At 72.7% G+C, this 57,671-nt stretch carries 48 protein-coding genes and 2 pseudogenes (1 of these 50 only partly in view); 17 read left to right on the forward strand and 33 right to left on the reverse strand.

Features of this window, described 5'->3' with window-relative positions; genetic code table 11:
- Positions 1-1,292 carry the 5' portion of an NAD(P)-binding domain-containing protein gene (locus Saso_RS11870; RefSeq protein WP_189919216.1) on the reverse strand. The gene continues 73 nt to the left of window position 1, outside the view, so 1,292 of the gene's 1,365 nt are visible here — the first part of the coding sequence; it begins with the start codon at positions 1,290-1,292; its stop codon lies beyond the left edge, outside the window.
- A 185-nt stretch (positions 1,293-1,477) separates the two neighbouring features.
- Between Saso_RS11870 and Saso_RS11875 the strand changes: the two genes are divergently transcribed.
- From Saso_RS11875 to Saso_RS11900, 6 genes are all read left to right on the forward strand, one after another.
- Positions 1,478-2,131: a TetR/AcrR family transcriptional regulator gene (locus Saso_RS11875; RefSeq protein WP_189919218.1), complete on the forward strand. Its 654-nt coding sequence runs from the start codon at positions 1,478-1,480 to the stop codon at positions 2,129-2,131.
- On the forward strand, positions 2,128-3,840 hold the full coding sequence (locus Saso_RS11880) for a GMC oxidoreductase (protein ID WP_189919221.1): 1,713 nt from the start codon (positions 2,128-2,130) through the stop codon (positions 3,838-3,840). Before Saso_RS11875 ends, Saso_RS11880 begins: the two co-directional genes overlap by 4 nt.
- On the forward strand, positions 3,837-4,448 hold the full coding sequence (locus Saso_RS11885; RefSeq protein WP_189919223.1) for an acetoacetate decarboxylase family protein: 612 nt from the start codon (positions 3,837-3,839) through the stop codon (positions 4,446-4,448). Before Saso_RS11880 ends, Saso_RS11885 begins: the two co-directional genes overlap by 4 nt.
- 321 nt (positions 4,449-4,769) lie before the next feature.
- Complete coding sequence (locus tag Saso_RS11890) at positions 4,770-5,705, forward strand: poly(ethylene terephthalate) hydrolase family protein (RefSeq protein WP_229901138.1); 936 nt, start codon at positions 4,770-4,772, stop codon at positions 5,703-5,705.
- 398 nt (positions 5,706-6,103) lie between these two features.
- The gene (gene thyX, locus Saso_RS11895) at positions 6,104-6,823 is read left to right on the forward strand and encodes an FAD-dependent thymidylate synthase (protein WP_189919553.1); all 720 of its coding nucleotides are present in this window, start codon (positions 6,104-6,106) and stop codon (positions 6,821-6,823) included.
- 65 nt (positions 6,824-6,888) lie between these two features.
- Positions 6,889-8,226, forward strand: coding sequence for a hypothetical protein (locus tag Saso_RS11900; protein WP_189919224.1), 1,338 nt, complete (start codon positions 6,889-6,891; stop codon positions 8,224-8,226).
- 55 nt (positions 8,227-8,281) lie between these two features.
- On the opposite strand, the gene Saso_RS11905 is transcribed toward Saso_RS11900, so the two are convergent.
- The 17 genes from Saso_RS11905 to Saso_RS11985 all read right to left on the reverse strand — a co-directional run bounded on the left by Saso_RS11905 (position 8,282) and on the right by Saso_RS11985 (position 26,621).
- Complete coding sequence (locus tag Saso_RS11905; RefSeq protein ID WP_189919225.1) at positions 8,282-8,848, reverse strand: P-loop NTPase family protein; 567 nt, start codon at positions 8,846-8,848, stop codon at positions 8,282-8,284.
- Positions 8,845-10,116: an MFS transporter gene (locus Saso_RS11910; RefSeq protein ID WP_189919226.1), complete on the reverse strand. Its 1,272-nt coding sequence runs from the start codon at positions 10,114-10,116 to the stop codon at positions 8,845-8,847. The genes Saso_RS11905 and Saso_RS11910 overlap by 4 nt, the downstream gene beginning before the upstream one ends.
- Positions 10,117-10,269: 153 nt before the next feature.
- Positions 10,270-11,112, reverse strand: coding sequence for an acetylglutamate kinase (gene argB / locus Saso_RS11915; RefSeq protein WP_189919227.1), 843 nt, complete (start codon positions 11,110-11,112; stop codon positions 10,270-10,272).
- A complete protein-coding gene (locus Saso_RS11920) occupies positions 11,109-12,830 on the reverse strand; it encodes a carbamoyltransferase N-terminal domain-containing protein (RefSeq protein ID WP_189919228.1) in 1,722 nt (573 codons plus the stop codon). Before Saso_RS11920 ends, argB begins: the two co-directional genes overlap by 4 nt.
- Positions 12,827-13,333 (reverse strand): GNAT family N-acetyltransferase, encoded by a 507-nt coding sequence (locus Saso_RS11925; RefSeq protein WP_189919230.1) that lies wholly within the window; start codon positions 13,331-13,333, stop codon positions 12,827-12,829. The genes Saso_RS11920 and Saso_RS11925 overlap by 4 nt, the downstream gene beginning before the upstream one ends.
- Positions 13,326-14,093 carry an SDR family NAD(P)-dependent oxidoreductase gene (locus Saso_RS11930; RefSeq protein WP_189919232.1) on the reverse strand — a complete coding sequence of 256 codons (768 nt, stop codon included), beginning with the start codon at positions 14,091-14,093 and terminating at the stop codon, positions 13,326-13,328. The genes Saso_RS11925 and Saso_RS11930 overlap by 8 nt, the downstream gene beginning before the upstream one ends.
- Positions 14,094-14,150: 57 nt before the next feature.
- Positions 14,151-14,882 carry a 2OG-Fe dioxygenase family protein gene (locus Saso_RS11935; RefSeq protein ID WP_189919234.1) on the reverse strand — a complete coding sequence of 244 codons (732 nt, stop codon included), beginning with the start codon at positions 14,880-14,882 and terminating at the stop codon, positions 14,151-14,153.
- A 56-nt stretch (positions 14,883-14,938) separates the two neighbouring features.
- Complete coding sequence (locus Saso_RS11940; RefSeq protein ID WP_189919236.1) at positions 14,939-15,580, reverse strand: 2OG-Fe(II) oxygenase; 642 nt, start codon at positions 15,578-15,580, stop codon at positions 14,939-14,941.
- A complete protein-coding gene (locus Saso_RS11945; RefSeq protein WP_189919238.1) occupies positions 15,567-16,388 on the reverse strand; it encodes a tyrosine-protein phosphatase in 822 nt (273 codons plus the stop codon). Before Saso_RS11945 ends, Saso_RS11940 begins: the two co-directional genes overlap by 14 nt.
- Positions 16,385-17,527 carry an aminotransferase class I/II-fold pyridoxal phosphate-dependent enzyme gene (locus tag Saso_RS11950; protein ID WP_189919240.1) on the reverse strand — a complete coding sequence of 381 codons (1,143 nt, stop codon included), beginning with the start codon at positions 17,525-17,527 and terminating at the stop codon, positions 16,385-16,387. Before Saso_RS11950 ends, Saso_RS11945 begins: the two co-directional genes overlap by 4 nt.
- Complete coding sequence (locus tag Saso_RS11955) at positions 17,524-18,933, reverse strand: B12-binding domain-containing radical SAM protein (RefSeq protein ID WP_189919243.1); 1,410 nt, start codon at positions 18,931-18,933, stop codon at positions 17,524-17,526. The genes Saso_RS11950 and Saso_RS11955 overlap by 4 nt, the downstream gene beginning before the upstream one ends.
- Positions 18,926-20,218 carry an ATP-grasp domain-containing protein gene (locus tag Saso_RS11960; protein ID WP_189919245.1) on the reverse strand — a complete coding sequence of 431 codons (1,293 nt, stop codon included), beginning with the start codon at positions 20,216-20,218 and terminating at the stop codon, positions 18,926-18,928. The genes Saso_RS11955 and Saso_RS11960 overlap by 8 nt, the downstream gene beginning before the upstream one ends.
- Positions 20,219-20,247: 29 nt before the next feature.
- Positions 20,248-21,069 carry a DUF6202 family protein gene (locus tag Saso_RS11965; RefSeq protein WP_189919247.1) on the reverse strand — a complete coding sequence of 274 codons (822 nt, stop codon included), beginning with the start codon at positions 21,067-21,069 and terminating at the stop codon, positions 20,248-20,250.
- Positions 21,070-21,126: 57 nt separating this feature from the next.
- On the reverse strand, positions 21,127-22,239 hold the full coding sequence (locus tag Saso_RS11970) for a DUF6421 family protein (RefSeq protein ID WP_189919249.1): 1,113 nt from the start codon (positions 22,237-22,239) through the stop codon (positions 21,127-21,129).
- A gap of 22 nt (positions 22,240-22,261) precedes the next feature.
- Positions 22,262-22,909, reverse strand: a complete 648-nt coding sequence (locus Saso_RS11975) for a 2OG-Fe(II) oxygenase (protein WP_189919251.1) — start codon at positions 22,907-22,909, stop codon at positions 22,262-22,264.
- Between the two features lie 4 nt (positions 22,910-22,913).
- Entirely contained in the window at positions 22,914-23,549 is a 636-nt protein-coding gene (locus Saso_RS11980) for a 2OG-Fe(II) oxygenase (RefSeq protein WP_189919253.1), read from the reverse strand.
- 183 nt (positions 23,550-23,732) lie between these two features.
- On the reverse strand, positions 23,733-26,621 hold the full coding sequence (locus tag Saso_RS11985) for an AfsR/SARP family transcriptional regulator (protein WP_189919255.1): 2,889 nt from the start codon (positions 26,619-26,621) through the stop codon (positions 23,733-23,735).
- 286 nt (positions 26,622-26,907) lie between these two features.
- Here Saso_RS11985 and Saso_RS11990 point away from each other — a divergent pair, with 286 nt between their 5' ends.
- Together Saso_RS11990 and Saso_RS11995 are read left to right on the forward strand one after the other, a co-directional pair.
- Positions 26,908-30,174, forward strand: coding sequence for a BTAD domain-containing putative transcriptional regulator (locus tag Saso_RS11990; RefSeq protein WP_189919257.1), 3,267 nt, complete (start codon positions 26,908-26,910; stop codon positions 30,172-30,174).
- Between the two features lie 141 nt (positions 30,175-30,315).
- A complete protein-coding gene (locus Saso_RS11995) occupies positions 30,316-31,176 on the forward strand; it encodes a cyclase family protein (protein WP_189919259.1) in 861 nt (286 codons plus the stop codon).
- Between the two features lie 196 nt (positions 31,177-31,372).
- On the opposite strand, the gene Saso_RS12000 is transcribed toward Saso_RS11995, so the two are convergent.
- Positions 31,373-32,074, reverse strand: coding sequence for a CBS domain-containing protein (locus tag Saso_RS12000; RefSeq protein WP_189919261.1), 702 nt, complete (start codon positions 32,072-32,074; stop codon positions 31,373-31,375).
- 267 nt (positions 32,075-32,341) lie between these two features.
- Here Saso_RS12000 and Saso_RS12005 point away from each other — a divergent pair, with 267 nt between their 5' ends.
- Genes Saso_RS12005 through Saso_RS12015 form a run of 3 tightly spaced genes read left to right on the forward strand, consistent with a single transcriptional unit; the run spans position 32,342 to position 36,473 of the window.
- On the forward strand, positions 32,342-35,164 hold the full coding sequence (locus tag Saso_RS12005) for a cation-translocating P-type ATPase (protein WP_189919262.1): 2,823 nt from the start codon (positions 32,342-32,344) through the stop codon (positions 35,162-35,164).
- The gene (locus Saso_RS12010) at positions 35,161-35,820 is read left to right on the forward strand and encodes a potassium channel family protein (protein WP_229901139.1); all 660 of its coding nucleotides are present in this window, start codon (positions 35,161-35,163) and stop codon (positions 35,818-35,820) included. The genes Saso_RS12005 and Saso_RS12010 overlap by 4 nt, the downstream gene beginning before the upstream one ends.
- Positions 35,817-36,473, forward strand: a complete 657-nt coding sequence (locus Saso_RS12015) for a potassium channel family protein (protein ID WP_189919267.1) — start codon at positions 35,817-35,819, stop codon at positions 36,471-36,473. The genes Saso_RS12010 and Saso_RS12015 overlap by 4 nt, the downstream gene beginning before the upstream one ends.
- 87 nt (positions 36,474-36,560) lie before the next feature.
- On the opposite strand, the pseudogene Saso_RS12020 reads toward Saso_RS12015, so the two are convergent.
- Positions 36,561-37,634 (reverse strand): annotated as a pseudogene (locus Saso_RS12020) (hemerythrin domain-containing protein); the annotation flags it as partial.
- 154 nt (positions 37,635-37,788) lie between these two features.
- Here Saso_RS12020 and Saso_RS12025 point away from each other — a divergent pair.
- On the forward strand, positions 37,789-38,304 hold the full coding sequence (locus Saso_RS12025) for a DUF2231 domain-containing protein (protein ID WP_189919269.1): 516 nt from the start codon (positions 37,789-37,791) through the stop codon (positions 38,302-38,304).
- A 64-nt stretch (positions 38,305-38,368) separates the two neighbouring features.
- Here the strand turns inward: Saso_RS12025 and Saso_RS12030 are convergent, their stop codons facing one another.
- From Saso_RS12030 to Saso_RS12065, 8 genes and pseudogenes are all read right to left on the reverse strand, one after another.
- Entirely contained in the window at positions 38,369-38,578 is a 210-nt protein-coding gene (locus Saso_RS12030) for a ferredoxin (RefSeq protein WP_189919271.1), read from the reverse strand.
- Entirely contained in the window at positions 38,575-39,900 is a 1,326-nt protein-coding gene (locus tag Saso_RS12035; protein WP_189919273.1) for an NADH-ubiquinone oxidoreductase-F iron-sulfur binding region domain-containing protein, read from the reverse strand. Before Saso_RS12035 ends, Saso_RS12030 begins: the two co-directional genes overlap by 4 nt.
- Positions 39,897-40,583, reverse strand: coding sequence for a ferric reductase-like transmembrane domain-containing protein (locus tag Saso_RS12040; protein ID WP_189919275.1), 687 nt, complete (start codon positions 40,581-40,583; stop codon positions 39,897-39,899). The genes Saso_RS12035 and Saso_RS12040 overlap by 4 nt, the downstream gene beginning before the upstream one ends.
- A complete protein-coding gene (locus tag Saso_RS12045; RefSeq protein WP_189919277.1) occupies positions 40,580-41,545 on the reverse strand; it encodes an FAD:protein FMN transferase in 966 nt (321 codons plus the stop codon). Before Saso_RS12045 ends, Saso_RS12040 begins: the two co-directional genes overlap by 4 nt.
- Positions 41,542-41,922: a hypothetical protein gene (locus tag Saso_RS12050; RefSeq protein WP_189919279.1), complete on the reverse strand. Its 381-nt coding sequence runs from the start codon at positions 41,920-41,922 to the stop codon at positions 41,542-41,544. Before Saso_RS12050 ends, Saso_RS12045 begins: the two co-directional genes overlap by 4 nt.
- Positions 41,923-42,000: 78 nt before the next feature.
- A complete protein-coding gene (locus Saso_RS12055; RefSeq protein ID WP_189919555.1) occupies positions 42,001-43,389 on the reverse strand; it encodes a sensor histidine kinase in 1,389 nt (462 codons plus the stop codon).
- The gene (locus Saso_RS12060; protein WP_189919557.1) at positions 43,386-44,087 is read right to left on the reverse strand and encodes a response regulator transcription factor; all 702 of its coding nucleotides are present in this window, start codon (positions 44,085-44,087) and stop codon (positions 43,386-43,388) included. The genes Saso_RS12055 and Saso_RS12060 overlap by 4 nt, the downstream gene beginning before the upstream one ends.
- Positions 44,088-44,265: 178 nt before the next feature.
- A pseudogene (locus tag Saso_RS12065) lies at positions 44,266-45,357 on the reverse strand (AMP-binding protein); the annotation flags it as partial.
- 452 nt (positions 45,358-45,809) lie between these two features.
- On the opposite strand from Saso_RS12065, the gene Saso_RS12070 reads away from it, so the two are divergent.
- From Saso_RS12070 to Saso_RS12085, 4 genes are all read left to right on the forward strand, one after another.
- Positions 45,810-46,415, forward strand: a complete 606-nt coding sequence (locus Saso_RS12070; RefSeq protein WP_189919281.1) for an Rv1733c family protein — start codon at positions 45,810-45,812, stop codon at positions 46,413-46,415.
- Between the two features lie 42 nt (positions 46,416-46,457).
- Positions 46,458-47,804 (forward strand): nicotinate phosphoribosyltransferase, encoded by a 1,347-nt coding sequence (locus Saso_RS12075; protein ID WP_189919282.1) that lies wholly within the window; start codon positions 46,458-46,460, stop codon positions 47,802-47,804.
- Positions 47,805-47,816: 12 nt separating this feature from the next.
- Complete coding sequence (locus Saso_RS12080; protein ID WP_189919283.1) at positions 47,817-48,104, forward strand: DUF1876 domain-containing protein; 288 nt, start codon at positions 47,817-47,819, stop codon at positions 48,102-48,104.
- A 317-nt stretch (positions 48,105-48,421) separates the two neighbouring features.
- Positions 48,422-49,447, forward strand: coding sequence for a 6-phosphofructokinase (locus Saso_RS12085; protein ID WP_189919284.1), 1,026 nt, complete (start codon positions 48,422-48,424; stop codon positions 49,445-49,447).
- A gap of 7 nt (positions 49,448-49,454) precedes the next feature.
- Here Saso_RS12085 and fdhF read toward each other — a convergent pair whose 3' ends face one another.
- From fdhF to Saso_RS12110, 5 genes are all read right to left on the reverse strand, one after another.
- Complete coding sequence (gene fdhF, locus Saso_RS12090; RefSeq protein ID WP_189919285.1) at positions 49,455-52,154, reverse strand: formate dehydrogenase subunit alpha; 2,700 nt, start codon at positions 52,152-52,154, stop codon at positions 49,455-49,457.
- Entirely contained in the window at positions 52,151-53,836 is a 1,686-nt protein-coding gene (locus Saso_RS12095) for an NAD(P)H-dependent oxidoreductase subunit E (RefSeq protein WP_189919286.1), read from the reverse strand. Before Saso_RS12095 ends, fdhF begins: the two co-directional genes overlap by 4 nt.
- A 177-nt stretch (positions 53,837-54,013) precedes the next feature.
- Positions 54,014-54,703, reverse strand: coding sequence for a type 1 glutamine amidotransferase domain-containing protein (locus Saso_RS12100; RefSeq protein ID WP_189919287.1), 690 nt, complete (start codon positions 54,701-54,703; stop codon positions 54,014-54,016).
- A 95-nt stretch (positions 54,704-54,798) separates the two neighbouring features.
- Positions 54,799-55,392: a TetR/AcrR family transcriptional regulator gene (locus Saso_RS12105; RefSeq protein WP_189919289.1), complete on the reverse strand. Its 594-nt coding sequence runs from the start codon at positions 55,390-55,392 to the stop codon at positions 54,799-54,801.
- A 76-nt stretch (positions 55,393-55,468) separates the two neighbouring features.
- Positions 55,469-56,347, reverse strand: a complete 879-nt coding sequence (locus Saso_RS12110) for a LysR family transcriptional regulator (protein WP_189919291.1) — start codon at positions 56,345-56,347, stop codon at positions 55,469-55,471.
- Between the two features lie 129 nt (positions 56,348-56,476).
- Here Saso_RS12110 and Saso_RS12115 point away from each other — a divergent pair, with 129 nt between their 5' ends.
- Positions 56,477-57,475: an NADP-dependent oxidoreductase gene (locus tag Saso_RS12115; protein WP_189919559.1), complete on the forward strand. Its 999-nt coding sequence runs from the start codon at positions 56,477-56,479 to the stop codon at positions 57,473-57,475.
- Positions 57,476-57,671 lie beyond the last annotated feature (196 nt).

Genomic DNA, 57,671 nt, shown 5'->3' on the forward strand with positions numbered 1-57,671 from the left:
GCGCGTTCCCTGGCCAGCTCCCTGAGGTAGGCCCGTGCGTCCACCTGGATCGTGTGCCGGGGCGAGGCCACGTAACGGCGGGCCGTCCGGGCCCGGTGGGCGCGGATCTCGGCGAGCATCCCGTCCCGCCCGGGCAGGGCGCACCGGCCCTGCAACAGGTCGGCGACCCAGTGGGACTGGGCCTGCGCCAGCGGCATGATCGCACCGAGCGGCTGGACGAGGCCGATGAAGTACAGGCCGGGACGGTCGGGGGAGACGACCCGGTGGTAGAGACCGGGATCGTTGCCGCTCACGTCGATCACCTCGTCGTCGAGGAACGGGAACGCGATGTCGTACCCCGTGCAGCAGATGATCGTGTCGATGTCCTCCACACTGCCGTCGTCGAACGCCACCTGGGTGGCGTCGATCCGGCGGGGCACGGGTTTCACCGTGATGTCGCCGTGGCCGAGCCGGGAGAGCAGGTCGTCGGAGATCGTGGGATGGGCGGCGAGGACGCGGTGTTCGGGTTCGGGCAGGCCGTAGTCCGCCAGCCGACCGCGGCTGAGCCGCAGCAGCAGGTGCAGGCCGCGGTCCTGCACGGCCAGCGGCATTCGGGCCAGCCAGGAGTGGGTGAGGTGGTCCGTGGGCCTGCCGAACAGGTACTTCGGCAGGATGTGCGCGCCCCGGCGCATGGCCAGGAACGTTTGTCGGGAGACGCGGGAGACCTCCACCGCGATGTCGCACGCCGAGTTGCCGATGCCCAGGACGAGGACGCGCCGGTCGGCGAAGGGTTCGGGGCTGCGGTAGTGGTGCGAGTGGATCCGGGTGCCCGCGAACCCTGCGACGCCGGGGATCTCCGGCTCGGGCCAACGCGGTTTCCAATGATGGCCGTTGGCCACCAGGACGGCGTCGTAGACCCCCGTCTCGAGGGCGCCGGTGTCGCGGTGGCGGGAGGTGACCGTCCACCTGTCCCCGTCCGGGACGACCCGCACCACCTCGGTGCGGAACCTGATCGAGGGGCGCAGCCCGAAGTGCTCGACGAACGCGTCGAAGTAGCGGGCTATGTGGGCGTGCCCCGGATACACCGGACAGTCGTCCGCCATCGGGAATCCGGCGTACTCCATGATCTGACGTGAGGTGTTGATGTGGAGCGAGCGGTAGGCCGACGACTGTCCGTTGTCGTTGAGGTAGCGCCAGTTGCCGCCCACCTGCGAGCCCAACTCGAAGCAGTCGTAGGCGATGCCCCTGTCGGCGAGAACCTGGCAGGCGGCTATCCCGGAAGAACCGGCCCCGATCACACACACGTTCCGCACGCCGGCCTCCTTGTGACCACCCGGTCATGTCCCCGGTCGATCACAGGCTGGACGGCCCGCCGCGCGCTGTCAATGCATGAGCCCCGTTCAACAACCATGTGCGCCAAGCCCGTTGACATCAGTGGACGGCCGCTCCACCATGACCGGGCGGTCACATGACCGCCCGGTCACACGGAGGAGCGCCCATGCCCACGCCCACCTGGGACCGGCTGTCACCGGCCCGCCGAGAGCGTGTACTCGTCGCGGCCATGGACGAGTTCGGCACCCACGGCTACTCCACGGGCAGCCTGAACGTCATCGCCCGCGAGGCCGGTGTCGCCAAGGGCTCACTGTTCCAGTACTTCTCCGGCAAGCTCGATCTCTTCGCCTACGTCGCCGAGCAGACGTCCCTGCGCGTCTACGCCCACATGCAGCCGTGGCTGGACGGCTACGACGAGTCCGGCGACTTCCGCACCTACCTCGTCGACGCGCTGGAGGCGTGGCTCGACTACTTCGCCGGACAGCCGCTCGAGCGCGGGGTGACGGCCGCCACCAACATGGAGATGGACCCCGCGGTCCGTGACGCCGTCCGGGCGCCGGTGAACGCCGTCTACCTGGCCGGACTGCGGCCCCTGCTGGAGCGCGCCGTCGCCACCGGGGACCTGCGCAAGGACGCCGACCTCGACGCGCTGCTGTCGATCCTCCTCGTGTTCCTGCCCCACCTCGCGCTCCTGCCGCACCTGTCCGGCGGCGACGGCCCCCTGCCGCTCACCTCGGTCGACCCGCAGGCCCGGCGCGCCAACCTCGAACGCCTCGTCACCCCGCTGCTGGCCGACTTCACGCAGGAGGACGACGGATGAGCGGCTTCGACTACGACGTCCTGATCATCGGATCGGGCTTCGGCGGCAGCGTCAGCGCCCTGCGCCTCACGGAGAAGGGTTACCGCGTCGGCGTCCTGGAGGCCGGGCGGCGCTTCGCCGACACCGAACTCCCGCAGACCTCCTGGCGCCTGCGCCGCTACCTCTTCGCGCCGCGCCTGGGATGCACCGGCATTCTGCGCATGACCCTCCTGGGTGACGTGCTCGTCCTCAGCGGCGCCGGCGTCGGCGGCGGATCCCTCGGTTACGCCAACACCCTGTACGAACCGCCGGACGCGTTCTACGAAGGCTCGCACTGGGCCTCCCTCACGGACTGGCGCCGCGAGCTGGCCCCCTACTTCGCGCAGGCCCGCCGGATGCTCGGCGTCACGCCCAACCCGCTGGTCTCCGAGGCCGACGTGCTGCTCAGGGACACCGCCCGCGACCTCGGCTGCGGCGACACGTTCCGCACCACCCCGGTCGGCGTCCACTTCGGTCCGGCCGGTGCCCTCCCCGGCGCCGAGGTGCCCGACCCCTACTTCGGAGGTGCCGGACCCGCCCGCAACGCGTGCACCCACTGCGGCGCCTGCATGACCGGGTGCCGGCACAACGCGAAGAACACCCTGCCCAAGAACTACCTGGGCCTCGCCGAACGGGCCGGCGCCCGCGTCCTGGACCGCCGGACCGTGACGGGCGTCGAACGGCGCGCCGGCGGCTGGGCCGTCACCTCCGTCCGTACCGGCGTGCTCCCGGGCCGGGGGCGGCAGCGCCTGACGTCCCGGCACGTAGTCTTCGCGGCCGGCGCGCTCGGCACCCAGCGCCTCCTGCACACCCTGAAGGACGACGGCGGCCTCCCCGACATCTCACCCCGCCTGGGACGGCTGACCCGCACCAACTCCGAGGCCGTCCTCGGAGTCCGCGCCCCGGGACGCGACGCGGACTACTCCCGCGGCGTCGCCATCACCTCGTCCGTGCAGCTCGACGACACCACCCATGTCGAGCCCGTCCGCTACGGCCGCGGCAGCAACCTCCTCGCCCTGCTCGGCGCGATGCTCGTCGACCCGGTGCCCGGCCGCTCCCGCCTGCGCGTGGGACTCGCCGCGATGGCCCGCGACGTCCGCCGGCTGCCCGCCCTGCACAACCCCCGCCGGTGGTCGCAGCAGACCGTGGTGCTGCTCGTCATGCAGACGCTCGACAACTCGGTCTCCACCCGTCTGCGGCGCACCCGCACCGGACGGCGCCGGCTCACCAGCCGGCTCGGCGAAGGAGCGCCCAACCCGACCTGGATCCCCGCCGGACACCGCGCCGCCCGCACCACCGCCGAACGCGTCGGAGGCCAGGCCTGTGGCACCTGGGCCGACCTGTTCGACGTACCGACCACCGGGCACCTCATCGGCGGATGCACGGTCGGAGACAGCCCGCTCACCGGCGTCATCGACCCCTATCACCGCCTGCACGGCTACCCCGGCCTGCACGTCGTCGACGGCTCCACCATCTCCGCCAACCTCGGCGTCAACCCCTCGCTCACCATCACCGCCCTCGCCGAGCGGGCCGCCGCCCTGTGGCCCAACAAGGGCGAGAGCGACACCCGCCCCGAACCCGGCCGGCCCTACCGCCACGTCGCACCCGTCCCCCCGCGCCGGCCGGCCGTCCCGACCACCGCCCCGGGCGCCCTGCGCCTCCCCCCACCTCACGGAACGGACGCGCCATGACCGTCTACCCGGATGAGCCCTGGCATCTTGCCGGACAGATGTACGTGTCCCTCTGGCTCGTGCCGCGCGCGGAACTTCCCCCCGTCGCGCCCGGCACCCGCCCCTTCCGGTTCGGCGGCCGCGGCCTGGTCGCTGCGGCCTGGGTCGTCTACGAGAACGACAGCGTCCTGCACTACGACGAGCTGCTGAGCGCCGTGCTCGTCCGCGACGGCGCACGTCTCCGCGTCTGCATCACCGACATCTGGGTCGACAGCGAGGCCTCCATGGCCGGCGGCCGCGCCCTGTGGGGCATCCCCAAGGAGATGGCCACCTTCGAGGTCCGGCGGGCGCACGGCGCCTCCTTCGTCGCGAAGACCGGCGAAGGGACACTCGCCACCGCCCGCTTCACCGCCCGGGGCCGCCTGCCCGGCCGTCCGCCGCTGGCCTACCGGCTCGCACAGTCCCTCGACGGCCGGCTCAAGACCACCCGGGTCCGCAGCCGCGCCACCCTGCGACCGGCGCGAGCCGAATGGACCGTGCCCGACGACAGCCGACTCGCCGCGCTCGTGCGCCGCGCGCCCCTTCTCAGCCTCACCCTGCGCGACTTCACCCTCCGCTTCGGCGGCTGAACGTCCCGCGCGCCCCCGGCGGACGGCCACGGCGGCCCGTCGAGTGCGCACCGCCCGCGCCACGCTCACCGCCTCTCGCACCGCCCGCGCCACGCTCACCGCGTCACGCAGCGCCCGCGCCACGGTTGCGGCGCTCGCGCCACCGCGCCCCCCGACCGCTCGGCCGCGAAGCCGCCGCACCGGTCCCCTCGTCCACCGCCCCGGGCTCCCACGCAAGCCCGCAGCGGTGGGGCCCGTCCGCCCCGAACCGGACGACGCCCCGCCCCTCACGGAGACGTACCACCAGGAATCACTGCTCCTCCTCACGGAAAAGGTGATCTCGTGTTCCGTACACTCCTGCGGTCCATGACCGCGGTGCTGCTGACCGCGGCAGCCGCCCTCACCCTCGCACCGGGCGCCGAGGCCCACCCCGCCTCGCCGACGGTCCGGGCGACGGACCCCTCCACCGCCGGATCGTTCCCCGTCGCCTACACCGACCTGACCGTGTCGGCCGCGGGCCGCTCGTACAGCGCGCGCGTCTGGTACCCGGGCACGACGGCCGGGGCGAACGCGCCCGTCGCCGCCGGCGCCCATCCCGGCCTCGCCTTCGGGCACGGCTTCTTCCAGGCCATCACCCAGTACGAGAGCCTGCTCAAGCACTACGCCTCCTGGGGCGTGATCACCGTCGCCCCCAAGTCCCAGGGCGGCCTGTTCCCCAGTCATTCCGCGTTCGCCGACGACCTCAACGCGGCTCTGACCTGGCTCACCACGCAGAACACCACCAGCGGCTCACGCTTCGCGGACCGGGTCGACACCGGGAAACTCGCCCTCTCCGGGCACTCGATGGGCGGCGGCGCGGCCCTGGTCGCCGCCGGCCGCAACCCGGCCGTCAAGTCCGTCACCACCCTCGCCGCCGCCGAGACCAACCCGTCGGCCGTCGCCGCCTCCGCCACCCTGGGCATTCCCGTCCAGTACGTCGGCGGCAGCGCCGACTCCATCGCCGGTGTCGCCGCCAACCAGCAGAAGATGTACGACGCCAAGCCGTCACACACCCAGCTGCGGGTCATCACCGGCGGCTTCCACTGCGGGTTCGAGGACAGCTCCGGCATCGGCTGCGACAGCGGCACCGTCACCCGCGCCGTCCAGCTGAAACTGACCTACGGCGTCACGACCTCCTGGCTGCTCCACACGCTCGGAGCCGACACCTCCCTCTACGACCAGGTGTGGGGCTCCGCCGCCCAGAACCTGCCCGGCGTCGTGTACTCCGCCAAGCCCTGACCGGTCCCGCCGACCGGTGACGGCGGCCCGCCGACCGCCGCACTCCACGCCCAGCACGCCTGCGGGCGGCCACGTGAACCCCGTGGCCGCCCGCACTCCTTTGCCCCGGCGACCGGCTCCACACCCGACCCCGCATCGGATCTCCCACGCCCGTGACCTCGCACGACCCGCCGCACGCCCCGGCCCGGACGACCGCACCGGAGCCTCCTTGCAAGGTCTACGGCGAGCGTGGCAACAGCGTGCGGGCAAGGACCCGGCAGGAAGGCGGCCCCACACTCGTCGGCATCGGCCTCATCAGCAATGGTCGGCTTCGGCATGCGGGGCCGGCGGAGAGTGGGTAGGACATGACGGAGTTCCCCGCGGCCGCTGCCACCGCGGACGCCGGCCGCGTCGGGGTCATGGAGTCACCCCGGATCGAGCTGCGCAGCGACATCACCGTCGAGCTCGTCGACAGCAGCGCGAGCGATCTCGCCGTCGTCAAGGCGGCTCGGGTGTCCACCGCCGGTGAAGACGCCAACGACGAGCTGTACGACGGCGGTTCGACGCGCGGACTGATCCGCTACCTCATGCGCAGCCGTCACGGCAGCCCCTTCGAGCACAACTCCATGACGTTCCTGGTACGCGCTCCGATCTTCACCGTGCGCCACCTCATGCGCCACCGGACCTGGTCCTTCAACGAGGAGAGCGCCCGGTACCGCGAGGTCGGCGCCGCGTTCTACGTGCCCGACGCCACCCGACTGCTGCGCCAGGAGGGCAAGCCCGGCGACTACCGGTACGTCGGCGGCAGCACCGACGACCACCAGCAGGTGGTCCGGTCCGCCACCCGGGCCTACGAGGTCGCCTTCGAGGAGTACCAGCGGCTGCTGGACAGCGGCATCGCGCGGGAGATCGCGCGCCTGGTGCTCCCCGTCTCGACCTACAGCGTGCTGTACGCCACCTGCAACGCGCGGGCGCTCATGCACTTCCTCAGCCTGCGCACCCACCGGCCCGACGCGGCCTACGTCTCCCACCCCCAGCGGGAGATCGAGATGGTCGCCGAACAGATGGAGACGGCCTGGGCGAAGCTCATGCCGGTCACCCACGAGGCGTTCACCGCCTTCGGCCGCGTCAGCCCGTGACGCGGCCTCGTCCCCTTCCCCAGGGGGCCGGACCTGCCGGTCCCCGTCCCCTCCTGGAGGACTTTGTGCTCGAAGTCAACGGTGGCAAGCGGATCGCCGGATCGGTCCGCACCTCCGGTTTCAAGCACTCCCTGGTCACGTCGGCAGCCGCCGCTGTCGCGGCGGACGCCGACGTGGTCCTCGACAACTGCCCGGACATCGTGGAGACGGACGTGCTCTCACGCGTCTTCACGACACTCGGCGGCCGCGCGCGGTACGCCGAGGGCACCCTGACCCTCAACGGCTCCGGGATCGAGCACAACGTGCTCCCGGCCGACCTCGTCAGTTCGATCCACGGCTCCCTCTACCTCGTGCCCGGTCTGGTGGCCCGCCTGGGATCCGTCCATCTGCCCGCCAGCGGCGGCTGCCGCATCGGCGAGGGCCCCAAGGGACGTCCGGTGCGCCATGTCCTGGACGTCATGGAACGCTTCGGCGCGACCGGCGGGACGACCGCCGAGGGCGGACTGAAGGTCAGGGCCGCACGGCTGACGGGCTGTGAGATCGACCTGCTCGACTACACCCGCAACCGGGCGCTCATGAGCGGTCCGCTCTACGGGGGAGCCACCAAGACCGCCCTGCTCACCGCCGCGGCGGCCGAAGGCGTCACCACCTTGCACCACCTCTATCCCAAGCCGGACGTCGTCGCGCTCATCGACGTCCTGCGGGAGCTGGGCACCGACATGACGTGGACCGGCCCGGAGACCCTGGTCATCCGCGGCAGCGGCATCGGCGCGCTGCGCCGGGACGTCCGCTACACCCTGCCGCCGGACCTGATCGAGGTCGTCACCTGGATCTGCGCGGCCGTGACCGTGGGCGACGGGCCGGTGCACATCACGGGCCCCGGCATGGACCGGGCGGTGGCGGCGCTGGCACCCGAGTTCGACGTGCTGCGCCGGATGGGCGTGGTGACCGACCACGAGGCGGACTCGGTCACGGCCCACCCGGCCGAACGGCCCCTGGCTCCCGTCGAGGTCCTCGCCGCCTCCCGGGGCGTGTTCAGCGACAGCCAGCCCTTCTTCGCGCTGATGGCCGGGTGGGCCGAGGGGGCGACGCTCATCAGCGAGGCCGTGTGGGAGCACCGCTACGGCTACGTCCCGGGTCTGACCGCCCTCGGCATGGACGCCGTCCAGGACGACTACGCGCTGAGGGTCGACGGCGTCAGGACCCCGCACCGGACGGGCCAGGACCTCACGGCGACCGACCTGCGGGCGGCCGCGGTGCTGCTGCTGGCCGCGCTCGCGGTGCCGGGACGGACCGTGCTGCGCAACACGCACCACCTCGACCGCGGATACCGCGACATCGTGGGCGACCTGCGGTCGCTGGGCGCGGACGTCACCCCGGCGGCCGACCCGGCCGCCGGCTGAGAGGGCCCGTCAGGCGTGTGTGGCAGGCCCGCGAACGGGCCTGCCACACACGCCGTCACGCGCGGGAACCGTCGTGGGTGCGGCCCGCGGGCGGCAGCGAACGCAGCCAGCGCCTGGCCTGCGCGGCCGTCCGCAGACGGACCACGGGAACGTCGGGATGCCGGGCGAACCAGGCGGCGGTCTCGGCCCGTCGCGTGCCGTGCCGGGACCAGGCCCAGCGCACCGGGTGGCGGGGGGAGAACAGCAGCGCGCGCCAGGTCTCGGTGTTGTCGTGCCACAGGGGGCGGCGCAGCAGCACGCGCGAGAGCGACCTGCGGATCACCCGGTGCATCACCGTGTGCCGGGGCAGGTCCAGCCAGACGAACAGCTGCGTCCTGGCCGCCAGCAGGTCGCCGACGATCCAGTGGTACTGGGCGTCGCAGACCCAGGCCTCCGACGCGGTGAACCGGGCCACGTCGTCGGTGAACTCCGCTCTGCGCGACCAGTGCGGGCCGTGGTACAGGGCGTCCATCTCGATGTGGGGGATGCCGAGCCGCTGTGAGAGGGCTGCGGCGAGCGAGGTCTTCCCGGCGCCGGATATGCCGGCGATCAGGATCCTGCGCGGGTCTGCGGGCTCGGTCATGCGGGGGTGTCTCCTTCACCGCGTCGCGGTACGAGGGCGGTCAGCGCGGCCGTCGCCGCGCCGAGCGCGACGAGCGTCAGCCACAGGACGGCGTTGCCCGCGGTGAGCAGGAAGGCGCCCACGGCGGGGGCGAGCACGGCGGCGGCACCCCAGGCCAGCTGGAAGGTCGCGCTGTAGCGGCCCTTGTACTCCTCGGGCGCCGCCGCGTTGGCCAGGACGGTCATCACGGGTGCGAACAGGGCATCCGCCACGGCGCCGGCCACCGCGGCTCCCAGGACCACGGGAACGGCCCACCCCGGCGTCAGCCGGCCGGCGGGCGCCAGCAGCAGGAAGGCGACGGCGAAGACCAGGCAGGCGAGCCGCAGCGGACGCAGCGCCGAGCCGTGCCCTCCGAAGCGGCGCACCGCCTGCTTCTGGGCGAGCAGCAGCGCCACGGAACTGGTGATGAGCGCGGCCGCGGGCAGCCAGGACGGTCCGTGCAGGACGTCGAGGGCCACCAGCGGCAGCATCACCGTGAGGCTGTCCGTCATCAGCGCGAACGCCAGCTGTGTCAGGCACAGCAGGAGGAAGGGGCGGTCGGCGAGGGTGCGGCGCCAGGCCGGACCCGTCGCCTTCGGTGCCGGCCGGGACGCGGCCGGGGCGCCGGTGCGGCGGGGCACGCGCACGCCCAGCATCAGCAGGGCCGCGGCGAGGAAGGTCGCCCCGTTCAGCCAGGCGATCAGATGGAGGCGGCCGGGGTGCTGGAGGAGCGCGGCGCTCAGGACGGCGGCCAGTCCGGCGCCCGTCATCCAGCCCGCGGTGCGCAGCATGTTCTGGGTGGCGAGGACGGGCAGGAGTCCGTCCTTGCCGACGACCTGTTCGAGGGCCGGGGTGTTCGCCGTCCAGAACAGGCGCTCGCACGCCGCGAGCACGGCGGCCAGGGCGATGAGCTGGCCCACGGACGTGATCAGCGGATAGACCAGGAAGACGGCGCCGCGCAGCACGTTGCTGAGCTGGACGAGCGGGAGGGCGCCCCAGCGGTCGACCAGCGTGCCGGCGAGGGGGCCGGTCAGCAGGCCGATCAGGCCGCCCGCGGTGAGCGCCGCGCCCGTCACGTCCAGCGGTATGTGCTGCGCGCGGGTGAAGAAGATCAGCGCCAGGGGCGTCCACAGGCCGTTGCCGACCGCGTCGGCGAACAGCGCCGCCAGGTACCACCGTCGGGCGTGGGGGCGGTGTGCGGGCGGGCGCTGTCCCGGCCGGGTGGAGGCGAGGTGCACGGTGGCGTCCAAGGGGTCGGTGGTGAAGCCGACCGGTGGCCGGCGCGGAGGAGGTGGCGTCCGCGGAGTGCGCTGTGCCCCGGGCGGGGTCCGTTGCGAGCCGGGCGGGACGCCGCGGGTACGGCGCCCCGTCTACGGTGTGTCATGAGTTCTTGGCGGTGCCGGTCATGGGCTCACCGTGGTGCCGGTGCGCCGTCCGGTGAGCAGGTGCTCGCGGACCGCGTGGGGGATGCGTCCGTCGGCGATCCGTGCCGTCGCCACCCCGGCCCGCACCGCCTGGCTGCACGCCTGGACCTTGGGGATCATTCCGCCGGTCAGCCGGGGCAGCAGCGCGTCCGCCTCGGCCGCCGTCAGCCGGTCGAGCACCTCGCCCCGGTCCGGCTGCCCGGGGTAGAGGCCCGCCACGTCGGTGAGCAGCAGCAGGGTGTCCGCGCGCAGGGCCGCCGCGAGCGCCGCCGCGGCGAGGTCGGCGTTGACGTTGCGGACGCCGCTGCCGTCGGCGGAGCGCGCGATGCTGGAGACGACCGGGACCAGGCCGGCGTCCAGCAGCGTCCGCAGCAGCCGGTCGTCCACGTCGACGATGTCGCCGACGAGGCCGAGGTCGACCCGCTGCCCGCCGTGGAACACCTGCCGGTCGGCGGCCGTGAAGGTGCGGGCGTCCTCGCCGGTGAGGCCGACGGCCAGCCGGCGCTCCCGGTTGAGCAGGCCGACCAGCCGGCGTTGCACCTGGCCGGACAGGACCATGCGGACGACCTCCATGGTGGGCGGGGTGGTGACCCTGAGCCCGTGCCGGAAGACCGGCTGGATGCCGAGCCGCTCCAGATGGGTGTCGATCTGCGGGCCGCCGCCGTGGACGACGACGACCCGTGTTCCGGCGTCGGCCAGCTCGGCGACGTCCTCGGCGAAGGTGCGGCCGGCGTCGCCCTCGTCGAGGACGGAGCCGCCGCACTTGATCAGCACGGTCCGGCCCGCGAGGGGCCGTGCGGGTGCTGCCGGTGCGGTGCTCACCCGGTGGCCGCGCCGCCGCGCTGGTAGAGGACGCCCTCGCTCCAGACCCGGTCGACCTTGCCCCAGGCCATGGCCGAGGCGGCGTCCGGGAAGAAGCCGCTGCCGTTGAGGTTGGCGCTGGTGTTGCACAGCACCGGGACTCCGCTCACACGGTGGTAGGCGGTGAGGATGTCGGAGAGCAGCGCGTCGTCGTCCGGACTCACGGTCTGAAGGCGTGCCGTGCCGTCCAGGTGCACGACCGCGGGGATCCGTGAGGTCCAGCCGGGCCGTACGGCGTGGTCGTACAGCATGTGGGGGTCGGGCGTGCCCGGGTCGAAGATCTCCGGTGCCTCCTCGACGAGGCAGATGGGTGCGACGGGGCGGTAGTACTCACGGCCCTTGACCTGGTTGAGGGTCTCCTTCATGGCGGCGTCGGTGGCCGCGGCGAGGATGCTGCGGCCGCCCAGGGCGCGGGGGCCCAGTTCGGCCCGTCCGTGCAGCACCACGACCGGCTCCTGCCCGGTGTGCAGCACCCGGGCGAGTTCGTCGGGCGAGCAGGGGCGGGCGGTCCAGCCCTGCGGTGTCCCGGTGGTGGGGGTCAGCGCCGGGCCCAGCCGGGTGTGCCACTCCAGCGCGGGGACGGCGTTCCGGCCGCCGATCGCGCCGAGCACGGCCGCGCCGATCGCGGATCCCGCGTCGTTGGGGAAGGGCGGGACCCACATCCGCCGTACCAGGGGCAGGGCGCGCAGCGCGCTGTTCCACTTGATGTTCAGCGCGCAACCGCCCGCGAAGCACAGGTTCCACGGGCCGTCGCCCTTCCAGGCCCGGATCCTCGCGTCCAGCCGTTCGAGGAGCAGGTTCTGGAGGAACTCGTGCACGCTGGCCAGGACGTCCTCGTCGGACACGGCGAAGGGCTGCACCTGTTCGCGTACGGCGCGGAAGAAGTCGTGCAGCGGCGGCATGGAGGGCTCGAAGAGGCTGCCGAAGCCTCCGACGGTCCGGGAGTGCTCCGCGGCCGCCGGGGACGCCTCGTTCTCGTAGTGGTCGTGGAAGACCGAGGCCAGTACCTCGAGCACCGCTTCGCTGGGCTTGCCCAGGGCGATGTACGCCATCAGCTTCCCGGCGACCGACAGGTCGTCGACGTTGGCGGACTGACGGTCCCGGCGGAACGGGCCGAAGTGATGGCCGGCGGTGGCGTAGGTGTGACCGATCAGGGGGAAGAGGGATCCGCCGTTCTCCACGCCGGCCTCGGGGTCCACCCAGTACAGGCGCGGGAACATGCCGCCGTCCCAGACGAGCACGAAGGCGGGTTCGCCGCGCCGCGCGAACTCGCTGGTGCAGTAGGTGCTCAGCACGTGTCCCGCGGCGTGCGTGTGGCTGGTGTACGGGTAGGGGACGCCGTCGACGGTGAAGGTGCCGGACACCGACGGACGCAGCAGGTCGGGGGAGGTCCGCGATTCGCGGTACGGGCCGACGACGAGTTCCAGCGGCTGTCCGCGGTCGGCCGTGTCCACCGTCCCGCTCTCGTCGCCGTCCCAGCCGTCGACGACGAAGGCGTCGACGTCCTCCATGCGGTACCCGTGCTCGGCGAGGATCGTGGGCACGATGCCCAGGTCGCCGATGGCGCTGTAGCGCGGGTTGTTGGCGAGTTTCTCCATCTCCACGCTCAGGACGAGGCGCCGGTCGTCGACCAGCGCGACAGCACCGTCGTGAGTCAGTTTCAGGCCACAGGTGATCATGAGCGTTCAGCTCCTTGCCGAGGCGGGGTGAAGGCGGGGGGCGCGGTGCGCGGGGCGACGGGGCGCCGGTACAGGTGCGATCCGCGGCCCGGGGGGAGCAGGTCGGCCCATACGGCGGGCATGTGCTGGGGTTCGGTGCGGGTGAAGCCGTGCCGGACGAACCACCGGCCGCTGTGTTTGGAGGCCGCCAGGAGGAAGCGGCAGCCGCCCAGGGCGGCCAGGGCGTCCGCGCGCTCCACCATCCGGCCTCCGATGCCGAGCCCTTGGCGGTCGGCGGCGACGCAGAGGTTGTACAGCAGCAGGTCGTCCCCGAGCCGGGTCAGGCCGACGCAACCGATGACGCGCGAGTCGTGCACGGCGGTCAGGTAGTCGCCGATCCGGTTGCGGAACTGCGTACCGCTGCGGGCGACGAGCAGGTCGTCGGCGACGAAGGGCTCGGAGAGCCGGGCGATGCCGGGTGCGTCCGTGGCCAGCGCCGGGCGTACGACGACGTCCTCACGCATGGCGCCGGGCGAAGCCGAGCCCGAACGGCTGGTCGGTGGGCATGATCTCGATCATGTTGACGTTGACGTGCGGGGGCCGCGACAGGCACCACAGGACGGCGTCGGCGACGTCGTCCGGGGACAGCGGGCTCACTCCGTCGTAGAGGCGGTCGGCCCGCTCCTGGTCGCCGTCGTAGCGCACGAGGGCGAACTCGGTGCGGGCCATGCCGGGCGCGACGCAGCTGACCCGGACGCCGGTGCCCTCCAGGTCGGTGCGCATGCTCAGGCTGAGCTGGTGCACGAACGCCTTGGTCGCCGCGTACACGTTGCCGCCCGCGTAGGGGTAACGCGCCGCGATGGAGCCGATGTTGACGATGTGACCGCGTCCGCCGGCGATGAGCCGGGGGAGCAGCAGCGTCGTGGTGTGCAGCAGTCCGCTCACGTTGGTGTCGACCATCCTGCGCCAGTCGTCCACCTTCGCCGACTGCACCGGGCCGAAACCGCTGGAGAGGCCCGCGTTGTTGACCAGGCCCACCACCGGGGGGCAGTGGGGAAGATGCTCGTCGAGCGCGCGTTCCAGCGCGTCCAGGTCCGTCACGTCCGCCACCGCGGGCAGCACCCGGCCCGGCCCTTCCCCGTCGGCGAGTTCCGCCAGCCGGTCGGCGCGGCGGGCGACCGCGATCACCGTGTGCCCTTGCGCGGCGAGCCGGCGCGCGGTGACGCGGCCGAAGCCCGACGACGCCCCGGAGACCACGACGGTCCCCAGTTCCTGACTGCTCACGTGCCCCACCTCATGCAATCGTCATCTGTGCGTGCCCTGCTGCCGGGTGACGGCATGTCACATGGGGTCGTAGCTCATCAGCAGCATGTCGCGGGTGCCCTCGCCCAGCGAGGGATCGGCGACCGAGACGTCCGCGACCCCGTGCCGGACGCGGGGGTCGTCGCCGAAGAAGGAGTCGAGGCAGTCGGTGAAGACCTTCTCGGTGATCAGCTCGTGCTCCGGTGTGTACACGCTGGTCCTGCCGCCGCTGATGTTGTGCCGGTTGACCATGTGCAGGCTGACGTAGGTGCAGCCGTCGCGGTGGACGCCCTCGGGGGTGGGCCGCCCCTGCGCGTCGTCGCGGGCGACGATGCGCACGCAGTGCACCTGCACGGCCCACTGCTCCACCTCGGGCAGCGGCAGGCGGCCGACGTTGAAGTCGATGAGCGCGGTCAGGAAGGCGCCCTCGCGGACCTCGTCGGTCAGCTCCTCGTACTTGCGCCACTGTCCGCCGGCGAAGGCGTTGTTCTCGACGGTCTGGAAGTAGCCCGGGTTGTCGGCGACCAGCAGTTCACCGGTGGCGGGGCGCCAGGTGTAGCGGGTGTGCCGCCGGTAGCGGTAGTTGCCCCCGTCCGGCAGGTACGGGTCGGCCGGCAGGTCGTCGTAGGAGGCCGCGAGGGTCTTGAGGCTGTCCTGGAGGGCGGCGGGTACCCGCATGTCGCTGCCGGGGACCATGGAGAAGCCGGTGCGGACGAGGTCTCCGGTGATGTCGGCCGGGCTGGACAGGGCGGCCGTGGGTCGGGTGAGCACGGGAGGTTCCTTTCTTCCGCCGAGAGGCGGGCTGTTCCGTGGCGGGCTGGGGTCGGTCAGGTGCGGGCGAAGTGGACGAGCAGCGCCCGCCGGTCGTCGGGGCAGCCCTCGGACACCGGGGGGACGCCGTGCCAGGAGTCGTCGGAGCGAACCAGCACCACCGACGTGCCGAGCAGCGGCAGGACCCGCCGGGCGACGTCCTTCATGTCCGGCCCGCGCAGCACGTGCAGGTCGCCCTGCCACTCGCTGCGCCAGGTGTCGTTGAAGTAGAAGAGATGGGTGACCGCCTTGTCGGGGCGGTCGGTGTGCGGCTGGATCCAGCAGCCGCTGGAGTACCGCGTCATGCGGGCCTCGACGGTGCAGCCGTCCAGGTCGGCGCCGGTCAGCTCGACGAGGGCGTCCCGGTAGTCGTCGGAGGTCACCTCGTCGACCAGCAGGCGCCAGGCCTCGGGCAGGGTGTCCACGGCCTCGCGGTGCTGCCGGCCCTCGCTCACGAGGGTCCGGTTGTGCATCAGGTAGTGCTTGCCCCGGCCGCTTCCCGGCCGCCGTTCGCTGCGCACGAACCCGTCGGCGGCGAACCCGTCGTTCAGCGTGCGCGCCGTGTCGTCGTCGCGGAAGGAGCTCGGGACGACCGCGTAGTGGTAGGGGTCCTTCTCGAGCCGCGCGTCGCGCAGGGCCTGAAGGTCAATCAGCGTCATGTCGTTCTCTCCTCGGGGCGTGGTGCTCGAAGACCCGCCGCACCGCCCGCAGCCGGGTCTTCGGGGACAGCCCGTGCTGCCGCTCCAGGTAGCGGGCGACGCTCTCGTGTTCGTCCTCGATGCCGGTGATCAGGCTGCGCATCGTCCAAGCGGGGGACGCGGTACGGATCTGGAGCTCCTCCAGGGACCCTTCGTAGGACCACTGGGGGCGCGGGTCCTGCGGCCCCAGCGCCCGGTAGGCGCGGCCGGTGAGGCTGTAGTCGCCCGCCACGGCCGCCAGCCGTACCCCGAGGCCGCGCAGGGTCAGCGCGCTGACCACCCCCGTGCGGTCCTTGCCGACCGTGCAGCAGACGTAGACGGGGTCCTGGTCCGGCTCGGCCAGCAGGCCGATGATCTCCACGGCCACCGGGGCGGCGAGGGTCAGCATCGAGCGGTAGTTGAACAGGTAGGCGCTGGGCGGCGGGCGGCGCACACCGCGGATGCGGGACATGTTCCCGCCCACGGGCCGGCGCAGGAGCCGGGCGCGCATGCCGGCCGGTCCGTCCTCGATGCCCTGCTCGAAGGCGGTGCGCAGGTCGACGACGGTGCGGATGCCCAGGTCGTCCAGCGCGGGCGCCGTGAGCGGGGAGGGGGCCGGCCCCCGGTAGAGCACGCCGGACCGCAGCCGCGCGCCGTCCGGGCCGGGCAGCCCGGCGCTGTCGCGGACGTTGGGCAGGCCGGGCAGCGCGACGGTGCGCGAGCCACGGGTGGGACGGGCCGCCGCCGCGGGAGTTCGCTCGGCGGGGTGTCGGCGGGCTCCGGTGGTCACCGTGCCACCGCCTGTTCGCGCCGCAGCAGCAGGTCGGTGACGCGGTCCGCGGTGCTCCGGTCGGTGACCCCGATGCGCACCGCGGCCGGGCTGTCGGGGGTGCTGGGCACGGCGCGCACGACGTAGCCGTGCGCGTGGAGGTGGGCCGCCGCGTCCGCCGCCTCGCGCGGCGAGGCGACCTGCCAGGTGGCGAAGTTGCCGCCGCCCGGGAGGGCACGCCAGCCGGGCAGCGCCTCTTCGACACCGCGGGAGAAGTGTTCCCTGACCTCGCGGACCCCCGCCCAGATCTCCTCGAACAGGGGCTGCTCGCGCAGACAGGCCCGCAGGAGGGCGACGGCGGTGCCGGACACCGGCCCCTCCGGGTCGAGGTCGAGCAGGGGCCGGACGGTGTCCGGGTGCGAGCTGAGCACGGCGATGCGGGCGCCGGACAGGCCGAAGCACTTGGAGAAGGTGTTCACCCGCACCACATGGGGCGGGTGGGGGCGCCCGGTCAGCGTCCCGATCTCCTTCTCCCCGCCTTCGGTGAAGGCGAGGTAGGCGGTGTCGAGGACGAGCAGGCTGCCGTGGTCGGCGACAGCGCGGGCGAGAGACTCCAGCTCCGCCCGGGCGTGGACCTGGCCGGTGAAGCTGTGCGGCTGGGTGACCACGACGAAGGCGGGCGGACCGCCGCGCAGCCGGGCGGCCAGGTCGGCGAGGGAGAACCGGCCGGTGCCGGGGTCGGGCGGCACCTGGTCGAGCCGGCACCCGGCGATCCGCGCGAATTTCTGCCAGCCCTCGTAGTTCGGGTGGTGCAGGACGATGCGCCGGGCTCGGGGAAAGGCCCGCACCAGCAGCCCCAGGCCCGGGTCGCTGCCCGCGGTCAGCACCAGCCCGTCCGGGTCCGCGTCCAGGTGGTCGGCGATCTCGGCGTAGACGTCGCGCAGCACCGGGTAGGTCAGGACCTCCAGGGGGTCCAGACCGGCGAGCGTGCGCCGGTGCAGGTCCGCGGCGCGCGCGTCGAGCAGACCGCTGCTCTTGAGGTTGACCTCGCCGGGCCGGCGGGTGCGACGGCTGCGGTAGCGGCCGCTGCTCTCGACCCGGAAGGGGGACGGCGCTCCCGCCTGCGCGGGCTCCTCCTCGCGCGGCGGGTACGCACTCACGATGCCCCCAGCAGCACCGGGTCGCCGTCCGCGCCGGCCGCGCGGGCGGGGATCCGCTCGAAGACGGCGGTCACGTCGGGCTGCGGGCCGAAGACCACTTCGTAGGCATCCCGCAGCTGGGCCGGGTCCAGGTCGTGGGTACCGGGCACGAACAGCTGCCGGTTGAAGGCGGCCATCTCCTCGTCCGACAGGTCGGGGCGGGCCGCCTCCCAGGGCGCGTAGACGGTGGGACGGGCCCGCCCGCCGAGCGCCTGGACGGTCGCGATGGTGTGCCGCACCCCCTCCACGCTGGTGCCCGGCAGTCCCACGATCACGAAGCAGTTCAGCTCGATGCCGGCCTGCGCGCACCAGCCGGCGAGATTCTCCAGGTCCTGCTGCGACTTGTGCTTGGAGCGGGGCAGGGCGCCGTGGCCGTGCGGGTCGAGGGTCTCCAGACCGACGCTGATCCGGACGCAGCCCGCCCGGCCCATGGCCCGCACGAGGTCCTCGTCCAGGTGGTGCATCGTCGTCGCGCACTTCCAGGGGAAGCGTGCCCCGTCGGCGGTGAGCCGTTCGCACAGGTCCATGGTCCAGCGGCGGTCCAGGGTGAACGTGGGCGCGTAGAAGGCGACGTACTCGAAGGACGCGGTGCGGAAGGACTGTTCGATGTACTCGACGGTCCGCTCCACGGTGAGCCGGCGTTCCTTGCGGCCGAAGATGGGGTGGACCTCGCAGTACGAGCAGCCGATGGGGCAGCCGCGGGCGGCCGGGACGACGAGTTCGCGGCGCTGCGGGATGCCGCAGAACTTGTTGGCGTCGTCGTGGTAGAGCTCGTCGTAGCGCTGGTAGGGGATCTCGTCCGGGGTCGGCAGGTACCACTCCTGCGCGGGCAGCACGGCGCCCGGCGAGGACGGCGCGTGCCAGCTGCCGTCGGCGTGCCGCAGGTGCACGCCCGGCGCCGTGACGGTCTCGCCGTCGAAGAACCGCAGGGCCGCCAGGACCGCGGCCTCGAAGTCGCCGTTCTCGGCGACGGCGTCGATGTCGAGCTGCTGGAAGAACAGCGGGTTGACGCCGCTCAGGCGGCCGAAGGTGACGATCGGGGTCCCGGGGCTCAGTGCCCGGGCGTAGCTGACGAAGCGCCGCAGGCCGTCGATGCCGTCGAAGTCGTTCATGACGGCGATGGCGTCGTAGCGCTGCTGGAAGAGGTCGTTGCCGATGTCCTTCCAGGTCCGGCGCAGCACGGTGGCGTCCAGGACGGTGACCTCGCTGTCCGGCAGCGCGGTGCGCAGGTGACCGGCCACCTGGTAGAGGGCGAGGTGGTGGCCCGCGTTGAAGTAGCTGAGGATCTGCGGGGGCCACACGACCAGGATGCGCGACCCCGGTGCGAGGGCGGCCGCCCGGCCGGCGGGCGTGACGTGCTCAGACATGGAGGGCCCTTTCGCGGGTGTCCGGGCGGACACGGTGGACGGACTTGAAGCGGTCGGGCACGGGATTGCGCCTGTCCTGCCAGACGACGGCGGATTCCCACCAGGTCTCGACGGCGAGGAGTTCGGCCGCGGTGTCGGGTCCGGTCAGCGAGACGACGATCTCGGCGACGGACGAGCCGAGGGAGGTGGCGGGGTCGTAGTGGCGCCCCTCCTCACCGGTCGCGGTGTACAAGAGGGTCTGCGGCAGGGGGCTTCGCCGCGGCAGGTGGCGCAGCACCCCGTGGGCGGAAGGGAAACGCGCGTAGCCCTGGCGTCGTCCGGTCGGACGGATCGTCACCTGGTCGCTGCGCCCGGCCTGGCCGAGCAGGCTCGCGCCGTGCAGATGGACGCCGAGGGTGTCCTCGTGCGTCTCGACCATGCGTGATCCGCCTGCCCGGCAGGCGGTCTCGCAGACGACGAGCCGGTCGTCCGGGGTGTGGAAGAACTCGACCTGGAAGGCGCAGACGCCGGGCACGGCCGGCATGGTGGCCACCACCTTGGCCGCGGTGTCGCGCAGCCGGGCGGACATCGGGTCCTCGTCCGGCATCATGCCACTCATCCCGGGGGCGTCGTACGCCACGGAGAACCAGTCGGAGTAGGGCTGGTAGGACGGTTGGGCCAGGAGGATCCGCCCGTCCCGCATCAGGCCGTTGATGTGGTAGAAGTCACCCTCCACCCAGGCCTCGGCGAGGTCGGGTGCGGCGGTGCGGCCCGCCGCCCAGTCGTCGGTGAACGCCGTCAGCGCGTCGCCGTCCCACAGCACCCTGGTGCCGTTCGAACCGCCTGACAGGCGGCTCTTGACGACCAGCGGGAATCCCGCCTCGTCCGCGAAGGCGTCCAGGTCGGCGGGCGAGGCCAGCCGGCGCATCGGGGCGACCGGGATGCCGGCCTCGGTGAGCAGGCTCTTCATCGTGTACTTGTCGCGGTACGCGGTGGCGCAGGCCACGTCCTGGCCGGGCAGACCGAGGCGCTCGCGCAGCGTAGCGGCGGGCAGCACCTCGCGCTCCCCGGTGGACAGCACGCGCCGCACGCCGAAGCGCCGGCACAGGGCGACCAGGTCCTCCTCCAGCCCGGGCCGGTCGAGGCTGCTCACGAGGTGCAGATGGCGGAAGCCGCGCGCGAGCTCGGGGAAGGCGCTGGTACCCAGTCCGCTGCGCGTGCTGACCACGATCAGCTCCTGCCGGGCCTGCGGGAACCACTCCGGCACGCGGTGCAGGATCGGCTTGTTGTTCAGGAGGAGAAACACGGAAGTTCCTTTCGCCTGCGGGGGCCGCTTCAGGCGTGGCCGTCGCGCAGTGCCTGTGCGTACGTCTCCAGGGCGGCGGACCAGTGGGCGGCGTACTCACGGACCGCGGTGAGGAACTCCTCGGCCTGCTCCCGGTCCGCCACCAGTCGCGTCATGCCGGTGTCCTCGTCGCTGACCTGGGCCGCGTGCATGGTCTCGGCCTTGATGTGGGAGTCCACCCAGGCGAGGTCGTCGCGGCCGGCGAACAGGGTGGTCCCGGGTACCTCGACCTTGGCGTACAGACGACGGAAGCCGACGGCGATGTCCAGGGCGATGTCCTCCACCACGCGCAACTGCACCGCCGCGCCCAGCGGATGGGTGGCCAGCCGGTCCATGGAGTCCAGCAGGCCGGTGACGGCGCGGGGGAGTACCGCCGCCGACTGCCGGTCCTCCTCGGCGACATGGGCGGCGACGGGCTTCAGGACGGTGTCCTCCCACCAGACGTAGTGGATGCCGGCCGGGCCGCGCGGAGCCACCTCGCGGAAAGCGGGCGCCGCGTTGTCCAGGTCGTCGCCGATGACCTGGTAGACGGTCTGGAAGGCGGCCAGCAGCTCGTGGTCGGGGGCGTCCTGGCCCTGGAAGCGGCGGGCCATGACGCCCAGACCGGAGAGCGTCGTGAACATGAACGCCTTGGTCATGGCACGCCACCGGTGGGCGATGGCGAGCGCGGCTTCGGGGGTGACGCTCTCGGCCTTGCGGGCCTCGCCGAAGAAGGCGTTGTCGGCCCGCCGCAGCCGTGCGGCGTCGATCTCCTTCCCCACGCGCGCGTCGAGGTCTTGTTGTTCCGCGGCGGACAGGGCCAAAGCGTTCACGGTCACACACTCCAAAGGGGACGGGGCCGGGGCGGGCCGGACCGGCGGTGCCGCCGGTCAGACGCCCAGGCGCTCCTTGACGTCGGCGAAGAAGGCGATGTGCCGGTAGTCGCGCGCCTGCGCGTCGTAGTCGGTGTACGAGTTGGTGAAGGCGAGCATGCGGGCGGTCACGGAGGTGACGGGCTCCTCGTGGATCCGGCTCTCCATGCGCTGGATCTCACCGAGGAACTCCCGCAGGACGGCGACGATGTCGGACGCGACGTGGATGACGCCGTCCTTCACCTTCAGGCCGCCGTGGCTCTCGCAGTAGTTGAAGAGAAGTTGCGAGGCGACGGCGTCGTAGTTGGGCCGGGGGATGCCTTCCACGGCGTACCGCAGCAGGCGTTCGGCGAGGATGAACTGGGCTGCCTGCCGGGCCTGTTGCCGGGGCAGCTTCTCGTCGTCCTCGCAGGCGAGGATGCCGGAGACGTCGACGCGCAGCTCTTCGAGGCCTGCCAGCGGCTTGCGCTTCTTGGCCGACAGGTACTGCGGCACGGGCATGTCGCCCTGCCGGTGGTGGTACTCGTGGAGCCGCACCCACCACGAGGACGCCTGCTCCACCTGCTCGTCGGTCATGCCGTGCAGCAGGGGGAAGCTGTCCGGCGCCGTCACGGCCTCGATCATGCGCCGGGTGATGCGCAGATGGCGCTCGACGAACTTGTCGATGAAGTAGAAGATCATGTCGTCCGGGCCCTGGTGGCCGTCGAGCTGGTTCTCCGGGAACAGCGCGACGACGACCCGCGCCCCGAACCCCTCGCTGGCGCCGGTGATGTTGACCGGCAGGGTGTTGCTCGCGTACCGCTCGGCCAGGTGCGGGTCGGTCGGCAGGGTCTCGTACGTCAGGTAGTCCAGCGAGAGCGACGGGAAGTAGGACGCGTCGAAGAGGGAGAAGACGTCGTTGTCCCGTCGGCTGTTGATGTGTTCCTTGGTGGCCTCCAGCACCTGTCCGGGCCGGAAGACGCGCAGGTCCGCGGCGAGCGCCCGGGTTATCGGGCGCTCGCTCAGGGCGGGTGACCGCTCCAGCCGGTCGGCCAGCTCCTTCAGGAACTGCGGGTCCCGCAAGGACGTACGGTCGCCGATCCGCCGTCGTAGCCGGTCGACCTCGGCGAACACCGGGTTCATGTCGTCCATCAGTTCTCCTGCGGCCGGGTGCTCAGTCGGTGCTGTAGCGGTCGACGTGCTCGAACCAGTACTCCAGCTGCACGGTGAGCCGGGTGATCTCCTCTCCGGAATCGACCCGGGACACGGCGTGCCACGACTTGTCGGTGGGCGGGAAGGCCAGCAGCTGGCCGGGGCGCGGGGGCAGCCGGAAGACGTGGTCGTCGTCGGGGTCGCCGCTGAAGTGGACCTCGAACTCACCGCCGGCGTTCGTCGGCCATTCGGGGTTGAGGTAGAGGATGGCGGTGATGGCCTTGTCGGCCTTGTCCTTGTGGACGGAGATGAAGTCCCCGTCCACGTGCGTGTACACGCCGATGTCCTGCGAGAGCCCGTGCAGGTCGATGCCGGTGCTCTCGGAGAGCCAGTCGGTGAACTCCACCCCCGCCAGGTCGTCCAGCAAGGAGCGCCAGACGGCCGGCAGCTCGCCGGAGGCCCTGCTCCGCTGGTTGTTGACCATGAGGTAGAACAGGTTCATCTTGTACTGCTTCTCGTGTTCCGGATCGACGCGGGAGATCGCGGCCGTCCGGTTGACCGGCGCCGTCGCGTACAGGTCGCTCACCACGTCCTTGGTGAGCAGCCCCTGGGCCAGGTGCAGCGTGAAGGGGGCGTCGACGTGCAGGACCGGTGTGTCCTTCCGAAGCATGAGGTCAGCTCCTTCTTTCGGGCATCGAGTAGCCCAGTGCGAGGGTGAGCAGAGAACCGGGGGCGTCCTGGGCGACGGGCGAGACCGAGTGCCAGGAGGCGTCCGAGGGGACGACGGTGTAGAGGCTGCCCGGTACCGGCAGCACCGAGCGGGCGGGGGCGTCCCTGTCGGGCGACTCCCACAGGTCGTAGGTGCCTCCGCCGTTCTCGGGCCAGTGCTCGCTCAGGACGAGGACGGCGTTCATCGCCCGGTCGGGTTTGCCGCGGTGCACGTTCCGGTAGTCACCGGGGTCGCGCAGCGACACGTTGACCTCCAGCGCCGCGCCCTCGAGGTCCACTCCGGTGCGGGAGGACAGCCAGGTGCGGAAGGAGTCCTGTACGACCTCGTCGAGCAGTTCGGCCCAGGCCGGGGGCAGCTTCTCGGCCTTCGGTGTGTGACGCCCGTCCTGATGCACCGTCATGAGCCAGAGCCGGTAGTGCTTGTCGAACTCCGGCGCCTCTTTCACCGCGCGGATGAACTCGCTCATGGCCGGCGGTTCGGCGTTGAGCCGGCGGAGGTCCTCGGCGTCGATCAGGTGGAGTCCGGTGTGGTGCACATGTGGTTCCGCGTGGGTGACCACCTGGGCGCTGGCTCGTATCAAGGTCGCCTCGCTGGAGTCGGGGCCCGGTGCGCGGTCCGTGGGCCGCGGGGACGGGGCGCCACCGGCGGTCGCCCGGTGGTGATCCAGAGTCTGCGCCGGGTGCCTTGCCGATCTCTCGCCCGACCGCTGGCCGACTCCTTGCGGGGGTCCTTGCGGCCGCCCTTGCAGCTCGCGCCCGGGGCGTCAGCGCGGGTGGTGCGGGGTGTCCTCCAGCCGCGCGCGTGCCTGCTTCGCCTCCGGGTGTCCCATGTCGTCGAGGATCCGGACGGCCTGGCGCCACACGAGGACCGCGGTGATGTGCGCTCCCCGGGCCTCGTGGGTGTCTCCCAGGTGCAGGAGGGTGTCGGCCTGGAGGTAGCGGTCGTTCATGTGCCGGTACAGGCCGAGCGCCCGCCGGTAGCAGTCCAGGGCCTCCGGATGGTGCCCCAGGTGGTGGTGGGCGAGCCCGAGGCTGTCCCACGCGGCCGCCTCGCCGTTGACGTCGCCGATGGCCCGGTGCAGCGAGACCGCCCGGTCGCACCAGGTGATCGCGCGTTCGTGGTCGCCGAGGAGGATGTGGGTCCAGCCGGTCTCGTTGAGGACGACGGCCTGGCCGCCGAGGTTGCGGATGCCCCGGTACAGCGCCAGGGCATGCTCGTAGTGGCGCAGGGCCTCGGTGTGCCGGCCCCGGGCGTTGGCGAGGAAGGCCATCTGACGGCGGGTCCGGGCCTGTCCCGCGGCGTCGCCGGCCTCGGTGAACAGGGTCAGGGCACGCCGGAGGAACGCGTCGGCCCGGTCGTCCTCGCAGAGGCGTCCCCAGGCGAAGCCCAGCGCCCGGCAGGCCTGTGCCTCCCGCACCGGGTCCTTCAGCGAGATGGCCGCCTCCAGGGCCGTCCGCTGGACGGCTGTCTGGTCCTGCCATCTGCCCTGCCGGTCGAGGTGCAGTTCCAGTGCCTGGGCCAGCAGCCACGCGTGCTGCGGGAAGCCCCTGCGCTGTGCGTACGGCACGGCGGACAGCAGGACCGGCAGCTCGCGGTCGAGCCACGCCATGGCCTCCTGCCGTCCCCCGATCGGTTCGGGTGCGACGCCCGGTGCGGCCTCGGGTTCGAGCGGGGCCTCGATGCGGTTCGGTATGAGCGCCTCGGCGGCCGCGTACGCGGTGTGCAGGCAGTGGTCGAGCAGCCGCCGTACGGCGAGCTGCCGGGTGTCCTCGTCCTCCAGTTCGCGGCTCTGTTCGAGGGCGTGGACCTTCAGCAGGTCGTGGAAGGCGAACCGCTGGGGACCCGAACGGGCCAGCAGGTGGGCGCCGTTCAGGGTGGCCAGCAGCGCCCTGACCCGGCGGGCCGGCAGGGCGGCGAGACTGGCCGCGGCGGCGGCGGAGATGTCCGGGCCCGGGTGCAGGGCGAGAAGCCTGAGCAGCCGTGCCGCCTGCGGGCCCACACTGCGGCAGGACCAGGAGAACACGGTGCGCAGGTCGGTGTAGCGGTCCTCGCCCGCGAAGCCGTCGAGGCTGTCGCGGTCGTCGAGGAGCGCGGCGGCTACGGAGGCCAGGGGCAGGTCGGGCTGGGTCGCGGCATGGGCCGCGACGATGGCCAGGGCCAGGGGGAGCCGTCCGCACAGGTCGATGATCTCGTCGACGGCCGCGGGCTCCGCGGCGGTGCGCTCACCGCCCACGCGGCCGGCGAGGACTTCGCGTGACTCCTCGCGGCTGAGCAGGCCCAGGGTGATCGGCCGTGCCCCGTGGGTGGCGACCAGGCCGCGCAGCTGGGTGCGGCTGGTGATGACGACCAGGCACGAGGAACTGCCCGGCATCAGGGGCCGCACGTGCTCGGAGTCGAGGGCGTTGTCCAGCAGGATCAGGATCCGCTTGCCGGCCAGGAGACTGCGGTAGAGGGCGACCCGTGAGTCGGTGTCGGGGGGCAGGTCCCTGGCGGGCACGCCGAGGGCGGTCAGGAACGAGCGCAGCACCTCCGCCGCGGGCACGGCGGACTCGCTCACGTCGAACGCGCGTAAGTTGACGTACAGCTGACCGTCCGGGAACCGGTGGGCGAGGCGGTGCGCCACGTGCACGGCCAGGGTCGTCTTGCCGACGCCCGGCATCCCGTCGATGGCGCTGATCACCACCGAGGCGGCCGCCGGCCGGCCGTCGTCGAGAGCGTCCAGCAGCTCGGTGAGGCGGGCGAGTTCGGTGCGGCGCCCCACGAACGTGCACAGATCGGGCGGCAGTTGGGTCGGCCGCACAGCGGGGGCGCTCTCCGGCGCGTGCTGCCGGGGCGGCAGGTCGGTGCCGGAGAGCGGTCGGCCGTCGTCGGTACCGTCGGGGGGTGTCTGCACATCGTGCAGCAGACGGGCGCGGACGGCGCTGAGTTCCGGCCCGGGCTCGACGCCGACCTGGACGGCGAGACGGGCGCGCATCGTGTCGTACAGGGCGAGCGCCTCGGCCTGCCGGCCGGTGGCGGCCAGCGCCTGGACCAGACGGACGTGCAGGGACTCGTCCAGAGGGTGCAGCGCGGCGGCGCTCTGGAGCAGTGGCAGCATCCGCTCGGGTGCTCCGGTGGCGAGCACGAGGTCGGCTCCCTCGCGCAGCACGGCGAGGTGTTCGCTGTCGACCGCGAAGAACGCCGGGTGGCCGCGTAACTCCTGCGGGACGCCCGCCGCGGCCTCCCCGCGCCACAACGACAGTGCCTGGGTGAACAGCTCGGCGGCGGCCTCGGTGTCGCCGCCGGCCCGGGCGGCGCGGGCACGCTGCGCGAGTTCGCGGAACCGCAGCAGATCGAGGGTGCCGGCGTCGACGTCGATGGCGTAGCCGCCGACGCGGCGCACCAGAAGCCGGCCGGGAGCGCGCGGCGCCAGGTGGGGTTCCAGCAGCTTGCGCAGATTGCCGACATGCCGGTGGACGATGTTCGCCGCGCTGCTGGGCGCCCCGGCGGGCCACAGGGCGTCCACGATCCTGGACAGGCTCACGGGCTGTCCGGCCTCGAGCAGGAGCAGGGCCAGCACCGCCCGCTGCTTGGGCGGCCCCGGGGGCAGTTCCGCACCGTCCCGCCAGATCCTGATGGGTCCCAGGACCCCGAAGGCGATGTGTCGATCCATGTCTTCCCACAAGCCCGGCCCTGCGGCCGACGAAACTGAAATGCGCTGATCAGAGTGTATGTGGCAGGCTCTCCGGCAGGCCGTGGCCGCCAAGTGGAGGGAGACGTTCCTTGGCTTGTTCTCACCGTCAGTGCAACGTCACTCTTTCCGCACAGGGGCATGTGTAGCCTGCTCGCCGCACGTACTGAGCGAGTGGAAGGCATATGCACCAGGCATGATGTATGCAACGGAAGTACACCAGCCCCGGACTCTGACGGCGGACCTCTCACTCGAAGCATTTGGCGTGATGACGGCACGGCGGGGCAGCGAGCCGGTGCACCTCGGACCTCCGAGGCACCGGGCGGTCCTCGGGCTGCTGATGCTGCGCCTCGGACAGGTGGTCCGCGTCGACCAGCTCGTCGACGAGTTATGGGGCGACAAACCGCCGCGCCGGCCCCACGCCACCCTCCAGACCTACATGTCTCATCTTCGACGGGCCCTGACGTCGGGTCACGGCAAGGACGCCGGGGTGGCTCCCCTGCACTACCGGGCGCCCGGATACGTCCTCGCGCTGGATCCGCAGGCCATCGACGTGTGCCGGTTCGACGAGATGGTCTCCCGCGGACAACAGCACGCCGCCGAGGGCCGGTTCGGTGAGGCGCGCGAGGCGCTCGACTCCGCGCTGCACCTGTGGCGGGCCGACCCCTTCCTGGATCTCACGTCCTACGAGCCGCTGGCCGAGGAGAGCGCACGCCTCCAGCACCTGCGCACGGCGGCCGTGACGATCCGCGCCGAGGCCCTGCTCGCCCTCGGCGACGCGCGGACCACGGTGGAGTCCCTGCGGCGCGAGGTGATCCGCTTCCCCTCGGACGAACGCATCGTGGCCGCCCTGATGACCGGCCTGTACCGGCTCGGCCAGCAGACCGAGGCGCTCCGCCTGTACGAACGTACGCGCACGCAGCTGTCGGAGGAGCTGGGCGTGGCACCGGGCGACGACCTGCGGCGCGTCCATCTGGCCATCCTGCGGCACGAACTGGGCGGCGCCGCACCGGCCGGGCAGCGGGCCGAGGTGCGGGCCCGGCCGGACCGCGAGCCCCGGAGCGAGGAGAGCCGTCCGCCGGCCGACGCCGTCCACGGCCGCGCCGCCGACCCCGCGACGACCGGCACCGGACCCGGCGGGCACACCGGCGCGCGGCCTGTGGACGACGCCGCCGGGTCCGGCAGGACCCCGGCCCACGCGTCGCCGCTTCCGCTCTTCGAAGGGCGCGAACACGCCCTGGCCTCGCTGCGCCGCTCCATCACGGCCGCCCTGGAGGGCAGCGGACATCTCACCGCGGTCGTGGGTCAGGCCGGGGTGGGCAAGACCGAACTGCTGGCCCAGGCCACGGCGCACGCCGCCGGATGGGTCGCCGGAACCCGGGTGGTCCGGGTGAGCTGCCGGACCGCGGAGGGCATGCCGGCCTGCTGGGTGTGGCAGCAGGCGCTGCGGATGCTCGGCGGCCCCGACGCGCTGCCGGGCGACAATGCGCCCCGGCTCTGTCCGGACCCTACGGTGACAACGCTGTCAGACTCACCGGAGGGAGCGGACGCCGACCGCCGGGAGCAGACCCAGCAGCGCTTCCTGGCCCACGACGCCCTGAGTGAAACGATTCTGCGCCACGCGGACGACGCTCCCCTCCTGCTCGTCCTCGAGAACGTGCACCTGGCGGACCGCCCCACGCTCGACGTCCTCGCACTGCTCAGCGACGGCACACAGGGCCGCGCGGTGAGCGTGGTGATCAGCGTCCGGGAGTCCGGTGTGGGAGCCGGAGCCGAACCCGACGGCCCGCTCCAGGAGTTGCTGGCCGACTCCCGCACGGACGTCGTCCACCTCGACGACCTGTCCGAGGAACAGGTCCAGACCCTCCTCGCGGCCCAGGGCGGGCCCGGCCCGGCCACGCCCGTGGTGCGCGGACTCTACGAACGCAGCGGCGGGAACCCCTACCTGCTCGGCCAGCTACTGGCACACGCGGGTGGTGCCCGCTCCCTGCACGCCGCGCGCGCGGCACGCCAGGTCCTCACCGAGATCCCCACCGGCGTGTCCAGCATGCTGCGCCGCCGTCTGGCCGGACTGGCCCCGGAGGTCCTGCGCGTGCTCAGGGGATGCGCGGTACTCGGGACCGAGGCCGACCTGACCCTGCTGACCACCGTGCTCGGCGACACCACCCCCGGCGTCCGCGCCGTGGAGGAGGCGCTGCGCACCGGTCTGCTGCGCCGCGACCACGATCACGCCCGCACCCTGGTGTTCCGCTACGGCCTGGTACGCGACGTACTGCTCGCCGAGATGAGCGACCAGGAGCGTTCCGACCTGCACGCCTGGGCGGTGGACGTGCTCGGCCGCCAGGCCGACGGCCACCCCGCGGCGGCCTCGCGCCTGGCGCACCACGCCTGGCAGGCCTCGCTGACCCTGCCCCCGGACCAGGTGCTGCCGTACCTCGTGCGGGCCGGCGAGCAGGCCGCCCTGGAGAGCCGGTACGACCGCGCGCAGACCTGGTTCCGGCGCGCCCACGCGCTGCTCACCTCCGGCCCCTCGGCGAGCGGTGCGGCCGCGCAGGCGCTGCAACTGCGCAAGCGCATCCTCCAGATCGCCACCGTCACCCGCGGATACGGCGACCGGGAGGTCGTGGCCGAGTCCCAGCGGGTGCTGAGCATGTCACCCGCCGCGGTCCAGGAGCCGGCACTGGTGTTCTCCCAGTGCATCGCCCAACTGGTCACCGGACACCGGGAGGAGAGCGCCCGCCGCGCCCATCAGCTGCGCGTCATGGCGCAGAACGGCGACGCGCCCGAAGCCCGCCTGCACGAACGGCTCGCCCACGGCATCCTGCACCTGCCCGACCGCACCGCCGAGGCGCTGGCCGCCCTGACGGAGGCCGAGCAGACGGCCGGGAACCTCTCCGCCGCCCGGCTCCGGCAGCTCGCGCACCACACCCAGCACGACCCCCGATTCCTGGCCATGAACCACCGGACCCTCGCTCTGTCGCTGCTCGGCGCCCAGGACGACGCGCTCGCCCTGGCCCAGGAACTCCTGGCGCTCACCGGCTGCGAGGGCACACCGGTCGACCGGGCCAGCGCCCACTACTCCCACGCGCTGGTCGCCGCCCTCGCCGAGGACGCCGACGCCACCGCCTCCTCCGCCGCCGAGGGCCTGCGCATCGCCGACGCGCACGGCCTGCTGCACTGGGCGGCCCTGCTCAAGGTCTGCCGCGGCTGGGCGCAGCACCGGCTCGGGACACCTGGCGCACTCGACGCCCTCAAAGCGGCCGTGACCGACCTGAGCGTCCGCCACCTGCGGATCCGCCTCCCGCTGCACCTGGGGCTGCTGGCACACGCCCAGTACGACGCGGGCGCCGTCGAGGCCGCCCGGGCGACCCTGCGGCGGGCGGCCCGGGAGATCAGGGCCGCGGGCGAGGACGCCTACCTCAGCCCCGACCTGCCCTTCAACCGGCTGCCGCGCCTCCAGCCGCCGCTGCCGCCCCGCGGGTGCAGCGATCCGACGGAGCATCTGGCCGGCCTGCCCAGGCGTTCCGGCCACTGACCGGTCCAGGCCGCTGACGAGTCCCGGCTCGCGACAAGCCCCGTCCTCCCACGAGCCCCGATGCCGGACGGCTTCGGCCGCGTCCCGCCGGCCACCCCCACCCGTACGCCGTGTCCCCCCGCGTGAAAGGCCCGGTCCCCGATGACCACCCCCCACCCCCATGGCCCCGACGACGCCGCGACGGCCGCGCCCGTCGTGTCCGCCGGAGGCACCGCCGCGACGGCCGAGCCCGCCGTGCCGAGCGCGCCCAGGAGCGAACCGCCGTTGTGGGCGCTGCACCGCGAACTGCTCGGCACCACGATCCGCACCGACCTCACCCATGCCTTCCGTCCCGGTCAACCGCACGCCGCCGCCTTCCCCGACGAACGGCGCGAGACGCTCATGGCCACGGCACGCGGCGACGCCTGCGACCTGAATCTCTACACGTTCGTCGGCCAGTGGGGCACCCACGTCGACCCGCCGTCCCACTTCGTGACCGGCGCCCGCACGCTGGACGAGATCCCCGTCGACGAGATGATCCTTCCGCTGGTGGTCCTCGACATCAGCGACCGGGTGGCCGCCGACCCCGACGCCGTACCGACCCTGGACGACGTACGGGCGTGGGAGGCCCGCAACGGCCGTGTCCCCGCGGGGTCGTTCGTCGCGCTGCGCACCGACTGGAGCCGCCGCTGGCCCGACGCGGCGGCGATGGCGAACCGGGACGCCGACGGCGTGAGCCACTGCCCCGGGTGGTCGGCCGAGGTGCTGCGCCACCTGATCGAGGAGGCCCACGTCACCGCGATCGGCCACGAGCAGGCCGACACCGACCCCGGCACCGCCGCCTCGGCGGGCGACTTCGGCCTGGAACGGTACGTCCTGGAGCGCGACCGCTGGCAGATCGAGCTGATGGCCGGTCTCCACCGGGTCCCGGAAGCGGGCGCCCTGATCGTGGCGACCTGGCCCCGGCCGCAGGGCGGATCGGGCTTCCCCGCCCGGGTGTTCAGCCTGCACCGGGCGCCCTGAGCGGGGGACACCGCCCCGGAACGAGGCGGCCGGCGGTCACCTTGGCCGGCGGCGGCCTCTGCACCGGCGGTCCCACACGGTCGGGCGGTCCTGGCCAGGGACCGCTCGGGACCGCTCGGGAAGGCAGGGGATCGCCGGGCGTCGCTCGTGCCGGGATCCGACGGGACGTGGCCGGCGTCCGTGGTCGTCCTGCGGCTCAGGGGGCCAGTTCCGCGCGGCGCGAAGCCTCCGGACCCGGTACGGAGGAGGTGTCGTCCACCCGGTGCCGCAGCTCCGCCGAGACGTCCACCACCCCGTCCACGCCTTGACACAGCCGTATGACGACCGGGACGAGCGACTTGCGCTCCACACGGCCCTTCAGCGACACCCGCCCGTCGACGACCCGTACGGTGACCGCCCCCGGCATGATCCCGAGCGTGCGCAGGAGCACCTCACCCGAGATCTCCTCCCGGACGGCGCTGTCGCTCCGCAGGAAGACCCGGAGCAGATCGGCCCTGCTGATCAGGCCGACCAGTCGTCCGGCCTCGTCGACCACCGGCAGCCGTTTGACGCGGTGACGCTCCATGACCTGGGCGGCTTCCACCGCCGTCCACTGCGGTCCGGCCGTCACCGCGGGGCTGTGCATCAGCCCCGCAGCTGTCGTCGCCTCCGCCTTCGCACGGTCGGCGGGCCCGGGATGCAGGACGGGCAACAGGCCCGCCGGATCCAACTGGGCGGCTTCCTTGCGCAGCAGGTCCGCCTCGGAGACCACGCCCATGACGCGTTCCTCGTCGTTCACGACCGGCACGGCGGTGATGTCGTGCTCGGCGAGCAGCTTGGCGATCTCCTTGAAGCCGGTGTCCCGGTGCACCTTCACGACCGACGTGGTCATGAGGTCGCTCACGGTCCGGTGCCGCATGGCTCCCGCCTCCCTGGGTCGCGTGCGTTCCTGCTTCCACTGTCCGCCCGGTCGGCGTGAACCGCATGGGCCGAACGGACCCCGTACGGCGGCGTGCGTCACGCGGCCGAAAGAGGGAGGCTGGACGGAGAGCGGACGGACGCCGGCGCGCGTCCGGCAGTCGGCAGACCTCCTGGAGCCCGTGATGGAAGCCGCACGCAAGGCCGGGCGTAGGACACGGCCGGTGGCACCGGCGGTGAGGAGCGGGCTGTCTCACGGGTCCGAGTGATGCGCACCGGTGCGGACCGGCCGGCCGGTGCGGTGAAGGGCGCGGCGGTCGACGACGCCTCTTCCGCTCTTGTCGCTGCCGCCCCGGCACGACAGCTCGCCGCTGCCGACGTCTACGCTGCGCTGGACACCTCACGGCGTGGTCTCGCGCCGGCACAGGCAGCGAAGAGGCTTCAGGAGTACGGGCCGAACGAACTGCCGCGGACGCGACGCCGTGCCGTGTGGCGGGACGTGGCGACGCAGTTCACGGATCTCTTCGCCGTGGTCCTGCTGGTCGCCTGCGCGATCACCTTCCTGGCCTACGGACTACAGCAGCCCCGTGACGCGGGCACTCTTCAGCTGGCGGTGGCCATCCTCGCCGTCGTCGTGCTGAACGCCGCCATCGGTTTCGCCCAGGAGTACTCGGCGGAGCGCACCGCACAGGCCCTGGCGGCGATGGTGCCGCACGCCTGCCGGGTGCTGCGGGGCGGGGAGCGACTGGAGGTGCCCGCCCGGGACCTGGTGCCCGGGGACGTGGTGGTGCTGGAGGCCGGGGACGCCGTGTCGGCGGACTGCCGTGTCGTCGAGGCGCACGAACTGACCGTCGACAACGCGCCGTTGACCGGTGAGAGCAACCCCGTGGGGCGCACCGCCGAACCGGTGCCTGCCGGGCCCGCGCTGGAGGCCCGCAACGGCATCTTCATGGGTACGGACGTGGTCGCCGGCTCCGGGCGGGCCGTGGTGGTGGCCACGGGGGCGTCGACCGAGTTCGGGCGGATCTACCGGCTGGCGGCCGCCGCGCCACGGCAGAAGACCCCGCTCCAGCACCAGGTGGCCGTCATGGCACGTCGGGTGGCGGGGGCGGCACTGGCGATCGGCGCGCTGATGTTCGTCGTCCGGCTCCCCACCGGCGAGTCCGTCCTGCCCTCCTTCGTGTTCGCGCTGGGGGTGATGGTGGCACTGGTGCCGGAAGGGCTGCCCGCCACCTTGTCGGTGTCCCTGGCGATCGGCGTACGGCGGATGGCGCGCCGGCAGGCCCTGATCAAACAGCTGCTGGCGGTGGAGGCGCTCGGATCGACCACCGTGGTGTGCACGGACAAGACCGGGACGCTCACCCAGGCGGAGATGACCGTGACCCGGGTGTGGGCGGACGGAGTGGTCGACGAGGTGAGCGGGGTGGGCTACGCCCCGCAGGGCGAGGTCGCCGATGCGGCCGCGGTGCGCGAGCTGCTGAGGGTGGCGGGCCTGTGCTGTGACGCGCGGCTGGTGGCGCCCGCCGGCCCTCGGGAGCACTGGCGGGTGCTCGGCGACACGACCGAGGGCGCGTTGCTCGTCGTAGCGGCCAAGGCCGGTCTGGACCTGGGCGCGGAGGCGGCCGCGACTCCCCGGGTGACGGAGTTCCCCTTCGACTCGGACCGCAAGCTGATGACCACCGTCCATCGGACCACGACCGGTCACCAGGCCTGCGTCAAAGGAGCCCCCATGGAGCTCATGGCGCGCTGTACCGACATGGAACGGGAGGGACGGCAGGAGCCGCTCACCGGGCGGCACCGGGCGCAGGCGGTCGCGGCGAGCGACGAGCTGGCGGCCCAGGGACTGCGGGTTCTGGCCGTCGCACGGCGCGAGGTCGGCGGACCCCGGCCCGCGCAGCAGGAAGCCGAGTCCGGGCTGACACTTCTGGGGCTGGTGGGCATGCTGGACCCGCCGCGCGCGGAGGTCACCGAGGCGGTAGCGGCCTGCCGCGGGGCCGGCATCCGGATCGTCATGGTCACCGGGGACCACCCTCTGACCGGGGAGGCCGTGGCCCGCCGGGTCGGGATCGTACGGCGCTCGGATCCGGTCGTGGTGACGGGTGCACGGCTCGACGCGATGAGTGACGAGGAACTCGACGCGCTGCTCGCCGAACCGTCCGAACTGCTGCTGTGCCGGGTCAGTCCGGAGCACAAGATGCGCGTGGTCACCGCGTTCCAGCGGCGGGGCGAGGTGGTGGCGGTGACCGGGGACGGCGCGAACGACGCCCCCGCGCTCAAGCACGCGGACATCGGCGTGGCGATGGGGGCCGGAGGCACCGACGTGGCCCGGGAAGCGGCGGCGATGGTCCTGCTGGACGACTCGTTCGCCTCCATCGCGACGGCGGTGCGGCTCGGGCGCGCCGTCTACCAGAACATCCGCAAGTTCCTCGTCTACCTCTTCAGCCACAACATCGGCGAGCTGGTCCCGATCCTGGCCGCCACGTTCGCGGGATTCCCGCTGGTGCCCATCACCGCCGTTCAGATCCTCGCCATCGACCTCGGCTCCGACGTACTGCCCGCTCTGGCCCTCGGCGCCGAGCCACCCGAACCCGACGTCATGGACCGACCCCCGCGCTCCCCCCGGGAGCGGCTGTTCTCGGCCGCCGTCACGGGACGCATCCTGTTCCTGGGCGGCATCCAGGCGGCCTGTGTCACCGGCGTCTTCTTCTGGCATGTCGTCGCCTCGGGGATCCCGTTCGACGACTTCACCAGGGACACGCCCGTGTACCGGGAGGCGATCACCATGGTGCAGGCGGGCATCGTGCTCAGCCAGTTCTTCAACGCGCTCGCCGTGCGCACCGAGCGGCAGAGCATCCTGAAGGTGGGCCTGCTGTCCAATCCTGCTCTGCTCGCCGCCGGCGGTTTCGGTGTCGCCCTCATGGCCGCGATCAGCTACCTGCCTCCGTTCCAGGCCGTGTTCCACACCGCCGCGCTCGACGCAGCCGACTGGGCGGTCCTCACCGCCCTCGGCACCCTGCCCCTGCTCGCGGACGAGATCCGCAAGGCGTGGCTGCGTCGACGCGACGCCCGTCGGAAGGGAGCCCCACGGTGAAAGTGATCGTCGTCGGGTGCGGACGGGTGGGCACCGCCCTCGCCGCCGTGCTCGCCTCGGAAGGCCACCACGTCGAAGTCGTCGACCGGCGCCCCGAGGCCGTCCGGCGGTTGCCCGACAGCCCCCGGATCCGCTTCCACGAGGGCAACGGCTTCAGCCGCGCCGTCCTGCGGTCCGCCGGGATCGAGCACGCGGACGCCTTCGTCGCCGTCACCGCCGGCGACAACAGCAACATCGTCAGCGCGCGCACCGCGAAGGAGACCTATCGCGTGCCGATCGTCCTCGCCCGCATCTACGATCCGCGGCGCGCCGACATCTACCGCGACCTCGGCATCTCCACCATCGCCAGCGTCCGCTGGACGGTCCATCAGCTCCACCGGATGCTGCTGCACCGCCACCTCAGCCCCGAACTCAGCTTCGGCAACGGAGAGACCCTGCTCGTCCGCTCGGAGGTGCCCGGCTATCTCGTCGGCCGGCGGCTGGCCGAGTTCGATGTGGACGGTGAGATCCGCGTCGTCGAAGTCACCCGCGCGGGCCGCTCCCTGATCCCCGGCCACGGCACGCCGGCGCGGGCGGGTGACCTGATCACCTTTGCCGTCGCCGCCGCCGCGCTCGGCAGACTGCGCGGTTTCCTCGACAAGGAGCTGGGAACGTGAACGTCCTCATCGCCGGCGCGGGACGCCTCGGCACCCAGATCGCCCAGGTCCTCTCCGCCGCCCGCAACGACGTCACCCTCATCGACACCGATGACGCCCGCCTTGCCGAGCTCGAAGGCCGCGTCCCGGTGCGGCTGGTGGCGGGCGACGCCTGCGAACCCGCCCTCCTGGAGCACTCCGGCGTCCTGACCGCCGACCTCGTCATCGCCACCACCGGCGAGGACGAGGACAACCTCGTCATCAGCCTCCTCGCCAAACGGCAGTTCGCGGTGCCCCGCGTAGCCGCCCGCGTCAACGACGCCGACAACGCCTGGCTGTTCGACGAACGATGGGGCGTCGACGTCGCCGTCCCCTCCGCCACCCCGCTGATCTCCCTGATCGAGGAGGCCACCGGTGCCACCGACACCGTCGCCCTGCTGCGGCTCAGCAAGGCGGGCGTCGAGGTCGTCGAAACGGTCATCACAGAGCAGTCCAGGACGGCGGGCCGCGCCCTGGGCGACGTCGTGCTGCCTCCGGGCACGGTCGTCGCCACCATCGTCCGTGACGGACAGCCGACCGTGCCCGAACCGACCGAGCGACTGCGCCCCGGCGACGCACTCCTCCTCGTGTCCCACACGGTGACCGAGAACGAGATCCACGCAGCGTTCCAGTGAGCTCCCGGCGGCCTGTCGTCCGGGCCGCCCGCCGCTTTCGCACGCCGTCCCCGTGGTCCCGGGCACCTGGCCTTTCCTGACGCGCCCTCATGGAGCGAGGGAGAAGTAGTTCTCCTCCTCCTGCGTGAAGTGCAGCCGCAGGACGGTGTCGAGGCCGTAGAGGCAGGATCGCAGGTCGTCGAGTTGTCCGGGGGCCAGGCCGCCGTGTGCGTGGGCCAGTTCGAGGTGGGTGGCGATGCGCCGCGAGAGGCGTTCGATCTCGGTGTGGGCGCGGCTCATGGTGGCGGTGGCCTCGGGGCCGCCGAGGGTGGGGGCGAGTGCGGGATAGAGCTCGTGCTCCTCGGCGTACTCGTGGGGCAGCAGCCGTTCGACGAGCAGGCGATGGGTCTCTTCGAGGGCGGTGAGGGCCGCGGGGCCGGGTGCGTCGGAGAGACGGTCGGCTGTGTCGCGTACGGCGTCGAGGACGTCCTGGAGGTCGTGGTGCTCGTCGGCGAAGCGGTGGATGAGGGCTTCGGCGGCGGGAGTGACGGCCGGGTGTGCTCCCTGGCCCACGCGCAGGGCGCGCAGGGCATTGAGGATGACGGCGACGTCGATGCCTTCCTGGAGCAGCGCGCCGGCGGCGGGCGCGAGCAGGCCGACCGCGGCCGCGGCCATGGCGGCCAGGGACAACAGCATGCCGCCCAGGGCGCTCTGCACGGCGATGCGGCGGGCGCGCTGGGCGATGACGACGGCGTCGGCGAGACGGTCGACACGGTCGGTGGTCAGGACGATGTCGGCGGCCTCGGAGGACGCGGTGGAGCCGCGCGCGGCCATGGCGACGCCGATGTCGGCGGCGGCCAGGGCCGGGGCGTCGTTGACCCCGTCGCCCACCATCACGGTCACGGCGTGCTCGCGTTCGGCGCGCACCGCGGCGACCTTGTCGGCCGGGCTGAGCTCGGCCCGTACCTCGTCCAGGCCGAGGACGGCGGCGACCTCCTCGGCGGGGGCGGCGCGGTCGCCGGTGAGCATCAGCAGCCGCCGGATGCCTGCCGCACGCAAGTGGCGCAGGGTGCGCGGGGCGTCGTGGCGCAGGGGATCACGCAGCAGGACGGCACCGGCGGGCTCTCCGTCGAGGCTGAGCCAGGCGACGGCCGCGCCGTCGAGGAGGGCACGGTTGTCGACCGGAAGGGGACCTCCGGTCCTTGTGACGGGGCCGGATGGGCGGCTTCCGGGCCGGGTGGACGTCACGTACTCAGAAGAAGCTGAGAGGTTCCTGTGCCACGCTGGCGCGCCTTGTCGATACGGGAAACCCCCGACGCGCTGGAGGACTTCACCCATGAGCCTGGTCAACGGCCTGCCCGCACACATACTGCTCGTGCACCTCGTCGTGGTCCTTGTTCCGCTGACCGCGTTGGCACTGGTGGTCTGCGCGATCCGGCCGAGGGCGGCACAGCGCCTGGGCGTCGTCCTGCCGTTGCTCGCCCTGGTCACGCTCGTGAGCGTCCCGCTCACCACGGGCGCCGGCGAATGGCTGGAGGGACACGTCGAGAGCAATGCGCTGGTGCGCCGGCACGCCGAGCTCGGCGACGGCCTGCTGCCCTGGGCAGGAGGCCTGTTCGTGCTGGCCGCGGCCGTCTGGTGGGTGACCGGCCGGGCCGCCGCCTCCGGATCAGGCGCCTTTGTCGGCGCACGGTGGTCCGCCGCGCCGGTGCGCGTCGCGGCGGTGGTGCTGTCGCTAGTGGTGGCCGCGGGAGCCGTCGTCGACGTCTACCGCATCGGCGACTCGGGGGCGAAGGCCGCGTGGCAGGACGGGTTCTCCAGGACGGCGTCGGGCGGCGGGGACGACGACTGACCTGCCGTCCGCTCGTTTCGACGGCCGGAGCGGAGTGAGAGAGGTGCGGCGCCCCGCGCCGCCCTCATGTGTCGTCCGTGTGCAGGGCCAGGCGGGGGCAGGCGGCGACGGCGCGCCGGGCGTGGGCACGCAGCCGGTCGGGGACCGTCGGGTCCTTGAGAACGGGGTAGCCCCACTCGTCGAGATCGATCAGCTCGGGGAGCAGTTCGCCGCACAGGCCTTGCCCGGTGCAGGCGATGCGGTCGACGCGCAGGGTCCTGTGGTTCGGGGTCATCGCCAGGTGTCCGGTGCTGTGGCGGGCGGCACGGGGATCCGTGGCGGCCGGTGGGCCGCGGGACAGGCGCCGCGGGCGAGGTGGCGGTCGACGTCGTCGGCGAAGGCGCTCAGGGCGGAAGCGGCCAAGCGGGCGGCACCGTCCGGGTGGCGGCAGGCACCTCGGTCCGGCAGCAGACCGGTCCGTCGGCGCAGGCGGGACAGCAGCTCCGGGTGGCTCTGCCCGGCGGCCAGCGCGGCGAAGTCCTCGGCCACGGCCGGCAGCCCGTAACGGCACGGGCCGCACTGGCGGGCGCTCTGGGCCCCCAGGAACGCGAGTATCCGAGCCGTCTCGAGGAGCCCGCAGGCCGAGCGGGGAAGCGCGATCAGCACGCCCGCGCCCGGTGCGGCGCCCAGCGGAGCGAGGTCGCGGCGGGTGAGGGGTGTGTGCAGGTCCTCCGCGGGCAGCCAGGTGCCGGCGAAGCCGCCGACCAGGAGGGCCCGCACGGGTTCCGTGGTGTCCCCGGCACGGCCGAGAGCCGTGTCGAGCGGGATGCCGAGCGGTACTTCCCCCACACCGGGAGCGGTGACTGCCCCGGAGACGGTGATCATCATGGTGCCGGGTTCGTCCGGCGTGCCGGCCCGCCTGAACCAGTCCGGTCCGTGGCGGGCGATGAGGGCCAGGTGGGCGAGGGTCTCCGCGTTGTGGACGAGGGTGGGGCGTCGGGCGACGCCGCGTTCGTGGCTGTGCGGAGGGTTGCCCCGCGGTCGGGCCGGGCCGCCGTCGAGCCAGCGCACCAATGAGGTCGACTCGCTGGAGACGTAGCCGTGCGGCAGGGCGTGCAGTCGGATCCGGACGGGGTCGAGGCGGGCGCTCCGCCGCTCCTCCACGGCGTTGCCGAGACGGCGCTGCTGGGCGGTGCGGGTCCGGGGAAGGCACACATGGACGGTGTCCGCCCCGACCTGGACCGCCGCGAGGACGGCGCCGTCGAGGACCAGATGAGGTGCCACGGCGATGAGGAACTGGTCCTTGCGGCTGGCGGGTTCGCTCTCCATGGCGTTGACGACGACCACGGGCCGGCCGCGACCGGCCGCCACGCTGCGCATCTTCCGGGCCGTCGGGAACCCGGCACCACCGCGTCCGGTGAGACCGGCCGCTTCGACGGCGTCCACCAGCGACCCCCGCGCGTCGGTGGTCCTGCGGAGTGCTTCCCGGTGCCGCAGGTGATCGCCCAGGGTGGCCGGTCGCCCGGTGGCCCGCCAGTCCGCCAGCAGCCGGGCCGTGTACCCGTCCGGTCCGGGCGTGGGCGGTGCGGGTGTGAAGGACGCAGTCGAGGAGTTCACCGTCCGCCCCCGATCAGGAGTGCCGCCGTGGCGGCTCGGTGGGACCAGCCGGGCTGAAGCGGCCCGGCGGCCAGGAACGCGGTGAGCACCACCGGTACGGCGGACGCGGTCACGGCAGCCGCCAGGCGCCCGGCCACCCGCCCCGGACCGGCCTTCGCCAGGCGCCACCACACGGCGGTCACCACGCAGGCCAGGCACGCGGCGTAGAGCCACAGCTGAAGGGGGAGGCGGGTGTCGGTACCCGAACCGGCGCCGTGGAAGAGGGCGAGCGGCCAGGCGGCGTAGGCCAGCCAGTGCACGGCCTTCCAGCGCCGCACCCCCAGCCTCAGCCGCAGCACGCTGGTGACCAGCACGGCGAGCAGCAGATCGGCCGCGGCTGCCCCGAGCCCGAGCCAGAGCGGGCGGTACGACGCCCCGAAGGGGACCAAGGCCACCGCCCACCCGAGGTGCACGAACGGATCGAGCACCGCCGTCACCACGTGCGCGGCGAGGAACACCAGGGTCAGCAGGGACAGATTGCGGTGCAGCAGGGCGATCTCGAACCGGCCGATCCGGCGCGGTGCGGACCGTCCGCCGGAGGCGATCCCGAGCACCACGGTGGCGGTGAGGAGGATCAGCGCGAGGGTCCCGCCCGCGCGGCCGGCGTACCACAGGGGGCTGCCGGTCAGAGCGACGGTCGTCATCGTGGGCCTCCGAGGTCGGGAGCCGGTGAGTCGGACGGCCAGCCACCGAGACGTACGACAGCGCCGTCGAGACCGATCAGACGGGCGGGCAGGCCGGTGGCCCGCAGCCAGTGCAGGGCGCGCTCACCGAGCACGACCGCCGCCGTACTCGCGGCATTGGCGTCCACGCAGGTGGCGGCGGCGACGGTGACCGTGCGCCACACGACCGGGGCCGGTTCCCCGGTGCCGGGGTCGACGATGTGGTGCAGGACGCGTCCGCCGCGCCGCCAGGTGCGCACCCGGATGCCGGAGGTCGCCAGGCCCCCGCCGGCCACGGCCACCGCGGGGCCCGGCTCCGTCACGGACCGCGCGTGGTCCTCGGCGAGCGCGATCCGCCATCCGCCCGCCGGCGCCGGCCCCGCCACGGCCAGGTCGCCCCCGAGGCCGACCAGCACCCCGCAGCCGGCCGCCGCGGTGGCCTGCTCGGCGGCACGGTCGGCGGCGAGTGCCTTGGCGGTGGCGCCCAGGTCGAGACGGGTGTGCGGGGGCAGGCGGAGTTGCCGGGTGCGCGGGTTCCACCTGATCTTCCGCCAGCCGGGCGACGGGCGTCCGACCGGCACTGGGCGAGCGTCGTCGGGGCGTACCGAGGCGAAGGTACGGTCGTAGCCGAGGGCGATCACCGCGCTGCCCACCGTCGGGTCGACGGCGCTACCGGTGACCCTCGCGGCCCACAGGGCGGCCTGGAGCGCTTGCGCGAAGCGCTCGCTCACTGTCGTCGGGGCACCTGCGCCCAGGTTGACGCGGGAGAGTTCGGAGTCCGGCCGGAAGCGACTACAGGTCAGGTCGACCGCTCGGAGTTCGGCGCGCAGAACCTCTTCCGCGACGGACAGGGCGCCCGGGTCCGTGACGAGCAGGGTGGCGGTGGTGCCCAGGGCGGGGAAGACGACCTCGGCCGGGGAGGGGACCGGCGTATGTGTGGTCATGACGCCCCCGTCGTCGTGTGCGGCTGCTGTTGGGTGGGAGCCGGTGTCCGGGCGGGAGGCTGCGGTGCCGGTCGCGAGGCAGGGGCCGCGCCCTCGTCCCCGTCGTCCTCGTGATGGCCGTTCCCCTCGTCATCTCCCGAGGCCGGGACGGAGGACGAGGCCGCCGGGTTCTGCACGGACGGCGTGACGGCCGGTGCCGGAGATGCCGGTCCTGCGGGCAGCAGATGCGTGTAGAGGCTGCCCAGCCCGGCCGCACCCGCCACGGCGCTGACGGCGATCCACCGCGTCAGACGGCGGCTGCGGCGCAGGCCACGATCACGCGCGAGCGGGGACCCGGTCGGGGGCGCCGGAGGAAAGTCGTCGGGTGAGGATGCCATGGCGGGGCTCCTGGAGGATCAGCGGCCGGTTCGGCCGCGCACACCTCCAGGCTGTGCCCACGGTTCGGAGGAACCGGCTCACGTCTTCTTCGGATCCGGTAAAGATCTCGGTCCGCCGGTTCGCTCCGGCCACAGCGGAAGCTCCATCACGACAGTCAGCCCGCCCCCTGGGGTGTCCTCCAGCCACACCGTGCCGCCGTTGACGGTGACGAGGCGGTGGACGATGGCGAGCCCCAGCCCGGTACCGCCGGCCTCGGGATTGCCGAACCGGCGGAAGGCGACCGCCTTCGCATCGGTCGTCATCCCGGGACCGTCGTCCCGGACGCGCAACCGGGCGGTGCCCCCGGCCGCCCGGCCGTCGATGCGGATGCTTCCGCCGGAGGGCACCGCGTCCACGGCGTTGGCGATCAGGTTGTCGAGGATCTGCTCCAGGTGACCCGCTCCCAGCGCGACGGTCGGACCCTCACCGCCGGATCCGGCGGCCAGCCGGACGCCGCGCTCCTCGGCGACGGGCGCCCAGGCGGCCACCCGCTCGCCCAGCACCTCGGCCACCCGCACGGGGGTCGGGCGTGGTGTGGCCTGCTCGGCACGCGCGACCGCCAGCAGTCCATCGACGAGCCGGGACAAGCGGGAGATCTCCTCCTGGGCGGCGGCGAGATCGGCGGCCGTGGCGTCGTCCGAGCCGGCGGCCAGGACATCGAGGCGCAGCCGCAGCGCGGCCAGCGGGGTGCGCAGTTGATGGGACACGTCCGCGATCACGGCTCGATGCCCGTGCACCAGGGCTTCCGTCCGCGCCGCCATCGTGTTGAAGGTGGCGGCGAGGCGGCGCACCTCGGGCGGACCTGCTCCCACATCGGCCCGCTCGTCCAGAGCGCCCTCTCCCAGCCGCTGCGCCGAAGCGTCCAGTGTCGACAGTGGCCGGCTCACCCAGCGTGCGAGGCGGACGGACAGCAGGACGGAGGCGGCGAGCCCCGCGACACCGATGGCCGCGGACCAGCCCCAGATCGCGGCGATCCGGGCATCGAGGGGAGTCGCGGAACGGGCCAGGACCACGGCGCCGGCGGGCGCGCGCACGTCACCGGCGGGTTCCGCGGTCAGCAGGCGCCCCTCACTCTCCGGGGGCTCCGGCTCGCGTCCGCGCAGCACGTCCTCGACCAACTCCTCCGCCTCGTCCCCTCGCGCCGCCTCGCACCGCGTACCGGTCACGAGGCGTGCGGAGGAGTCGTACACGGCGACGCAGTCACCCGCCCGCGCCGCGGCAGCGATCTCCTTGCGTACGACGGTGTCGGGTTTGCCGTCGGAGAGGTGTTCCTCCGCTGCCGCGGCGATCACCCGGGTGGCCGCGCGCTGGCTGTCGCGGTGGGCGACACGCTCGCGTGCCGTCAGCGACACGGCCAGCGGTACCACCGCCAGCATCAGCAGCACACAGGTCAGGACCAGGAGCGTCCAGACGATCCGCCGGGTCACGGCTGCTCCGGGGATGCCTGGACGGTCCCGAGGCGGAAGCCGTGGCCGTAGACCGTCTCCACGAGCCCGGGCACGTCGAGTTTGCGGCGCAGCGCCGCGATGTGGACGTCCAGCACCTTCGTCGGTCCGTACCAGTGGGAGTCCCAGGCCCGCTCCAGGATCTGCTGCCGGCTCAGCACCCGGCCCGGATCGGCGGCCAGGCACTCGAGGATGCCGAACTCCTTCGGCGTCAGCGCCACCGCACGTCCGTCCACCGACACCTGCCGGGTGCGCAGGTCGAGGGTGAGCGGCCCGTGCCGGACGATCTCCGGCCCGGCTGGACGCCGCCGACGCAGCACCGCACGGATGCGCGCCAGCAGCTCCGCCAGTCCGAACGGCTTGACCAGGTAGTCGTCGGCTCCCTCGTCGAGAGCCACCACCCGGTCCGCCTCCTCGCCGCGTGCGGTGACCGCGATGATCGCGGCGTCCGAGCGGGCCCGCAGCCTCCGGCACACCTCGACACCGTCGATGTCGGGCAGCCCCAGATCCAGCAGGACGACGTCGGGTGAGTCGGCGGCCAGCGCGGCGCCGCCGGTGCGGACGTCCTCGACGGCGTAACCGGCCTGCCGCAGCCCGCGTACCAACGACTCCGCGATACCGCGGTCGTCCTCCACGACCAGTACCCGCGTCTCCTCGGCCGCGCCGGCCTCCGTGTTCATCCGGGTCGTTCGCCTCCTCGGCGGTGCGATCGACGCCACCGGCCGCTCTTCGAGGACCTAGGGGGTGTCTGACACGCGCCACATGCTGGCCCCGGCGCTCTTTCGAACCGGGCCGGATCTCGCAGGCCGCGAAGTTCGCGATCATGATGCAGCCGGTCTCCGTCTGCCACCAGTTGTCGTGCACCGGCAGGCCCAGCACGTCCTGACCCCACACGACGGCCTCCGGGTTGAGGGGCTCGCCCACGGAGGCGATGAAGCGCAGGGCGGAGAGGTCGTGCGAGCGCGGCAGGTCGTAGGGGCCCTGGCGTGGTGTGGAGCGCATCAGCATCCGCAGGGCCGTCGGGGCGGTGTACCAGACGCTGACCCGCTGCCCGCCGAGGATCCGGTACCAGCGCCGTGCATCGTAGTCACCCTCGTCGACGACCACCGTCACACCGTGCACGAGCGGGGCGAGGACGCCGTACGACATGCCGGTGACCCATCCGGGGTCGGCGGTGCACCAGTACACGTCCCCGGGACGCAGGTCGAGTGCGTAGGCGGCCGTGGCGTAGTGGGCGACGACCGCCTCGTGGACGTGGACCGCGCCTTTCGGAGTGCCGGTGGTGCCGCTGGTGAAGTGCAGGAGGGCCATGTCGTCGGGGGACGTCGACGGGATGGTGAAGGTGTCCGACGCGGTGGACATCAGGTCGTCGAAGGAGGCGGTGCCGGGCAGGTCCGCCGCGCCCGGTCCGACGATGAGGACGTGTTCCAGGTCCGGGAGCGACGCGCGGCGCCCGGCGACCTTGCGCCGGTAGAGGTCCGCGGTGGTGACCAGGACCCGCGCGTCACCGAGGCGCAGCCGCTGCTCGACCGGGTCGGGGCCGAAGGCCGAGAACAGCGGGCACAGGACGCTGGTGCGCTTCAACGTGCCCAGCACCGTGGTGTACAGCTCCGGGCAGCGCCCGAGCAGCGTGAACACCCGGTCCCCGCGGCCGACGCCGAGGGACCGCAGGACGTTCGCGAAGCGGGCCGTGCGACGCGCCAGTTCGGCGTACGTGACGGTGGAGACGGTGTCGTCCCGGGCCACGCAGATCAGCGCCGTCCTGCCGGCCCGGGCGCAGGCCGCGTGCCGGTCCACCGCCTCGTGGGCCATGTTGAGGCCGCCCCCGGGAAGCCCGGTCAGTTCCGCACGCGCCTGCGACCAGGTGAAGGCCGAACAGGTCGCTTCGTAGTCGGCGAGACGTGGCGGGACGACGGGGCGGGTGTCCTTGGTGATGGTTTCCCAGTGCATCGGTGCTCCTCCCGGCACTGCCCCGGTCTCCAGGGTCGCCGAGCGAGGTGGTGACCGCACATCGGCCGTGCTGCGTCGTCCGCCGCAGCGATCGGGCGCATTCCCGGTGTGCCGCGGAGCCGGGGGCCGCCCACTTCTCGCGGGCCCGGATCACACGGTGCGCGGCTCCGTCTCCGCTTCTCCGTGTCTCCTGGTGGCCCTCGGCTCATTTCCAGGACACCTCTGTGCGCGGGGGCTGGGCAGGGGCCGAAAGGCCCTGCTGCTCGGCCGGGGGACCCATGCCCCGCGCTCCGGTCGGCCCGTCGCGGTCGTGCCCCGGATGTCGGGCCGGGCCATCCGGGATCGGACCGGAAACCGGCCATCAGGGACCTTCGGCCCATGCCACGGACTCGGCCGTGTCCGAGACTGAACCAGGATGGGGGAAGGGACCAGCGACCGCTGGAGGCCGATCCATGGACGCGCAAGGCCCGCCGAACACATCGGGTTCGCCCTCGCCGCGCAGTGAGCACGGACTGCCGGGCGTCAATCCGCTGAGGCGTCCGTCCGACAGTTTCGAGTCGTGGTTCCGCCGCATCCTGCTGACCCTCCTGGTCGTGGGGCTGCCGGTCGTCGCCTACACAACGGGAACGACTGCGTACGAGGCGTCCATGCACGCCGTCCGGGCCCAGGCGGCGCAACGGCACGAGGTCGTGGCCCGGCTGACCGCGGACGTCGAGCGAAACCACAACGCGGCGAAGCAGTCGGCGCAGGTCAGCTGGACCGACGCGGCCGGAGTCGTACGGACCGGAACCGCCCTGGCGGATCCGGGAACGACGAAGGGCACCCCCTTGCACGTGTGGGTGAGCCGGAACGGAACCGTCACCGGCCCGCCCATGAGCACACTCAACGCGAAGAGCACCGGATGGGTGGCGGGCGGTGCGGCGGCGTACGGCATGGCTCTCGGGATCTACGGACTCCGGGTGGGCACGCGTCTGCTGCTGGACCGCAGAAGGTACGCGCAATGGGACGCCGAGTGGGAGCGAGCGGAGCCGCTGTGGTCGGCGCGCTTTCGCCGGTGAGTCGGCACTGGACGCGGCGCGCAAGCCGAGGAGGTTGCACTCATGTCGGACGCGACGACCACCGACCTGTACGAAGTCACGATGGCCATGTCCTACCTGCGTGAGGGGATGACCGCCCCGGCCACGTTCAGCCTTTTCGTCCGCGATCTGCCTCCGGGGCGCGGCTTCCTGATCGCGGCCGGGACGGAGTCCGCGCTGGACCACCTGTCCGGCTTGCGGGTCGGTCCCGAGGACGTCGACGCCTTCGCCTCGGCCCTGCACCGGCCGCCGGCAGACCTCGAGCCGCTGCTCGGCATGGAGTTCACCGGCCGGGTGCGCGCGGTGCCGGAGGGGAGAGTGGTACTTGCGGGCGAGCCGCTGCTGGAGGTGACGGCGCCGCTGCCGCAAGCGCAACTGGTGGAGACGTATGTGCTGAGCCTGCTCAGCCATCAGACGGCGATCGCCTCGAAGGCCGTGCGCTGTGTGCTCGCCGCGGCGGGTCACCCGGTGGTGGACTTCTCCCTGCGGCGCGCTCACGGCCCACAGGCCGGATTCCAGGCGGCTCGCCTCGGCGCACTGACCGGTTTCGCCGGAACCAGCAACGTGGCCGCGGCGACCGCCCTCGGCATACCGGCCGTCGGCACCATGGCCCACTCCTACGTGGAGGCGTTCGCCTCCGAGGACGACGCGTTCCGCGCCTTCGCCCGCTGCCACCCGGGCCCCGTGACCCTGCTGGTCGACACCTACGACACCGAGGAGGGAGTCCGTCTCGCGGCACGCGTCCTGCGGGACCTGGACCGGGGGCCCGGCAGCGCCGTACGGCTGGACAGCGGCGACCTCGCGGTCCTCGCCGCCCGTGCACGGACGATCCTCGACGGGGCCGCCCTGCCGGATGTGCGGATCGTCGCCAGCGGCGGCCTCGACGAGTACGCCGTGGACGACCTGGTGCGCTCCGGGGCACCGATCGACACCTACGCCGTCGGCACGCGCGTCGGAGTGGCGGCGGACGCACCGTATCTGGACTCCGCCTACAAGATGGTGCAGTTCGACGGCCGTCCGGTCATGAAGCTGTCATCGGCGAAGGTCACCTCACCCGGTCCCAAGCAGGTGTACCGCCGGCCCGGCCGGCCGGACGTGATCGCTCTCGCGGACGAGCCGGCACCGGACGGTGGCGTCGCGCTGCTCGAGACGGTCATGGACAAGGGCCGGCGCACCGCTGAGCCGGCCGCCCTGGAGCAGTCCCGGGCGAGGTGTGCCGCCGACCTGGCCGGTCTGCCGTCCGCGGCCCTGCGGATCCGGAATCCGGTCGCACCCCGAGCCATGACCTCCGAGCGGCTGGACGCGCTCACTGCCCGCGTCCGGCAGGGCATCGAGGACCTCGCATCACATCGTTCGGTATTGCAGCCATGAGGAGTGAAGGCGATGACGCACACATCGGAATGGAAGGTCCGTTTCCACCTCTTCGAGGACGACGACGGAACGACGAAGGCCCATCTGGTGCTGGACACCGGCACCGCGGAGCTCAGCGGCCGCGGGTCCGCGCACTGCCATCCCCGGGACCGCAACGTCCCGGAGATCGGTGACGAGTTGGCGGCAGGCCGTGCGCTGAACGACCTGGCGGGGCAACTGCTGCGAGCCGCCGAGCGCGATATCGAGGGAGTGGGCGCGACCCGGCCCGACAGGCGCGAGACCGCTGCCTGGTCCCTGTGACCCCGCACGAGGAGCAGCGATGGCACACGCACAAGGGGCCGGGCCGTCGGCCGAGTTCACCCGGGCGACCCCTCGTCGTCGCAAGCGGACGGTGCCGTCACGCACCGTCGGCCCCCGTAGAGGGAACGCGAGGGCACGGGACAGCGTCGCCGTCGGCACGGTGGGCCGCGCAGCGAGTCGCAGGCCGGGTCGTTGTCGCTCAGGATGGAGAGAGAGTCGGAGGGCTCGACCGGTCTCGCCTCTCGGGGCGCAGCGGTACGCCGAGCGGCCGCGTGCCGCTGTGATGTCACCACGTCGCGCGGAGAAGGGAAGAAGCCATGCGGGTGGGAGTACTGACCGGCGGCGGTGACTGTCCCGGCCTCAACGCCGTGATCCGCAGCGTCGTCCGCAAGGGCGTCCAGGAATACGGTTTCGACTTCGTCGGTCTGCGCGACGGGTGGCTCGGTGCGCTCCGTGGCCATGTCGTGCCCCTCGACGTCGCGAGCGTGCGCGGGATCCTGCCACGGGGAGGCACCGTTCTCGGTTCGTCTCGCACCAATCCGTTCAAGCACGACGACGGACCGCGGCGCATAGAGGACACCCTCGCGGCACACGGGATCGACGCACTCGTCGTGATCGGTGGTGAGGACACGCTGGGGGCGGCCGGTGAGCTGAGCCGCCGGGGTCTGCGCCTCGTCGGCGTGCCGAAGACCATCGACAACGACGTGGCGGGCACCGACTACACCTTCGGATTCGACACCGCCGTCGGCATCGCCACCGAAGCCATCGACCGTCTGCACACCACCGCGGAATCGCACATGCGGGCCCTGGTGGTCGAGGTGATGGGGAGGCATTCGGGGTGGATCGCCCTGCACGCCGGAGTCGCGGGTGGCGCCAACGTGATCCTCGTCCCGGAGCGACCGTTCGACATCGAGCAGGTCTGTGCGTGGGTGCAGAGCCGATTCAGGTTCAACTACGCGCCGATCGTCGTCGTTGCCGAGGGAGCCGTACCCAAAGAGGGGCAGATGGTCCTGAAGGACCGGTCGCGGGACGAGTACGGCCATGTGCGGCTGTCCGGCATCGGCGAGTGGCTGGCCCTGGAGATCGCGCGGCGGACCGGCAAGGACGCCCGCACCACGGTCCTCGGCTACATCCAGCGCGGCGGCTCACCGAGCGCATTCGACCGATGGCTCGCCACGCGCTTCGGCCTGCACGCCGTGGACGCCGTCAAGGACGGCGATTTCGGCACGATGACGGCCCTTCGGGGAACACAGATCGTCCGCGTTCCCCTTCCCGACGCCCATACCGGCACCAAGGTGGTGGACGACTCGCTCTACGACGAGTTCGAGGTGTTCTTCGGCTGACCCGTGTTCAGCCCCGCGGATCGACCTCGATACGCACAGCGGTGACCTTGTATTCCGGGCACGACGTGACGGTGTCCGCGTGGTCGGAGGTGAGACGGTTCACTCCGCTCGCCGGGAAGTGGAAGGAGCTGAACACCTGACCCGGTGAGGTCTGTTCGCCGACGCGGGCGATGAGCCGGGCCCGGCCGTGGCGGCTCTCCACGATGAGCCGTGCACCGTTTCGTACCGCGTAGCGGGCGGCGTCGTCGGGGTGCAGGTCGAGATGGTCGACGGGATCGAGCGCGAGGTTGCCGCCACGACGGGTCATGCTGCCGGAGTTGTAGTGCGCCCAGCGCCGTCCGGTGACCAGGAGCAGGGGGAAGTCGGCGTCGGGTTGCTCACCCGGCGGGAGGTAGGGCGCCGTGGTGAGGTGAGCCAGCCCGTCCGGTGTGGCGAACCGCTCCGCGTACAGTTTGCTCTCCCCCGGGTGACCGGGGTGAGGGCAGGGCCAGGGCACGGCGCCCTCCCGGTCCAGCCGTTCATGGGAGAGACCCGCGAACATGGGCGCGACCCGCCCGCATTCGGACAAGGCGTGGGCCGGAGTGGGGCACCCCAGGTCCGTTCCCATCGCGGCGGCGACGGCACGGACGATGTCGAAGTCGCTCCGCGTCTCACCCGGCGCGGGCACGGCGGGGCGGACCCGTTGAAATCTGCGGTCGAAGTTGACGAAGGTGCCGTCCTTCTCCAGCCATGACGTGGCCGGCAGGACGACATCGCAGTGGCGGGCCGTCTCCGACAGGAAGAGTTCGTTGCACACGACGAGCGGACACGCCCTGAGGGCCTCCGCCACCCGGTCGCTGTCGGGGTCGGTGGCACAGACGTCCTCGCCGATGATCCACAGCGCCCGCAGTTCCCCGGCCCGCGCGGCGGCGAACATGTCCGGGATCCTCAGGCCCGGGCGGTCCGGGACCCGGCCACCCCACACCGCTTCCGCCCGGGACCTCGCGCCAGGGTCGGTGACCTTCCCGTAGCCGGGCAGCAGGTCGGGCAGGGCGCCCATGTCCGAGGCCCCCTGGACGTTGTTCTGGCCACGCAGCGGATTGATGCCGTACCCGCGGTCGGTGCCGACGGCGCCGCGCAGGATCGCCAGGTTGGCCAAGGAACGCACACCGTCCGTGCCGTGCAGATGCTCGGTGACGCCGAGCCCGTACACGATGGCCGGCCGCTCCGCCCTGCCGTACAGTCGCGCGGCGGCGACCAGGTCCTCGGCAGGTACTCCGGTGATCGCCGAGACCCGGTCGGGCGGGTAGTCCTCCAGCAGCGCGGTGAGTTCCGGCAGACCGGTGGCCCGCTCGCGCAGGAAGTCCTCGTCGGCCAGTCCTTCGGCGAGCAGAATGTGGGCGAGCCCGTGGAAGAGCGCGACGTTCGTGCCGGGCCGCGGTCTCAGATGTGCGTCGGCGTGGAGGGCGAGTCCCACCGCGCGGGGGTCGGCGACGATCAGTCCGGCTCCGCCGTGCAGTACACGCCGCAGGAGGCGAGCGCCGACCACCGGATGGGCTTCGACGGGATTGGCGCCGACCACGAGCAGGCAGTCGGACTGCTCCACGTCGTCGAAGCTGTCGGTACCCCCGGAGAGCCCGAGGGAGGCGGTGAGTCCGGCGGCGGAGGGGGAGTGGCACAGCCGCGAGCAGTTGTCGATGTTGTTGGTTCCGACGACGGTCCGCATGAACTTCTGGACGAGGTAGTTCTCCTCGTTGGTGGCGCGGGCCGAGGAGATGGCTGCCACGCAGTCGGCGCCGCCGCCCGTGACGGCCGCACGCAACCCGCGTGCGACCTGGCCGATCGCCTCCTCCCAGGGCACCGGTTCGAGGCGGCCGTCACGCCGCAGCAGAGGCTGGGCAAGCCGTTCGGGGGAGGTGAGATAGCCGTGTGCGAAACGCCCTTTCACACAGGCGTGTCCCTGGTTGACGGGGCCGTCCCGGGCAGGGAGGACGGCCGTGACCTCGCCGTCGGAGGTCACGACGTCCAGGGCGCAGCCGACGCCGCAGTATCCGCACGTCGTGCGCGTCGCGGCTCGCCGGTGGCCGGAGGTGAGCCCGCGCCCCCGCCCGGCTTCGGTGAGCGCGCCGGTGGGGCAGGTGTCCACGCAACCGCCGCAGGACACGCAGTCCGACTGCGCCCAGGGCCCGCCGTTTCCGGGAGCGACCACGGTGTCGGCGCCCCGGCCGGTCAAGGTCAGGGCGAAGGTGCCCTGCACCTCCGCGCACATGCGCACGCACCGCCCGCAGGCGATGCACAGGTCCCGGTCCAGATGCACGTAGGGGTGGGAGTGGTCGACGCCGCGGCCTCCGCCGGCCTGTGCCGCGTCGGGGCCGATGCCCAGTGACCGGCAGAGCTCGGCCAGTTCGCCGGGGTTTTCGGCGGTGAGGGCGCGGGGCGGCAGGGCGCCGGCGATGAGCTCCACCGTGTCCCGGCGCAGATGCCACAGGTAGTCGGCGGCCGCCTCGATGCGCATCCCCGAGACGGCCGGGGTCACGCAGGCCGCCACGACGGCGCCGTCGGCCCGCACCAGACAGGTCCGGCAGGATCCGGCCGGGCTCAGCCGGTCGTCGGAGCAGAGCGCGGGAAGCTCGACCCCGGCGACCCGTACCGCCGTGAGCAGGGGGACCCCCTCGGGAACGGCGACGCTCCTGCCGTCGACCTCGACTTCGATGTCGCCGCCGGTCATGACGCCCAGCCCGCCAGCCGCTCTCCGTAAGCGCGGGCGAGACTGCGCACGGCGGCCGGGATGCGCCGCCCGAACGCGCACAGGCTGGCCTCGGCCAGAATCCGTCCGAGGCGCTCCCATTCAGCGCCGGCCGGCTCATCCGCGGACGCCAGTTGCAGGCCGCGACGTGAGCCCACGCGGCAAGGGGAACAGGCCCCGCAGCTCTCCGCCGCCGCGAACTGCCAGATGTGCCGCAGCGCGTCGTGCGGGGCGATCCGCTGATCGAAGGCGACCAGCCCGGCATGGCCGAGTGCGGCGCCCCGGGCCGCGAGTCCGCCACTCGTCAGCGGTACGTCGAGCGCCTCAGCCGTGAGGAAGCCGCCCAGCGGACCGCCGACTTGCAGTGCGACGAGCTCGCTTCCGTCCCTCAGCCCGCCTCCCAGGTCCATGACGATCCGGCGCAGCGGGGTGCCCAGCTCGACCTCGTACGCCCCCGGCCGGGCGAACCGCTCCGACAGGCAGACCAGTTTCGTCCCGGTCTCTTCCCTGACCCCGCGCCGGGCGTAGGTCTCGCCGCCACGGGAGACGATCCAGGGGAGGGAGGCGAGGGTTTCCACATTGTTGACCACGGTCGGCGCGCCCCACAGACCGTGCCGGGTGGGGTAGGGCGGACGTGGCCTGGCGCAGCCCCGGCCTCCTTCCAGGCTCGCGATCAGGGCGGTCTCCTCGCCGGCGACGTAGGATCCGGCACCTTGCACCACCTCGACGTCCAGGGCGGTGTCCGTGCCGTGCACGGACCGGCCGAAGTGCCCGTCGGTGTAGGCCTGCACCACCGCCTGCCTCATCCGCGCCAGCGCCAGCGGATACTCAGAACGGACCAGGACCACACCCTGCCCGGCACGGCACGCGAAGCACGCCAGGGCCAGACCCTCCAGCACCCGCTCCGGCTCCGCCTCCATCAGAAGCCGGTCGGCGTAGGAGCCGGGATCTCCCTCGTCGCCGTTGGCGACGACGACGGTGCCGTGGGCCCGTCCGGCCGCCTCCCACTTCGCGGCCACCCGGAATCCGGCGCCACCACGTCCTCGCAGCCCCGATGCGGCCACCTCCTGGTGGACCTCGTCCGCCGTGCCCGCCGTGACCACCCGAGGCCAGACCTGCCACGGGGGTTCGCCGGCGACCGTGCCGCCCAGCAGTACGGGGTCACCGGTGGCGTCGGCTGCCGGGATCACCGGTGCCCGGGGGAGTGCGCGTCCCGCCAACTGCCCGGCCAGCTCCGGGCCCGCGCGCGGTGCGTCACCGTCGAGTGCGGCAGGAGCCGCGTAGCAGTATCCGAGGCAGCGGACGGCCTGAAGGGAGATCCCGCCGTCCGGCGAGGCCTCGCCCACGGTCACGCCCAGCTCGTGCTCCACCTCGGTGGGGTGTGCTCCGGCCCGGGCTGCGAAGCACGCCGTGGCCGTGCAGACGCGGACATGACGGCGCCCGTGCGGGGCGGCGAAGTCCGCGTAGTATCCGGCCGGTCCGAGCGCGGCGGCAGCGGGCAGGCCCGTGTCGGCGGCGACGGCCGGAGCCCACGTCTCGGGGTCGTCCGCCGTGAGCGTCCTCGCGCGCGCCAGTGACTCCATCAGTCGGCGCCCCGGTCGGCCGCGCCGGTCGGCCAGGGCCTGAAACGCGTCATAGCGCTCCGCGGGGCCCTCGGTAACCACTCCTTCATCGTGTTGCCGACGGCCGGGGACCGCAATCCGGGCAGTGACGCATCCCGGCGTGCTCCGCTGTGGCTCCTACCGCATTTGACGGTGTGGCCTGCCCCGGGCCGGGCCGACACAGAGGGTCGGTCCGGCCCGGGGCGCTCGTGCGCGCGTGGAGCGCGACCGTCTAGGCGGTCACTCGCCGCCCTTGTTCACCAGCTCGATCAGGGCGTCGGCCGCGGGGGCGGAGGAGGCCGGGTTCTGCCCGGTGATCAGCAGACCGTCCCGCAGGACGTAGGGCTGCCAGTCGCCGGTCTTGGAGTAGAGACCGCCCAGCTTGGTGAGCTCGTCCTCGACGAGGAAGGGGACGATGTCGGTGAGCTGGACGCCGGCCTCCTCGGAGTTGGTGAATCCGGTGACCTTCTTGCCCGAGACCAGCGGGGTCCCGTCCTCGTTGACGGTGTGCCGCAGGACGCCGGGGGCGTGACACACCAGGGCCACCGGCTTGCCGGAGCGCAGGGTGGTCTCGATCAGCCGCGCGGAGACGGTGTCCTCGGCCAGGTCCCACAGCGGACCGTGCCCGCCGGGGTAGAAGACCGTGTCGAAGTCTCGGGCCTCCACCGAGTCCAGGCGGACGGTGTCGGCGAGGGCCCGGGTCGCCTCCGCGTCGGCCTCGAAGCGCCGGGTGTCGTCGGTCTGGGAGTCGGGTTCGTTGCTCTTCGGGTCCAGCGGCGGCTGTCCGCCCTTCGGTGAGGCGAGGGTGATCTCCCAGCCGGCCTCCTTGAAGCGGTAGTACGGAGCCGCCAGCTCCTCCAGCCAGAACCCGGTCTTGCGGCCGGTGTCCCCGAGCTCGTCGTGCGAGGTGAGAACGATCAGAACCTTCATGACACACTCCTCGTGTGATTAGACCAGTCTACTATTAGAGGGTGAAACCACCCTGTGCCCGGACGGAGCGCGGGGTGCGGACCGTCCAGTGCCTTCTACAGGTGCAGAAACGTGCGGGTCGCCGCGGTGACGGTGTCGAGTGGCGCCGGGCTGCGATGGATCTTGGCCATGACGCTGGCGCCGAGCCACATGTCGTACAGGGCCTGGGCGACGTCGCGGGCCTCACCGTCGACCGAGAGGGAGCCGTCCTCCAGGCCGCTGGTGATCGTCCGCTCGATGCGGTCGACTATGGCGCTCGTGCCGTCCTTCAGGACCAGACGCATCGGCTCCGACAGGTCGGCCACCTCGGCGCCGAGTTTCACGGCCAGGCACCTGCCCTGGCACTCCTCGACGCTCTGCGTCTCCCGCCACTGCTGCCAGTAGGCCATCAGCCGCTCGGCCGACGACTCGCCGGACGGGGCGAGTACGGCGTCCATGTCCGTCAGGTAGTCCGCGAAGTAGCTCTTCAGCATCGCTTCGCCGAAGGCGTCCTTCGAGGCGAAGTAGTGGTAGAACGACCCCTTCGGGACGCCGGCCTCCGCGAGCACCTCGTTGATGCCGACAGCCGAGTAGCCCTTGCGGGCCATGATCCGCTGCGCGGTGTCGAGGATGACCCGACGGGTGTCCGTGGTGCGCGTGGCGACTGGCATGCGAAAACCGTAACACCTGAGTAGACCAGTCGTCTAGAAACCCGCGGCCCACACGGCCGGACGTGACCGATGCCCGTCAGGCCGCCGGGGCGGGAGTCATGACCGCCTCGGCGGCCAGTCGAAGCCGCCTGATCATCGGATTCGGGTCGCCCTCGCGGCTGACCAGGACGACCTGGCTCGGGGGAGCACCCTCCATGGGGACGGTGACGAGATCCGGTCGCAGCGAGCTGCGCCGGTCGCCCACCGGCAGCACGGCGATCGCCTGCCCGCTCGCGACGAGTTCGAGCTTGTCCTCATAGCTCTCGATCGGCGGCACATCGGCCCCGAGGACCCGGTACGACGCCCAGTCCGGGGTCTCGAACGCGCACGGCGCAGCCTCTTCGCCGGCCAGCTCTTCCGCGGTCACCGACGCCCGGCCGGCCAGCGGATGCCCACGCGGGACCACGAGCATCCGGGCCTCCTCGTACAGCGGGGTGGCGGACACGTCCTCTGCGGCGAACGGCAGCGGAGCTCGCGCGATCAGGGCGTCGACCCGCCTGTCGGACAGCGCCCCGACATCGTGGCAGCCCAGGTGGCGTGTGGTGATCAGGGCGTCCGGGTGACGGCGGCGCAGTTCCCGTACGGCGGCGGTGATCACGAGGTCCTCGACGTAGCCGATGGTGATCCGTTCGGTCAGGGCCGGTTCACGCACGGCCGACTCGGCCTCGCGGGCAGCCCCCAGCAGGGCATGGGCGCGGGGGAGGAACGTCTGCCCGGCCGGGGTGAGCCGGGCGCCCTGGGGGGTGCGGTCCAGCAGCCGGGTGCCGAGGTATCTCTCGAGCCGCTGGATCTGGCGGCTCAACGCCGGCTGGGCCACGTGCAGTTCGGCGGCGGCCCGGCCGAAGTGCCGCTGCGCCGCCACCACGGTGAAGTAGCGCACCAGCCGCAGTTCCAGATCCTGTCCGAGGTCGTTCATCCGTGCAGCGTACGCGTCATGCCGTTTCGGAATGGGCGGGTTGCCGAACCGGTCTTGGACGGCCCGGCCGCCCTGCGCCTTGACTGAGGGAGCAACGGTTCCCGGAGAAAGAGAATGGTGTCAGGCGTGATGAAGGCGATCCAGATCCATGAAGCGGGCGGGCCGGAAATGCTGCGCTACGAGGAGGTGCCGGTTCCCGGGATCGGCCCGGGCGAGGTGCTCGTGCGGGTCCACGCGGTGGGCGTCAACCCGCCCGACTGGTACCTGCGTGAGGGCCTGAAGGTCATGCCGGCCGAGCTGAGGCCGGCGCTCCAGTTCCCCCTGATTCCCGGAACGGACCTGTCGGGTGTGGTCGAGGCGATCGCCCCGGACGTGCGGGGGTTCGCCGTCGGCGACGAGGTCTTCGGCATGCTGCGGTTCCCCGGGTTCGACGGCCGGACCTACGCCGAGTACGTGGCCGCGCCCGCCGCGGACCTGGCCCACAAGCCGACCGGTCTCACCCACGTGGAGGCGGCCGGCGCCCCCATGGCCCTGCTGACCGCCTGGCAGTACCTGGTCGACCTCGGCCACGAGGTGCCGTCCCCTTTCACCGGCCGCGTGCACCGGCCCGTGCCGATCACACCGGACACGACCGTGCTGGTCAACGGGGCCGCCGGTGGGGTCGGCCACTTCGCGGTGCAGCTGGCGAAGTGGAAGGGGGCGCACGTGATCGCCGTGGCCTCGGGCCGGCACGAGCAGTTCCTGCGCAAGCTCGGCGCCGACGAGTTCGTCGACTACACCACGACCCGGGCCGCGGACGTGGTGAGCGGTGTCGACCTGGTGATCGACGCCGTCGGCGGCCCGGACAGCGCACGCTTCCTGACCGTGCTCGAGCGCGGAGGCACCATGCTCCCGGTCTTCTTCGCCGAGTACGACCCCCACGAGACGGCGCGTCTGGGCATCACCGTCTCGAACATCCAGGTCCGTTCCGACGGCGCCCAGCTCGCCGGGATCGGGCGCCTCTTCGACGAGGGGACGCTCCAGGTCGGGGTGGACAGCACGTACGCGCTGGCCGAGGCGGGCGCCGCGCACGCGCGGGCCGCGCGGGGCCACATCCAGGGCAAGATCGTGCTGACGGCGGTCTCGTGACCGCGGGCCGCAGACAGTGGCATACGGCGGCGAGCCCCGCCGGTGGAGCGGTCACTGAAATCTCGTGCATGGTGTCGGGGATCCCGGGTAGGGGGATTCGAGCCCGCATCGTTTCGGCCGACCTGACCGGCAGCGAGAGCGTCGCCCACCGTCGGACACGGCCCCTGCGCGGGAGAAAGGCCACGATGCCCGGCCC

The sequence above is a fragment of the Streptomyces asoensis genome (genome assembly GCF_016860545.1).
GTDB classification, from domain to species: domain Bacteria; phylum Actinomycetota; class Actinomycetes; order Streptomycetales; family Streptomycetaceae; genus Streptomyces; species Streptomyces asoensis.

Coding starts and splice junctions, on each gene's coding strand:
- Saso_RS12085 (WP_189919284.1), top strand. CDS start 48,422: ATGCGGGTGGGAGTACTGACCGGCGGCGGTGACTGTCCCGGCCTCAAC.
- Saso_RS11985 (WP_189919255.1), bottom strand. CDS start 26,621: ATGGATCGACACATCGCCTTCGGGGTCCTGGGACCCATCAGGATCTGG.
- Saso_RS12105 (WP_189919289.1), bottom strand. CDS start 55,392: ATGCCAGTCGCCACGCGCACCACGGACACCCGTCGGGTCATCCTCGAC.
- Saso_RS12075 (WP_189919282.1), top strand. CDS start 46,458: ATGTCGGACGCGACGACCACCGACCTGTACGAAGTCACGATGGCCATG.
- Saso_RS11995 (WP_189919259.1), top strand. CDS start 30,316: ATGACCACCCCCCACCCCCATGGCCCCGACGACGCCGCGACGGCCGCG.
- Saso_RS12005 (WP_189919262.1), top strand. CDS start 32,342: ATGCGCACCGGTGCGGACCGGCCGGCCGGTGCGGTGAAGGGCGCGGCG.
- Saso_RS11905 (WP_189919225.1), bottom strand. CDS start 8,848: ATGACCGAGCCCGCAGACCCGCGCAGGATCCTGATCGCCGGCATATCC.
- Saso_RS12040 (WP_189919275.1), bottom strand. CDS start 40,583: ATGACGACCGTCGCTCTGACCGGCAGCCCCCTGTGGTACGCCGGCCGC.
- Saso_RS12070 (WP_189919281.1), top strand. CDS start 45,810: ATGGACGCGCAAGGCCCGCCGAACACATCGGGTTCGCCCTCGCCGCGC.
- Saso_RS11885 (WP_189919223.1), top strand. CDS start 3,837: ATGACCGTCTACCCGGATGAGCCCTGGCATCTTGCCGGACAGATGTAC.
- Saso_RS12025 (WP_189919269.1), top strand. CDS start 37,789: ATGAGCCTGGTCAACGGCCTGCCCGCACACATACTGCTCGTGCACCTC.
- thyX (WP_189919553.1), top strand. CDS start 6,104: ATGGAGTCACCCCGGATCGAGCTGCGCAGCGACATCACCGTCGAGCTC.
- Saso_RS12110 (WP_189919291.1), bottom strand. CDS start 56,347: ATGAACGACCTCGGACAGGATCTGGAACTGCGGCTGGTGCGCTACTTC.
- Saso_RS11875 (WP_189919218.1), top strand. CDS start 1,478: ATGCCCACGCCCACCTGGGACCGGCTGTCACCGGCCCGCCGAGAGCGT.
- fdhF (WP_189919285.1), bottom strand. CDS start 52,154: ATGACCGGCGGCGACATCGAAGTCGAGGTCGACGGCAGGAGCGTCGCC.
- Saso_RS11975 (WP_189919251.1), bottom strand. CDS start 22,909: ATGCTTCGGAAGGACACACCGGTCCTGCACGTCGACGCCCCCTTCACG.
- Saso_RS12060 (WP_189919557.1), bottom strand. CDS start 44,087: ATGAACACGGAGGCCGGCGCGGCCGAGGAGACGCGGGTACTGGTCGTG.
- Saso_RS12080 (WP_189919283.1), top strand. CDS start 47,817: ATGACGCACACATCGGAATGGAAGGTCCGTTTCCACCTCTTCGAGGAC.
- Saso_RS11940 (WP_189919236.1), bottom strand. CDS start 15,580: ATGACGCTGATTGACCTTCAGGCCCTGCGCGACGCGCGGCTCGAGAAG.
- Saso_RS11970 (WP_189919249.1), bottom strand. CDS start 22,239: ATGGACGACATGAACCCGGTGTTCGCCGAGGTCGACCGGCTACGACGG.
- Saso_RS11920 (WP_189919228.1), bottom strand. CDS start 12,830: ATGATCACCTGTGGCCTGAAACTGACTCACGACGGTGCTGTCGCGCTG.
- Saso_RS12045 (WP_189919277.1), bottom strand. CDS start 41,545: ATGACCACACATACGCCGGTCCCCTCCCCGGCCGAGGTCGTCTTCCCC.
- Saso_RS11990 (WP_189919257.1), top strand. CDS start 26,908: ATGACGGCACGGCGGGGCAGCGAGCCGGTGCACCTCGGACCTCCGAGG.
- Saso_RS12050 (WP_189919279.1), bottom strand. CDS start 41,922: ATGGCATCCTCACCCGACGACTTTCCTCCGGCGCCCCCGACCGGGTCC.
- Saso_RS11925 (WP_189919230.1), bottom strand. CDS start 13,333: ATGCGTGAGGACGTCGTCGTACGCCCGGCGCTGGCCACGGACGCACCC.
- Saso_RS12100 (WP_189919287.1), bottom strand. CDS start 54,703: ATGAAGGTTCTGATCGTTCTCACCTCGCACGACGAGCTCGGGGACACC.
- Saso_RS12000 (WP_189919261.1), bottom strand. CDS start 32,074: ATGCGGCACCGGACCGTGAGCGACCTCATGACCACGTCGGTCGTGAAG.
- Saso_RS12115 (WP_189919559.1), top strand. CDS start 56,477: ATGAAGGCGATCCAGATCCATGAAGCGGGCGGGCCGGAAATGCTGCGC.
- Saso_RS11955 (WP_189919243.1), bottom strand. CDS start 18,933: ATGTCTGAGCACGTCACGCCCGCCGGCCGGGCGGCCGCCCTCGCACCG.
- Saso_RS12030 (WP_189919271.1), bottom strand. CDS start 38,578: ATGACCCCGAACCACAGGACCCTGCGCGTCGACCGCATCGCCTGCACC.
- Saso_RS11880 (WP_189919221.1), top strand. CDS start 2,128: ATGAGCGGCTTCGACTACGACGTCCTGATCATCGGATCGGGCTTCGGC.